This is a genomic window from Massilia phyllostachyos, from assembly GCF_021044825.1.
GTDB lineage: Bacteria > Pseudomonadota > Gammaproteobacteria > Burkholderiales > Burkholderiaceae_D > Telluria > Telluria phyllostachyos.
Genome location: NZ_JAJNOC010000013.1, coordinates 57,267 through 114,509, shown reverse-complemented (window position 1 = coordinate 114,509; position 57,243 = coordinate 57,267). Strand labels below are relative to the sequence as shown.

General features: G+C 66.7%; 47 protein-coding genes, 1 tRNA gene and 2 riboswitches (2 of these 50 running past the window's edge). Of the genes, 36 read left to right on the top strand and 12 right to left on the bottom strand.

Features of this window, described 5'->3' with window-relative positions; all coding sequences use genetic code 11:
- From LQ564_RS24710 to LQ564_RS24685, 6 genes are all read left to right on the top strand, one after another.
- Positions 1-835 carry the 3' portion of an alpha/beta fold hydrolase gene (locus LQ564_RS24710; protein ID WP_231060776.1) on the top strand. It extends 47 nt beyond the left edge of the window, so the window shows 835 of its 882 coding nt (coding positions 48-882); its start codon lies off the left edge, out of view; it ends in the stop codon at positions 833-835.
- A 34-nt stretch (positions 836-869) separates the two neighbouring features.
- Positions 870-1,220 (top strand): RidA family protein, encoded by a 351-nt coding sequence (locus tag LQ564_RS24705; RefSeq protein WP_231060775.1) that lies wholly within the window; start codon positions 870-872, stop codon positions 1,218-1,220.
- A 12-nt stretch (positions 1,221-1,232) separates the two neighbouring features.
- The gene (locus tag LQ564_RS24700; protein WP_231060774.1) at positions 1,233-3,473 is read left to right on the top strand and encodes a RelA/SpoT family protein; all 2,241 of its coding nucleotides are present in this window, start codon (positions 1,233-1,235) and stop codon (positions 3,471-3,473) included.
- A 232-nt stretch (positions 3,474-3,705) separates the two neighbouring features.
- Complete coding sequence (locus tag LQ564_RS24695) at positions 3,706-4,512, top strand: MlaE family ABC transporter permease (protein ID WP_231060773.1); 807 nt, start codon at positions 3,706-3,708, stop codon at positions 4,510-4,512.
- Between the two features lie 9 nt (positions 4,513-4,521).
- Positions 4,522-5,454, top strand: coding sequence for an MlaD family protein (locus LQ564_RS24690; protein WP_231060772.1), 933 nt, complete (start codon positions 4,522-4,524; stop codon positions 5,452-5,454).
- On the top strand, positions 5,451-6,083 hold the full coding sequence (locus LQ564_RS24685) for a hypothetical protein (RefSeq protein ID WP_231060771.1): 633 nt from the start codon (positions 5,451-5,453) through the stop codon (positions 6,081-6,083). The genes LQ564_RS24690 and LQ564_RS24685 overlap by 4 nt, the downstream gene beginning before the upstream one ends.
- 18 nt (positions 6,084-6,101) lie before the next feature.
- Here the strand turns inward: LQ564_RS24685 and LQ564_RS24680 are convergent, their stop codons facing one another.
- From LQ564_RS24680 to LQ564_RS24660, 5 genes are all read right to left on the bottom strand, one after another.
- The gene (locus LQ564_RS24680; protein ID WP_231060770.1) at positions 6,102-6,827 is read right to left on the bottom strand and encodes an SDR family NAD(P)-dependent oxidoreductase; all 726 of its coding nucleotides are present in this window, start codon (positions 6,825-6,827) and stop codon (positions 6,102-6,104) included.
- A gap of 6 nt (positions 6,828-6,833) precedes the next feature.
- Entirely contained in the window at positions 6,834-8,138 is a 1,305-nt protein-coding gene (locus LQ564_RS24675) for a family 1 glycosylhydrolase (protein WP_231060769.1), read from the bottom strand.
- Between the two features lie 42 nt (positions 8,139-8,180).
- Complete coding sequence (locus LQ564_RS24670; protein WP_231060768.1) at positions 8,181-8,645, bottom strand: DUF2127 domain-containing protein; 465 nt, start codon at positions 8,643-8,645, stop codon at positions 8,181-8,183.
- Between the two features lie 2 nt (positions 8,646-8,647).
- Positions 8,648-9,607 carry an NAD(P)/FAD-dependent oxidoreductase gene (locus LQ564_RS24665; protein ID WP_231060767.1) on the bottom strand — a complete coding sequence of 320 codons (960 nt, stop codon included), beginning with the start codon at positions 9,605-9,607 and terminating at the stop codon, positions 8,648-8,650.
- A gap of 70 nt (positions 9,608-9,677) precedes the next feature.
- Positions 9,678-10,598, bottom strand: coding sequence for a cation diffusion facilitator family transporter (locus LQ564_RS24660; RefSeq protein ID WP_231060766.1), 921 nt, complete (start codon positions 10,596-10,598; stop codon positions 9,678-9,680).
- A 110-nt stretch (positions 10,599-10,708) separates the two neighbouring features.
- Here LQ564_RS24660 and LQ564_RS24655 point away from each other — a divergent pair.
- From LQ564_RS24655 to LQ564_RS24605, 11 genes are all read left to right on the top strand, one after another.
- A tRNA-Val gene (locus tag LQ564_RS24655) sits at positions 10,709-10,785 on the top strand.
- Between the two features lie 220 nt (positions 10,786-11,005).
- Positions 11,006-12,916, top strand: coding sequence for a threonine--tRNA ligase (gene thrS, locus LQ564_RS24650; protein ID WP_231060765.1), 1,911 nt, complete (start codon positions 11,006-11,008; stop codon positions 12,914-12,916).
- A gap of 36 nt (positions 12,917-12,952) precedes the next feature.
- The gene (infC, locus tag LQ564_RS24645) at positions 12,953-13,474 is read left to right on the top strand and encodes a translation initiation factor IF-3 (protein WP_081897428.1); all 522 of its coding nucleotides are present in this window, start codon (positions 12,953-12,955) and stop codon (positions 13,472-13,474) included.
- A gap of 577 nt (positions 13,475-14,051) precedes the next feature.
- The gene (gene rpmI / locus LQ564_RS24640) at positions 14,052-14,249 is read left to right on the top strand and encodes a 50S ribosomal protein L35 (RefSeq protein ID WP_026354218.1); all 198 of its coding nucleotides are present in this window, start codon (positions 14,052-14,054) and stop codon (positions 14,247-14,249) included.
- Positions 14,250-14,279: 30 nt separating this feature from the next.
- Positions 14,280-14,639, top strand: a complete 360-nt coding sequence (gene rplT / locus LQ564_RS24635) for a 50S ribosomal protein L20 (protein ID WP_027865360.1) — start codon at positions 14,280-14,282, stop codon at positions 14,637-14,639.
- 128 nt (positions 14,640-14,767) lie between these two features.
- On the top strand, positions 14,768-15,784 hold the full coding sequence (gene pheS / locus LQ564_RS24630; protein WP_231060764.1) for a phenylalanine--tRNA ligase subunit alpha: 1,017 nt from the start codon (positions 14,768-14,770) through the stop codon (positions 15,782-15,784).
- Positions 15,785-15,814: 30 nt separating this feature from the next.
- A complete protein-coding gene (gene pheT / locus LQ564_RS24625; RefSeq protein WP_231060763.1) occupies positions 15,815-18,241 on the top strand; it encodes a phenylalanine--tRNA ligase subunit beta in 2,427 nt (808 codons plus the stop codon).
- A gap of 122 nt (positions 18,242-18,363) precedes the next feature.
- On the top strand, positions 18,364-18,723 hold the full coding sequence (locus LQ564_RS24620; protein ID WP_231060795.1) for an integration host factor subunit alpha: 360 nt from the start codon (positions 18,364-18,366) through the stop codon (positions 18,721-18,723).
- Positions 18,724-18,735: 12 nt separating this feature from the next.
- Entirely contained in the window at positions 18,736-19,155 is a 420-nt protein-coding gene (locus LQ564_RS24615; RefSeq protein WP_231060762.1) for a MerR family transcriptional regulator, read from the top strand.
- A 241-nt stretch (positions 19,156-19,396) separates the two neighbouring features.
- Positions 19,397-20,029, top strand: a complete 633-nt coding sequence (locus tag LQ564_RS24610) for a response regulator (protein ID WP_005667428.1) — start codon at positions 19,397-19,399, stop codon at positions 20,027-20,029.
- Between the two features lie 278 nt (positions 20,030-20,307).
- On the top strand, positions 20,308-21,831 hold the full coding sequence (locus LQ564_RS24605) for a sensor histidine kinase (RefSeq protein WP_231060761.1): 1,524 nt from the start codon (positions 20,308-20,310) through the stop codon (positions 21,829-21,831).
- Positions 21,832-21,841: 10 nt separating this feature from the next.
- Here LQ564_RS24605 and LQ564_RS24600 read toward each other — a convergent pair whose 3' ends face one another.
- Positions 21,842-22,642 (bottom strand): Crp/Fnr family transcriptional regulator, encoded by an 801-nt coding sequence (locus LQ564_RS24600; RefSeq protein WP_231060760.1) that lies wholly within the window; start codon positions 22,640-22,642, stop codon positions 21,842-21,844.
- A 257-nt stretch (positions 22,643-22,899) separates the two neighbouring features.
- On the opposite strand from LQ564_RS24600, the gene LQ564_RS24595 reads away from it, so the two are divergent.
- The 9 genes from LQ564_RS24595 to LQ564_RS24555 all read left to right on the top strand — a co-directional run bounded on the left by LQ564_RS24595 (position 22,900) and on the right by LQ564_RS24555 (position 34,751).
- On the top strand, positions 22,900-23,580 hold the full coding sequence (locus LQ564_RS24595) for a response regulator transcription factor (protein WP_231060759.1): 681 nt from the start codon (positions 22,900-22,902) through the stop codon (positions 23,578-23,580).
- Between the two features lie 10 nt (positions 23,581-23,590).
- Positions 23,591-24,934 (top strand): sensor histidine kinase, encoded by a 1,344-nt coding sequence (locus LQ564_RS24590; RefSeq protein ID WP_231060758.1) that lies wholly within the window; start codon positions 23,591-23,593, stop codon positions 24,932-24,934.
- Between the two features lie 98 nt (positions 24,935-25,032).
- Positions 25,033-25,464 (top strand): type IV pilin protein, encoded by a 432-nt coding sequence (locus LQ564_RS24585; RefSeq protein ID WP_231060757.1) that lies wholly within the window; start codon positions 25,033-25,035, stop codon positions 25,462-25,464.
- The gene (locus tag LQ564_RS24580) at positions 25,452-26,099 is read left to right on the top strand and encodes a pilus assembly FimT family protein (RefSeq protein WP_231060756.1); all 648 of its coding nucleotides are present in this window, start codon (positions 25,452-25,454) and stop codon (positions 26,097-26,099) included. Before LQ564_RS24585 ends, LQ564_RS24580 begins: the two co-directional genes overlap by 13 nt.
- Complete coding sequence (locus tag LQ564_RS24575) at positions 26,096-26,545, top strand: type IV pilus modification PilV family protein (RefSeq protein ID WP_231060755.1); 450 nt, start codon at positions 26,096-26,098, stop codon at positions 26,543-26,545. The genes LQ564_RS24580 and LQ564_RS24575 overlap by 4 nt, the downstream gene beginning before the upstream one ends.
- A complete protein-coding gene (locus LQ564_RS24570) occupies positions 26,542-27,723 on the top strand; it encodes a PilW family protein (protein WP_231060754.1) in 1,182 nt (393 codons plus the stop codon). Before LQ564_RS24575 ends, LQ564_RS24570 begins: the two co-directional genes overlap by 4 nt.
- Positions 27,720-28,319, top strand: coding sequence for a hypothetical protein (locus LQ564_RS24565; protein ID WP_231060753.1), 600 nt, complete (start codon positions 27,720-27,722; stop codon positions 28,317-28,319). Before LQ564_RS24570 ends, LQ564_RS24565 begins: the two co-directional genes overlap by 4 nt.
- 37 nt (positions 28,320-28,356) lie before the next feature.
- A complete protein-coding gene (locus LQ564_RS24560; protein WP_231060752.1) occupies positions 28,357-32,949 on the top strand; it encodes a pilus assembly protein in 4,593 nt (1,530 codons plus the stop codon).
- Between the two features lie 119 nt (positions 32,950-33,068).
- Entirely contained in the window at positions 33,069-34,751 is a 1,683-nt protein-coding gene (locus LQ564_RS24555) for a peptide chain release factor 3 (RefSeq protein ID WP_231060751.1), read from the top strand.
- A gap of 67 nt (positions 34,752-34,818) precedes the next feature.
- Here the strand turns inward: LQ564_RS24555 and LQ564_RS24550 are convergent, their stop codons facing one another.
- Complete coding sequence (locus LQ564_RS24550) at positions 34,819-35,799, bottom strand: DUF3108 domain-containing protein (protein WP_231060750.1); 981 nt, start codon at positions 35,797-35,799, stop codon at positions 34,819-34,821.
- Between the two features lie 192 nt (positions 35,800-35,991).
- On the opposite strand from LQ564_RS24550, the gene LQ564_RS24545 reads away from it, so the two are divergent.
- Positions 35,992-37,671, top strand: a complete 1,680-nt coding sequence (locus tag LQ564_RS24545) for a methyl-accepting chemotaxis protein (protein WP_231060749.1) — start codon at positions 35,992-35,994, stop codon at positions 37,669-37,671.
- A 9-nt stretch (positions 37,672-37,680) separates the two neighbouring features.
- Here LQ564_RS24545 and gcvP read toward each other — a convergent pair whose 3' ends face one another.
- From gcvP to gcvT, 3 genes are all read right to left on the bottom strand, one after another.
- Positions 37,681-40,560: an aminomethyl-transferring glycine dehydrogenase gene (gene gcvP, locus LQ564_RS24540; RefSeq protein WP_231060748.1), complete on the bottom strand. Its 2,880-nt coding sequence runs from the start codon at positions 40,558-40,560 to the stop codon at positions 37,681-37,683.
- Between the two features lie 96 nt (positions 40,561-40,656).
- Positions 40,657-41,037 (bottom strand): glycine cleavage system protein GcvH, encoded by a 381-nt coding sequence (gene gcvH, locus LQ564_RS24535; protein WP_231060747.1) that lies wholly within the window; start codon positions 41,035-41,037, stop codon positions 40,657-40,659.
- 58 nt (positions 41,038-41,095) lie between these two features.
- Positions 41,096-42,214 (bottom strand): glycine cleavage system aminomethyltransferase GcvT, encoded by a 1,119-nt coding sequence (gene gcvT, locus LQ564_RS24530; protein ID WP_231060746.1) that lies wholly within the window; start codon positions 42,212-42,214, stop codon positions 41,096-41,098.
- A gap of 47 nt (positions 42,215-42,261) precedes the next feature.
- Positions 42,262-42,360, bottom strand: a riboswitch (glycine riboswitch).
- Positions 42,361-42,379: 19 nt separating this feature from the next.
- Positions 42,380-42,466: riboswitch (glycine riboswitch) on the bottom strand.
- A gap of 177 nt (positions 42,467-42,643) precedes the next feature.
- Between gcvT and LQ564_RS24525 the strand changes: the two genes are divergently transcribed.
- Together LQ564_RS24525 and LQ564_RS24520 are read left to right on the top strand one after the other, a co-directional pair.
- Entirely contained in the window at positions 42,644-43,204 is a 561-nt protein-coding gene (locus LQ564_RS24525) for an ATP-dependent Clp protease proteolytic subunit (RefSeq protein WP_231060745.1), read from the top strand.
- Positions 43,205-43,299: 95 nt separating this feature from the next.
- Positions 43,300-44,256, top strand: coding sequence for an IS1595 family transposase (locus tag LQ564_RS24520; RefSeq protein WP_231060744.1), 957 nt, complete (start codon positions 43,300-43,302; stop codon positions 44,254-44,256).
- Between the two features lie 94 nt (positions 44,257-44,350).
- On the opposite strand, the gene LQ564_RS24515 is transcribed toward LQ564_RS24520, so the two are convergent.
- Positions 44,351-44,551 (bottom strand): hypothetical protein, encoded by a 201-nt coding sequence (locus LQ564_RS24515; protein ID WP_231060743.1) that lies wholly within the window; start codon positions 44,549-44,551, stop codon positions 44,351-44,353.
- Positions 44,552-44,824: 273 nt separating this feature from the next.
- Between LQ564_RS24515 and LQ564_RS24510 the strand changes: the two genes are divergently transcribed.
- From LQ564_RS24510 to LQ564_RS24480, 7 genes are all read left to right on the top strand, one after another.
- Positions 44,825-47,179, top strand: coding sequence for a DUF1631 family protein (locus LQ564_RS24510; protein WP_231060742.1), 2,355 nt, complete (start codon positions 44,825-44,827; stop codon positions 47,177-47,179).
- A gap of 91 nt (positions 47,180-47,270) precedes the next feature.
- Positions 47,271-50,795 (top strand): chromosome segregation protein SMC, encoded by a 3,525-nt coding sequence (smc, locus tag LQ564_RS24505; RefSeq protein ID WP_231060741.1) that lies wholly within the window; start codon positions 47,271-47,273, stop codon positions 50,793-50,795.
- Complete coding sequence (locus LQ564_RS24500) at positions 50,792-51,979, top strand: cell division protein ZipA C-terminal FtsZ-binding domain-containing protein (RefSeq protein WP_231060740.1); 1,188 nt, start codon at positions 50,792-50,794, stop codon at positions 51,977-51,979. Before smc ends, LQ564_RS24500 begins: the two co-directional genes overlap by 4 nt.
- Positions 51,980-51,988: 9 nt before the next feature.
- Positions 51,989-54,328 carry an NAD-dependent DNA ligase LigA gene (gene ligA, locus LQ564_RS24495; RefSeq protein ID WP_503827158.1) on the top strand — a complete coding sequence of 780 codons (2,340 nt, stop codon included), beginning with the start codon at positions 51,989-51,991 and terminating at the stop codon, positions 54,326-54,328.
- A gap of 17 nt (positions 54,329-54,345) precedes the next feature.
- Positions 54,346-55,239 carry a UTP--glucose-1-phosphate uridylyltransferase GalU gene (galU, locus tag LQ564_RS24490; RefSeq protein ID WP_231060739.1) on the top strand — a complete coding sequence of 298 codons (894 nt, stop codon included), beginning with the start codon at positions 54,346-54,348 and terminating at the stop codon, positions 55,237-55,239.
- Complete coding sequence (gene def / locus LQ564_RS24485) at positions 55,236-55,781, top strand: peptide deformylase (protein WP_231060738.1); 546 nt, start codon at positions 55,236-55,238, stop codon at positions 55,779-55,781. Before galU ends, def begins: the two co-directional genes overlap by 4 nt.
- On the top strand, positions 55,781-56,278 hold the full coding sequence (locus LQ564_RS24480) for a hypothetical protein (protein WP_231060737.1): 498 nt from the start codon (positions 55,781-55,783) through the stop codon (positions 56,276-56,278). Before def ends, LQ564_RS24480 begins: the two co-directional genes overlap by 1 nt.
- A 130-nt stretch (positions 56,279-56,408) precedes the next feature.
- On the opposite strand, the gene LQ564_RS24475 is transcribed toward LQ564_RS24480, so the two are convergent.
- Positions 56,409-57,243, bottom strand: the 3' portion of a protein-coding gene (locus LQ564_RS24475; RefSeq protein ID WP_231060736.1) for a DUF885 domain-containing protein. Its footprint extends 872 nt past the window's final position; only the last 835 of its 1,707 coding nucleotides appear in the window; its start codon lies off the right edge, out of view; the stop codon is at positions 56,409-56,411.

Here is a 57,243-nt window from a genome sequence, read left to right as displayed (position 1 = left end):
CCTGCACCGCATGGCCTACAAGGAGTGGGGCGATCCGGACAACCCGAAGGTGCTGGTGTGCGTGCACGGCGTGACCCGCGTGGCCGACGATTTCGACGCGCTGGCGCGCGACCTGAGCAGCGACTACCGGGTGGTGTGCCCGGACGTGGTCGGGCGCGGGCGCTCCGGCCGCCTGCGCGATCCGCAGTACTACACCGTGCCGCAGTACGTGGCCGACATGGTCACGCTGGTGGCACGAATCACGCGTGACGACAGCCGGGGCGTGCACTGGTTCGGCACCTCGATGGGCGGCCTGATCGGCATGATCCTGGCCTCGCTCGACGACACCCCGGTGCGCAAGCTGGTCCTGAACGACATCGGCCCGGTGCTCGACGGCGCGGCGATGGCGCGCATCGGCGAGTATATCGGCGAGGACCTGCGCTTCCCGGACTTCGACAGCGGCGCCGCCTACGTGAAGGCGGTGTCGCTCTCCTTCGGGCCGCACAGCGAGGAAGAATGGTTCAAGCTGGCCAGCGACGTGCTGCGCCAGGACGGCGACGGCCAGTGGGTGCGCCACTACGACCTCGGCCTGGCCCAGCCCTTCCAGGCGATCACGCCGGAACGCGCGGCCGGCGACCAGGCGGCGCTGTGGGCGGCGTGGGACGCGATCCGCTGCCCGACCCTGCTGGTGCGCGGCGAACTGTCCGACCTGCTGTCGCACGAGACCGCGCTGGCCATGTGCGCGCGCGGACCGAAGCCGCGCCTGGTCGAAATCCCCGGGGTCGGCCACGCGCCGACCTTCGTGCGGCCCGAGCAGATTGCGATCGCACGCGAATTTTTACTCGGCGCTGGTTGAAACCCGCGCCATGTTCATCTAGAAGAAAGCAGCTATGGAAATCAAACGACTCCACGTAGGCAAGCGCCTCTCCGAAACCGCCATCCACAACGGCACCGTCTACCTGGCCGGCCAGATCGCCGAAGACACGAGCGAAGGCATCGAGGGCCAGATGCGCGAAGTGCTGGGACACGTCGACCGCCTGCTGAACGAAGCCGGCAGCGACAAGTCCTGCATCCTGATGTGCCAGATCTTCATCGCCAGCATGGACGACTTCCCCGGCATGAACACGGTCTGGGACGAATGGGTTCCGCAGGGCCACACCCCGCCGCGCGCCACCGTCGAGGCCAAGCTGGCCAATCCCGCATGCCTGGTCGAGGTCTGCGTCACCGCCGCGCTGCGTTAAGAAACCGTATCAATGGTATCAACCGTTTTACTCGGCGACGCCAGCACCCAGTTGGTCCAGGGCCTGAGCGTGGAGGATTGCGCGCGGGTCCAGTCCGCGCTCGATTACGCCAACGCCGCCTATGGCGAGCGCAATGCCGGCACCGGCCAGAACGCCTTCGAGTTCTCGCTCGGCGTGGCCGGCACCTTGTCTTACCTGAGCACCGATGCCGAGACCCGCATCGCCGGGCTGCTGTTCGAGCTGGCGATGATGGACCCGGCGGTGGCGGGCGCCCTCGAGGAGCGCTTCGGCAAGGAGGTGTCGGATCTGGTGCAGGGCGTCTACCAGCTGATCAAGCTGCGCGACCTCACCGCCGGCAAGGAACAGATCGGGACCGGCAAGAACGCCGCCCAGCAGGCCGCGGCGCAAGTGGAAACCCTGCGCAAGATGCTGCTCGCGATGGCCTCGGACATGCGCGTCGTGCTGATGCGCCTGGCTTCCTGCGCCACCACCCTGCGCTTCTTCGCCGAGCAGAAGCGCTTCGACGACGTCACCCGCGCCTACGGCCGCGAGGTGCTCGACTTCTATGCGCCGCTGGCCAACCGGCTCGGGATCTGGCAGCTGAAGTGGGAGCTGGAAGACCTGTCGTTCCGCTTCATCGAGCCGGATACGTATAAGCGCATCGCCAAGATGCTGGAAGAGAAGCGCATGCAGCGCGAGGGCTTCGTCGAATCCTCGATCGCGCGCCTGCAGTCCGAGCTCCAGGAAGCAGGCATCAAGGCCGAGGTTTCGGGGCGGCCGAAGCACATCTACAGCATCTACAACAAGATGCGCGGCAAGGAGCTCGATTTCTCCGCGCTGTACGACGTGCGCGCCTTCCGCGTGATCGTGCCGGACGTGAAGACCTGCTACACGGTGCTCGGCATCGTGCACAACATCTGGACCCCGATCCCGAAGGAGTTCGACGACTACATCTCGCGCCCCAAGCCGAACGGCTACCAGTCGCTGCACACGGTCGTCACCGCCGAGGATGGGCGGCCACTGGAGGTGCAGATCCGCACCCAGGAGATGCACAACTTCGCCGAGTACGGCATCGCCGCCCACTGGCGCTACAAGGAGGAGGGCGGCTCGAACTTCAAGAGCCAGAAGTACGACGAGAAGATCGCCTGGCTGCGCCAGCTGCTGGCCTGGAAGAGCGACGTCGCCGACGTGGTGGCGGGGCAGGAAGACCTGCAGAAGGAATGGGTCGAGAAGCTCAAGGCCACCACCCTCGACGACCGCATCTTCGTGCTGACGCCGCAGGCGCGGGTGCTGGAACTGCCGCAGGGCGCGACGCCGATCGACTTCGCCTACCACCTGCACAGCGAGGTCGGCCATCGCTGCCGCGGCGCCAAGATCGACGGCGTGATGGTGCCCCTGAATACCCCGCTGAGGAACGGCCAGACCTGCGAGATCATTACCGCCAAGGGCCCGGCCGGCAGCGCGGGACCGTCGCGCGACTGGCTCAGCCCCGGCTACACGGTCAGCAGCCGCACCCGCTCCAAGATCCGCGCCTGGTTCCACGCGCTGGAACAGGAGGAGACCCTGGCGACGGGCCGCGCGCTGGTCGAGAAGTCGCTGCAGCGCGAGGGCAAGACCGCGGTCAACCTGGAAGCGCTGGCGCACAAGCTGGGTTTTGCGAAGGTCGACGAACTGTTCGTCCAGGTCGGCAAGGAGAAATTCAGCCTGCGCCACGTGGAAGCGGCGCTGCACGAGACGGTGGAGGCACCACCCCCGGTGGACGAGGCGGTGGTCAACAAGAGCCGCGCCTCGAGCGTGGAGCAGGGCGCCAAGTCGGGCGTGCTGGTGGTCGGCACCGAGGGCCTGATGACGATGCTGGCCAAGTGCTGCAAACCGGCCCCGCCCGACCCGATCTGCGGCTTCGTCACCCGCGGCAAGGGCGTCTCGATCCACCGCCTGAGCTGCAAGAACTTCGCCGAGATGCGCGCCAAGTCGCCCGAACGGGTGATCCAGACCGAGTGGGGGTCGGCGGGGCTGGAGACCGTGTATCCGGTCGACCTGTTCATCCTCGCGATGGACCGCCAGGGACTGCTGCGCGATATCTCGGACGTGTTCATGCGCGAGAAGATCAATGTGATCGGGGTGAACACCCAGAGCGCGAAGGGACAGGCGCGGATGGTGTTCACGGCGGAGATCGGATCGACGGCGCAGTTGAACAAGGCGTTGGGGGCGATTGGGGAGGTGAAGGGGGTGATGGAAGCGCGGCGGCAGTAATTGCGTTCCCGGCATGCGTGCAAACTTGGGTCCCGGCCTGCGCCGGGAGTCATGGGCGCCAGTGGCGCGCATGACGGTTTTTCGGCGAGTGGTACCAACGAAACCGCTAGCCCGCTCCCCCAGCATGTCGTTCCGGCGAAGGCCGGAACCCAAGTTCGTCGAACACCCACCAGCGCTACAACTCGATACAAACCCGCAACTTCCCCTCCAAACTTTGTATCATATTGACACCATGCCCCGCCCCCACCACCTCGTCACCCGCCCCAGTCTCTGGGGCCTCGCCTTCCTGCGCTACCTGCGCAGCTGGTGGTACATGGTCCACCTGGGCGCCGTGGCGATGGTGATGGCGCTCTCGCCCTCCACCTACAACCGCGAAAACCGCCTCTCCGCCGCGCGCTGCATCTACGCCAGCACCTGGCAGGTCCTGCCCTGGTTTGCACTGGCCTCGGCCCTGATCAGCCTCGTCATCATCCGCATCGTGCTGGTCACCGCCAAGAGCTACGGCCTGTCGCACTTCGCGCTGGAGATGGTGGTGCGGGTGCTGGTGCTGGAACTGATTCCCTTATCGGCCGCGATGTTCGTGGCCCTGCGCGCCAGCATGGCCTTCGACGCCTCGGCGCTGGGCCTGGCGCGCGCCGGCATGTCGCCGCAGGCGGCCAACGACGAGGCGCTGCGCCGGCTGCGGCGCGACATGGTGCCGCAGCTGCTGGCGAACTCCTTCGGCGTGCTCAGCATGGCGATGGTCAGCGCTACCCTTGTGCTGGTGCTGGCCTACGTGAACGTGTACGGCCTGCTGCCGTGGGGGATTGCCGACTACACCCGCACCGTCGGCCGCGTGTTCTCGCCGGCGGTGACGCTCGGCTTCGTGCTCAAGACCGTGTTCTTCGGCCTGGCCGTGGCCCTGATCCCGACCGCCGCCATCCTCGAGCTGCAGCGCTATCCGCGCCGCGTCCACGTCACCGTGCAGCCGGGCGCGCTGCGCCTGCTGTTCGTGCTGCTGGTGATCGAAGCGGCCTCGCTGGCACTCAAATACATTTAAAAGAGACCCATGACCGAACCCTTGCCGGACGAACCGAAGCACGTCGAACTCAAAGCCCTGATCCTCCTGGTGGCGATCGGCATCCTGGTCGCCGCCTTCATCGGCTACGTGATGCACGCGCGCGGCGTGTTCGAGCCGACCCAGCGCCTGGTGCTGGAGACCGACGATTCGTCTGGCGTCATCCCCGGCATGGACATGACCTTCGCCGGCTTCCCGATCGGCCGGGTCAACCAGGTCGAGCTGGCCGACGACGGCAAGGTGCGGATCCTGGTGGACGTCCAGAGCAAGGACGCGAAGTGGCTGCGCACCTCGAGCGTGTTTACGCTGGAGTCGAGCATCGTCGGCGAGACCCGGCTGCGCGCCTTCACCGGCCTCTTGAACGATCCGCCGCTGCCGGCCGGCGCGACCCGCTCGGTGCTGCGCGGCGACGCCACCGCCGAGATCCCGCGCATCGTCGCCACCGCGCGCGCGCTGCTGGAGAACCTGGAGACCATGACGGCCAACGACTCCGACATCAACGCCAGCCTCTCGAACATCAACACGCTCACCGGCCGCATGAACGGCCCGGGCGGGGTGCTGGGCGGCGTGATGGGCGGCGACGCCGAGGCGCGCAAACTGCGCGAAGCGCTGGACCGCATCAATTCGCTGCTCGACAAGACCGAGCGCCGGGTCTACGGCAAGGAGGGCGTGATGGACGACGCCCAGGCCGCGGTGCGCCAGCTGAACACGGTGCTGCAGGACGCCAGCAATACGCTCAAGAAGGTCGACGCGGTGCTGGTCGAAGCCCAGGCGGTGGGCGCCAATGCGCGCGTGGCCACGCAGGACCTGGGCGCCCTGCGCGGCGAGGTCGACGCCAGCCTGCGCAAGGTGAACCGCCTGGTCGACGAGATCAACCGCAAGTGGCCTTTCGCCCGCAGCAACCAGGAGATCAAGCTGCCATGAGAATCCCCGCCTTCCTCGCAGTTGTGCTCCTCGCCGCCTGCTCCAGCAAGCCGCTGCCGCCCGACTGGCAGGCGGACGCCAAGGGGGCGCTGGACGGGTCGGTCGACGATTACCTGAAGGGGCACACGGCCGCCGCCGACGCCGGATTTCGCAGCGCGCGGCTTGCGACCACGGCCACCGGCCGCGCCGACTACGTCGCGCAGGTGGAGCTGGTGCGCTGCGCGGCGCGCGTGGCCAGCCTCGACTTCGACGATTGCCCGGGCTATGCCGCGCTGGCGCAAGACGCCACGCCGGAACAGCGCGCCTATGCCGATTACCTGTACGGCCGCTGGCAGAATGTGAGCCCAGCCCAGCTGCCCGAACAGCATCGCCCCGTACTGGCGTCCGGTCAGGTTAGCGGCGTCGCCGATCCGCTGGCGCGCCTGGTCGCGGCCGGCGCCGCCTTGAAGGCGGGCCGCATCACGCCGGACAGCATCGACCAGGCCATCGACACGGCTTCGAACCAGGGATGGCGCCGTCCGCTGCTGGCCTGGCTGGGCGTGCAGGCCCAGCGCGCCGAGGCTGCCGGTGATGCCCAGGAAGCCCGACGTATCCGCAAGCGCATCGCGCTGGCGTCGGGGCAGGGCTGATATCTTCGTGAGCCGGCACTACAGCCGGCACAAGCGACCGCCGTCCACCAGCAGCGAGGCGCCCTGGATGAAGGTCGCATCGCCGGACGCAAGGAAGGCGACGGCAGCCGCCACGTCCCCGGCTTTCCCGACCTCGCCGCTGTCGAGGTGCTCGTCGCCGGACGCCACGTGCGGGTTGTTCCACAACATGGGCGTGTCGACCGCGCCGGGCACGACGGCGTTGACGCGGATGCCTTTCGGCGCGCCTTCCAGTGCCGCCGAGCGCGTCAGCGACAGCAGCGCCGCCTTGGCGGCCGCATACGGCGCGACGTTCACTTCGGTGGCGACGGCGTGGATGCTGGACAGGTTGACGATCGCGCCACCGTGCGCCATGTGCAAAAAGGCCTGCTTGATGAAGTAGAAGGCGCCGAGCAGGTCGACCTGCAGCACCTTCATCCAGTCCGCGCCGCTCAGGGCCTCGATCGGCTTGAAGACCATCAGCCCGGCATTGTTGACGACCACGTCGAGCCGGCCGAAGTGCGCCAGTAGCCGCCCGACGGCGCCGGCCACGTCCTCTTCCACCCCGACGTCGCACACCAGTTGCAGGGTATCGCCGCCCAGTTGCGCGGCGGCGGCGGGCAGGGCGCCGGCATCGCGATCGACCAGGGCCACGCGCGCGCCTTCGTTAAGGAAGCGGCGCGCGGTGGCGAGGCCGATGCCGCTGGCGGCGCCGGTGACGAGGACGACCTTGCCGGAGAAGCGCATGGCGATTTATTCCGTATTCATTGGAGCGCCGGTCACGTCGCACTCGACGCCCTGGCGCGGGAAGGGCGGCACGCAGTCCGGATAGTCGTGCTCCAGCGCCAGCGGGACCTGCAGGCACACGCTCTGGGTCGGCAGCACCTCGGTCCAGTCGCGGATCAGGTCGCGGTAGGCGTGGCCGACCGGGCGCATATTGCGGTCCAGGTCGACGAGGCCGAGCGCGTTGACGTTGCCGTTGTTCTCGCGCAGGGCCGTGTCCCAGTCCACCTGGTCGGTCAGCGAGTACCAGGTGAAGCCGACCAGGGGCACGCCGTTGTTCCGCACCCGCAACACGTTGGCCCATTCCTTGCGCAGCCATTTCACGGCCTCGTCGCCGTTCGGACCCTGGCACAGATTGGTCTCGGTGTGCATCACCGGCAGCCGGTATCGGTTGTAGTACTGGTGGGTGATGACCGCGTAGCCGAACACCTCGCCCGAGGCGCGCGTCAGGCCGGCGGCGTCGACCAGGTGCTCGTTGGTCTGGTAGTAGTCGTTCCCCATGATGCAGTGGTGCTTCAGGTTGTTGTTCAGGAAGTAGTGGTACTCCTCGCGCGTCATGCCGTTGTCCATCAGGTATTCGTACATGGTCGAGTCGACGCGGCGGCCGTAGTTCAGGTCGAGGGACAGGAAGCGGCGCGCGTTCATGGTCTCGGCCGGGCCGATCGCTTTCGGCGACATCGCGTGGAAGTACTCGGTCGACTCGCTCTGGATGAAGAGGGCGTCCGGCCGCACTTCCAGGATCGCGCGCATGGCGAGCAGGTTGGCCTTTGCCAGATGCTTGGTGGCCGTCACGAAAGCGCGGTCGCTGCGCTGCTGCTCGTTCCACCAGCCGTACAGGGCGGAGAATAGGGCGCAGATCGACATCTCGTTGACCGGGGTGTAGAGCTGGATCCAGGGATAGCGCTGGGCGAAGGCGCGCGCGTAGTCTGCGAAGATGGCGGGGAAGTCCGGGTTCTGGAAGTCGCCGAGGAAGTTCGGCAGGCCGAAGTGGCACAGGTCGACGATCGCGACCAGGCCGCGCCGGCGCAGGTCGAGGAAGGTCTCGTCGGCGAACGACCAGTCGTAGCGCCCGGGTCCCACCAGGGTGGTATGGAGCGGCGGTCCGTAGCGCAGGAAGCGGATGCCGATTTCCTGCACCAGGTCGAAGTCGCGGCGCCAGTGGCGGTAGTGGCCGCATTTGTCCATCTCGTCCATGCGCACCCGGCCGCCGTCGATGGTGGGAATGCTGTTTTCGATGCCGGTGGCGAAGATGAAACCGGGCTGGTTGGGAACCATGGGCGCTTCCTGGAATGGGGCCGTGTCGTCGATCATATACTTTCAGCGCGGCGGCGGCGCGGACCGGCGCCGGCGCAGGCTGTCGATCATGAACAGCACGATGGCCAGGTTGATAAGCAGCAGGCAGAAGGTGAGCAGGCCGGGTTTGATAAACAGTTCGCGCAGTTCGAACGGCAGGTAGATGGCGCCGCTGAAAGCCGCCACGCCCTCGCCCCAGGCGCGCTCGAACCACAGGCCGTAGGCCTCGACCAGGCGCACGCTTGAGTAGGCGATGGCGGCAAAGGCGAGCTGCATCAGGCCGGCGTCGTCCAGGTGGCCGGCGTAGTCGATGAAGACGCGCGGCATGTGCGCGGCCGGGTTGAGGTGGCTGTGCCGCACCAGCTCTTCGGCAAAGACCTGCACGTTCCGGTGCAGCAGCGCGAACAGGCCGAAGCCGGTCAGCAGAACCACCACGCCCTTCGCCGCCTCCAGCAGCGCGACCGTGCGGATGCCTTGCGCGCGCCGCATCCCTAGCTGGCCGCCGCCGCGTCCTTCGCGGTGCGCAGCGTCCAGGGCAGGGTGTTGTGGATGGTGGTGGCCGCCAGTGCGGCCTGGCCGGTGGCGACCGCGATCTGGTTCAGGCCGCGCGTGACGTCGCCGATCGCGAACAGGCCGGGCACCCCCGTTCGGCAATGGTCGTCCACCAGCAGCTTGCGGCATTCGACCGTTTCGGCCCCGAGCCCGCTGGCGAGCTCCGAGCGCGCGTTCTCGCCCAGCATCGGGTAGAACACGTCACAGTGGTAGTCCTCGCCATTCTTGGTGTGCAGGATCGGCTTCATGTCCTGGCTCATGGTGACGCCGACCAGGGGCGATTGCACCAGCGTCACCTGGGCGGCGGCCAGCTGCTGGCGTTCCTCGTCGTTGAGCGTCGAGACCGGCCCGCGCTCGAACAGCAGCACGTCGGCGCTGAAGGTGCGCATGAACAGGGCGTGCCCGACCGGGTTGATCTCGGAGGTGACGACGCCGATGCGCTGGTCGATCACGTCCCAGCCGTCGCAGACCGGGCACAGGCGCACGGCGCCGGCGTGCACCGCCTCGTCCCAGCGCTCGACCGGCATGCCCTTGTCGGCGACGCCGGTGGCCAGCAGCACGGTGTGGGCGCGGATCTGGCAGGGCTCGCCGCCGTCACCAGGTGCGTAGTCGCCCACGAACAGGCCGTCTTCCAGGCGCAGGTCGAGGATCTCGCCCGGCATCACGCTGCCGCCGTAGTTGGCGAGCTGGGCGCGCAGGTTTTCCAGCAGCTCCATGCCGTTCACCCCGTCGGGAAAGCCCGGATAGTTGTGCGAGACGGGGATCCAGGACAGGCGGCTGTTGCCCTTGTCGACCAGGGCGACGTGGCGGGTGAAGCGGCGCAGGTAGACCCCGGCGGTGAGGCCGGCCGGCCCGCCGCCGATGATGAGGGTGTCGAAGACAGTGCGTTCGCAATCCATGAGCGCATTATGCGCAGCGCGGCGGCAGGGTCGCTATCGGCGTGCGGGCACAGGGCGGGTAAGACGCCGCTTACAGCGACTTGCCGCCGGCGGCTTCCGGCTGCAGGGTCACGTGGTCGATCCCGTGCCGTTCGCGCAGCATGGCGCGCACGTCGGCCAGCACCGCCGGCCAGCGCTCCAGGCTGGCGATCTCGAGGTGGCCGATCAGGGCCGGGTGGCCGGGCGACATGTCCCAGACGTGGAGGTCGTGCACGTCGAGCACGCCGTCGACCGCCTTCAGGCTGGCCCCCACCTCCAGGTAGTCGATGTCGTGCGGGACGCCCTCCATCAGGAAATGGTAGGACTCGCGCAGGATGCCGCTGGTGGAGCGCAGGATCAGGAGGGCGACGAAGATCGACAGGATCGGGTCGACCCGCACCCAGCCGGTGAAATAGATGATGGCGCCCGAAGCGATCGCCGCCAGCGAGCCGAGCAGGTCGCCCATCACGTTCACCAGCGCCGCGCGGGTATTGATGCTGGCGTTGTCGCGCGACAGCACCCAGGCCACCAGCAGGTTGATGCAGGCGCCGGTCACGGCCACCACCAGCACCACGCCGCCCTGCACGTGTTCCGGATGCAGCAGGCGCTGCGCGGCTTCCCACATGATCCAGGCGACCAGGGCCAGCATGGCCAGGCTGTTGACGAAAGCGGCCAGCGCCTCCGCGCGCACGAAGCCGAAGGAGTGGCGGTGCGAGGGCGGGCGGCTGGCGATGGCCTGCGCCATCAGGGCCAGGCCGAGGGCGGCGGCATCGGTCACCATGTGGCCGGCGTCGGAAATCAGGGCCAGCGAATTCGAGATGAAGCCGGTGACGACCTCGATGACGGCGAACAGCAGGGTCATGCCGAGTGCGACGCCGAGCGCCATCTGGCTGCGGCCTTCGATGGTGTGGGCATGGCGCGCATCGCCGTCGAGATGGGCGTGCAGGTGTTCGGTGGAGGGTTGGGTTGACATCCCGATAGTGTAAATCAAGGATCGGCTACGTACCCTGGCAAGCTCGCCAGGAAACTTTTTCCAGGACAAGCCTTGCTTATGCAGCGTGCGCTCCTTATAATGCCTGCATCGGGCGGTTAGTTCAGCTGGTTAGAATACTTGGTCGACATCCAAGGGGTCGCAGATTCGAATTCTGCACCGCCCACCAGAATACACAGCAGTACACAGTAAGAGCGAGAAAGGCACCGACGGTTATGACACCGCGAACTACGACTAGGTTGTGGGGGAATCGCTAGACGCGGTATGGTGTTCTTTTGCTCGACACACTGAAATCAAACGCGCCTGGTGCGCGTTTTTTTTCGTCTCGAATTTTTCAGTTTCAAATTTATTAATTTTAGCGGGCGCCCTGGCGCCGAATGGAGATCAGCATGTTGAACGTACGACTTCCGGATGGCTCCAGCCGTCAATTCGAAGGACCGGTCACCGTCGCCCAGGTGGCCCAGAGCATCGCGCCGAGCCTGGCCAAGGCCGCGCTGGCCGGCAAGGTGGACGGCAAGGTGGTCGACACCTCCTTCCTGATCGAATCCGACGCCGACCTGGCGATCGTCACCGACCGCGATGCGGATGGCCTGGACGTGATCCGCCACTCGACCGCCCACTTGCTGGCGCACGCCGTCAAGGAACTGTTCCCGGAAGCCCAGGTCACCATCGGCCCGGTGATCGAGAACGGCTTCTACTATGACTTCTCGTACAAGCGTCCGTTCACCCCGGAAGACTTGACCGCGATCGAAAAGAAGATGGCCGAGCTGGCAAAGAAGGACGAAAAGGTCACCCGCAAGGTGCTGCCGCGCGACGAGGCGGTGGAATACTTCAAGTCGATCGGCGAAGCCTATAAAGCCGAGATCATCGCCTCGATCCCGGCGGGCGAGGACGTGTCGCTGTACGAGCAGGGCGGTTTCACCGACCTGTGCCGCGGTCCGCACGTGCCGTCGACCGGCAAGCTGAAGGTGTTCAAGCTGATGAAGCTGGCCGGCGCCTACTGGCGCGGCGACTCGAAGAACGAGATGCTGCAGCGCGTCTACGGCACCGCCTGGGCCAAGAAAGAGGACCAGGAGCAGTACCTGCACGTGCTGGAAGAGGCGGAAAAGCGCGACCACCGCAAGATCGGCAAGCAACTGGACCTGTTCCATTTCCAGGACGAAGCCCCTGGCCTGATCTTCTGGCACCCGAAGGGCTGGACCATCTGGCAGCAGGTCGAGCAATACATGCGCAAGAAGTACCAGGTGAACGGCTACGACGAAGTCAAGGCGCCGCAGATCCTGGACGTCACCCTGTGGCAGAAGACCGGTCACTGGGACAACTATCGTGAAAACATGTTCACGACCGATTCCGAGAATCGCTCGTACGCGCTCAAGCCGATGAACTGCCCGGGCCACGTGCAGATCTATAACTCGGGCATGAAGAGCTACCGCGACCTGCCGCTGCGCTACGGCGAGTTCGGCCAGTGCCACCGCAACGAATCCTCGGGCGCGCTGCACGGCATCATGCGCGTGCGCGGCTTTACCCAGGATGACGGCCACATCTTCTGCACCGAAGAGCAGATCGAAGCGGAAGTGACCGCCTTCCACGCCCAGGCGATGCAGGTGTACGACGATTTCGGCTTCAACAACATCGACGTCAAGCTGGCGCTGAGGCCAAGCAACCGCATCGGCACCGACGAGGTGTGGGACGAGGCCGAGGACGCGCTGCGTTCCGCCCTGCGCGCCTGCGGCGTGGAGTGGACCGAGCTGCCGGGCGAGGGCGCCTTCTACGGTCCCAAGATCGAGTACCACCTGAAGGATAGCCTGGGCCGTCCATGGCAGGTCGGCACCATGCAGGTCGACTTCTCGATGCCGGGCCGTCTCGGCGCGGAATATGTCGCGGAAGACAACACCCGCAAGGTGCCGGTGATGCTCCACCGTGCGATCGTCGGCTCGATGGAACGCTTCATCGGCATCCTGATCGAGAACTACGCCGGCGCGCTGCCGCTGTGGCTGGCGCCGGTGCAGGTCGCGGTCTTGAATATTTCGGATGCGCAAGCAGATTATGTGAAGCAGGTGGAGGCCAAGCTGCGCGCGGCCGGCCTGCGCGTTCACGCTGATTTGCGGAACGAGAAGATTACTTATAAAATTCGTGAACATTCCGTCCAAAAGCTGCCTTACATTCTCGTTGTTGGCGACAAGGAACGTGAAGCGAATACGGTGGCCGTGCGTGCCCGCGGCAATGTCGACCTCGGCGTGATGCCGGTCGACGCGCTGGTGGAGCGCCTGGTGAGCGAAGTCGCCGCCAAGGTAAAATGATCCACGGCCAAATTACATACTTTCAAAGGAAACAAAATAGCTACTGACAAACAGCATCGCATCAACGGCGAGATCACCTATCCCGAAATGCGCCTGAACGGTGTGGAAAACGAACCGCTGGGCATCGTGAGCCTGGCGGAGGCGTTCCGCCTGGCCGAGGAAAAGAACGTCGACCTGGTCGAGATCGCGCCGAACGCGAGCCCGCCGGTCTGCCGCCTGATGGACTACGGCAAGTTCAAGTACTCGGAGCAGAAGAAGGCGCACGAAGCCAAGCTGAAGCAGAAGATCATCCAGGTCAAGGAAGTCAAGTTCCGTCCGGGCACCGATGAAGGCGACTACAGCATCAAGCTGCGCAACCTCATCAAGTTCCTGGAAGACGGCGACAAGACCAAGATCACGCTGCGCTTCCGGGGCCGCGAAATGGCGCACCAGGACATCGGCATGCGCATGCTCGAACGCCTGCGCGGCGACCTGGAGGAATTCGGCCAGGTCGAGCAGTTCCCGAAGCTCGAGGGTCGCCAGATGATCATGGTGGTCGCGCCGAAGAAGAAGAAGTAATTTCTTCGCGCCGTCAGATGAATGGGCCGGGTCCGGCGCCAGCGCATGCTGGTTCCGGGCCCGGCCTGTGTTCGTTTGTGCGGCGGGTGTTGAGGTGTGCGTTGGATTTGCACGCTGAGTATCCACTCCCGTCGTTCCGGCGCAGGCCGGAACCCAAGTTTGCATGCAAATCGATACGCCGCGGTCGGCCCGCGACTTCCGCACGTCGTACGCGCCACTGGCGCCTACGGCTTCCCGCGCAGGCGGGAACCCGATTTTCCACGATCAGTGAGAACGCACGCATGAGCGGCGGGCGAGGGAAATTGGATCCCGGCCTTCGCCGGGATGACGTGCGGGCCCACGTAGTGAAAGGTGGCGTTGCGGGTTCTTGTCGCGCCAGGGCGAAAACCAAGGGCCTGCCCCAACATTTCCCACCAAACCTGTGCTATCATCTGCGGTTCCTGTTTTTAACGAGCAGGTTGTAGTCGGCAGGTAGTGACGTCGGCTGCAAGACAAGTGAAAGCAGGCATCCAAGAGCGGCGTTGCCGCCACCTGCAATCCTGTCGTATAGAGGCTGCCTGTAGAAGGGCAGAATACTATGCCAAAAATGAAAACCAAAAGCTCCGCGAAGAAGCGTTTTCGCGTGCGTCCGGGTGGTACCGTCAAGTCGGGTATGGCGTTCAAGCGTCACATCCTGACCAAGAAGACCACCAAAAACAAGCGTCAACTGCGCGGCACCCGTAACATCAATGCGTCGGACGTGACCAGCGTCTACCGCATGATGCCTTCCGCTTAATCTCACTAATCATCTACAAAGGGAGCTAATATGCCTCGAGTAAAACGTGGGGTTACTGCACGTGCCCGTCACAAGAAAGTCCTTGAACTTGCCAAAGGCTACCGCGGCCGTCGCAGCAAGGTATTCCGTATTGCCAAGCAAGCAGTCATGCGCGCTGGCCAGTACGCCTACCGCGACCGTCGTAACAAGAAGCGCGTCTTCCGCGCACTGTGGATCACCCGTATCAACGCGGCTTCGCGTTCGCACGGCATGACCTACAGCGCCTTCATGAACGGCCTGAAGAAGTCCGGAATTGAACTGGACCGTAAAGTCCTGGCCGACATGGCAGTGCACGACAAGCCGGCATTCGCCGCGATTGTCACCGCCGCCAAGGCCAAGCTGGCTGCCTAATGCAGTCAGTTAGCTAGCAAGACCAGCTTTCCCGGCAACGGGAAGGCGAAAAGAGCGGGGCACGGTTAATTACCTGTGCCCCGTTTTTGATTGTGGCTCCTGCCACCTACAAACAGGAAAAGAACAAGATGCAATCGCTGGAAGATCTCGTCACGTCAGCCCAGGCTGATTTCGCCGCCGCACCGGATGCGGCCGCGCTCGAAAACGCCAAAGCCAAATACCTGGGCAAGACCGGGCAAGTCACCGACCTGATGAAGGGCCTGGGCAAGCTCGACCCCGAACAGCGCAAGGCCCAGGGCGCCCTGATCAACGCCGCCAAAGAAAAAATCGAACAGGCCTTGACCGCCCGCCGCGACGCCCTTGCGAACGCCCAACTGGAAGCGCGCCTGAATGCCGAGTCGATCGACGTGACCCTGCCGGGCCGCGGCCGCGCCAAGGGCGGCATCCACCCGGTGATGCGCACCTGGGAGCGCGTGGAACAGATCTTCCGCTCGATCGGCTTCGACGTGGCCGACGGCCCCGAGATCGAAACCGACTGGACCAACTTCACCGCACTGAACAGCCCGGAAAACCACCCGGCCCGTTCGATGCAGGATACCTTCTATATCGAAGGCAATGACAGCCTAGGGAAGCCGCTGCTGCTGCGCACCCATACCAGCCCGATGCAGGTGCGCTACGCGCGCACCCACACGCCGCCGATCAAGGTGATCGCGCCCGGCCGCACCTACCGCGTCGACAGCGACGCCACCCACTCGCCGATGTTCCACCAGGTCGAAGGCCTGTGGATCGGCGAGGACATCAGCTTCGCCGACCTGAAGGGCGTCTACCTGAACTTCGTCAAGGCCTTCTTCGAGACCGACGACCTGCAAGTCAGGTTCCGGCCATCGTATTTCCCGTTCACCGAACCGTCGGCCGAGATCGACATCGCCTTCGGCTCGGGTCCGCTGAAGGGCCGCTGGCTGGAAGTGTCGGGCGCCGGCCAGGTGCACCCGACCGTCGTGCGCAACTTCGGCCTGGATCCGGAAAAGTTCATCGGTTTCGCGTTCGGCTCCGGCCTCGAGCGCCTGACCATGCTGCGTTACGGGATCAACGACCTGCGTCTCTTCTATGAAGGCGACCTGCGTTTCCTGAAGCAGTTCAACTAAACCTCGCGGCAAGAAGAAGGACAACAGAATATGCAATTCTCTGAAAACTGGCTCCGTTCCATGGTCGATCCGAAGATGACTTCGGATGAACTCTCGCACCTGCTCACCATGTCCGGCCTCGAAGTCGAGGAAGTCGAAGCCGTGGCGCCGCCGTTCTCGAACGTGGTCGTCGCCGAAGTCAAGGAAGTGGCCAAGCACCCGAACGCCGACCGCCTCAACGTCTGCCAGGTGGACGTGGGCACCGGCACCCTGCTGAACATCGTCTGCGGCGCGCCGAATGTGCGCGCCGGGATGAAGGCGATCTGCGCCCAGGCCGGCGCCGTGCTGCCCCCGGGCGCCGACGGCAAGCCCTTCGAGATCAAGGTCGGCAAGCTGCGCGGCGTCGAGTCGCAGGGCATGATGTGCTCGGCCAAGGAACTCAAGATCTCGGAAGAGAGCAGCGGCCTGATGGAGCTGCCGGCCGATGCGCCGGTCGGCACGAACATCCGCGACTACCTGGGCCTGAACGACCTGAAGTTCACCATCAAGCTGACCCCGAACAAGGCGGACTGCCTGTCGGTGCTGGGCGTCGCCCGCGAAGTGTCGGCCCTGACCGGCACCCCGCTGCACGTGCCGACCACGCGCCTGGTCCCGGTCACCACGGACGAAGTCCTGCCGGCGAAAATTTCGGCGCCGGACCTGTGCGGCCGTTTCTCGGGCCGCGTCATCCGCGGCCTGAACGCGCGCGCCGCGACCCCGGACTGGATGGTGCGCCGCCTCGAGCGCAGCGGCCAGCGCTCCGTGTCGGCCCTGGTCGACATCTCGAACTACGTGATGCTCGAAGTCGGCCGTCCTTCCCACGTCTTCGACCTGGCCAAGATCCACGGCGGCCTCGATATCCGCTGGGGCAAGAAGGGCGAGACCCTCAAGCTCCTGAACGGCAACACGATCGAGGTCGACGAGTGGGTCGGCGTGATCGCCGACGATAAAGAGATCGAATCGCTGGCCGGCATCATGGGCGGCGATTCCACCGCCGTCACGCTGGATACCACCGACATCTACCTGGAAGCCGCCTTCTGGTGGCCGAATGCGATCCAGGGCCGCGCACGCAAGTACAACTTCTCGACCGACGCGGCGCACCGCTTCGAGCGCGGCGTCGACTATGCGACCACGGTCGAGCACATCGAGCGTATCACCGCCTTGATCGTCGAGATCTGCGGTACGCCGGAGACCAAAGTCGGCCCGGTCGACGACCAGTCCGTCAACCTGCCGCAGCCGCAGCCGGTCGCCATGCGCACCGCGCGCGCCGCGAAGGTCATCGGCGTGCCGCTGACCGACGCCGTGGTGGCCGACATCTTCACGCGCCTGCAACTGCCGTTCACGCACCAGGATGGCGTGTTCCACGTGACCTCGCCGTCCTACCGCTTCGACATCGAGATCGAGGAAGACCTGATCGAGGAAGTCGCGCGCGTCTATGGCTTCGAGAACATTCCGGCGAACCCGCCGGTCGCCCCGAGCGCCATGCTGATCGAGCCGGAAAACACCCGCTCGCTGTTCGCGATCCGCCACCAGCTGGCCGACATCGGCTACCAGGAAGTGGTGAACATGAGCTTCGTGGAAGCCGTCTGGGAACAGGACTTCGCCGGCAACGACGCCCCGATCCGCCTGCAGAACCCGATCGCCAGCCAGCTCAGCGTGATGCGTTCGAACCTGGTCGGCAGCCTGCTCGCCAACGTGCGTTACAACGTCAACCGCAAGGCCGGCCGCGTGCGCGTGTTCGAGATCGGCGCCGTGTTCCACCGTAACCCGGACGCCCAGGACGGTCCGCTGGCCATCGCCGGCTTCGACCAGCCGAAGCGCGTCGCGGCGATCGCCTACGGCCCGGCCCTGGACGAGCAGTGGGGCGAGAAGACCCGCACCGTCGACTTCTTCGACGTCAAGGCCGACCTGGAAGCGCTGTTCGCTCCAGCGGCACTGCGCTTCGTGAAGGGCGAGCATCCGGCCCTGCACCCGGGCCGCAGCGCCTTCGTCGAGCTCGATGGCAAGCGCATCGGCTTCATCGGCGAACTGCACCCGCGCTGGCTGCAGAAGTACGACCTGCCGCAGGCGCCGGTACTGTTCGAAGTCGACGCCGAGGCCCTGCGCCTGCGCGCGGTGCCGAGCTATGCCGAGATCTCGAAGTTCCCGGGCGCCACGCGCGACCTGGCGCTGGTGGTGAAGCAGGGTGTCGCAGCACAAGATGTCCTGGACACCTTCCACGCTGAAATTGCCTCGAATCCTGCAGGAAAGATCGTGCAAGCCGTTGTTTTGTTTGATGAATATCGCGGCAAAGGGCTGGAGACGGATGAAAAAAGCCTTGCTTTCCGCTTTAGCTTGCAAGATACTCAATCGACGCTGCAGGACGAAGTGGTCGACGCCATCATGGCTGCGATCGCCACTGCCGCGGAACAAAAAGTCGGCGCCAAGCTGCGTGCATAGCGATACGAAAGTGTCGCGTTCCAAAACATCGTTTTACTTGAAGGTAGGGCTTCAAAATTAATAACAACGACGTTGACTCGGCCGTGTTCCAGGAAGCGCTGGCGGCCGATCTGCATCGCGCGATGCAAGTCGCGCGGGTGCGGAAGGAAGCAGAACAGGAACTGCCGACCCTGACCAAGGCCGAGCTGGCCGAGCTGCTGTTCGAGCAGGTCGGCCTGAACAAGCGCGAAGCCAAGGACATGGTCGAAACCTTCTTCGACGAGATCCGCAACGCGCTCGAACGTGGCGAAGCGGTCAAGCTGTCGGGCTTCGGCAACTTCCAGTTGCGCGACAAGCCGCAGCGGCCGGGTCGCAATCCGAAAACCGGGGAAGAAATCCCCATCACGGCGCGCCGCGTCGTGACTTTCCATGCCAGCCAGAAGCTCAAGGGAATGGTTGAGGAAACCAATCCACCTGGGAACTCGCTGGCACGGGCTGCGTGAATGCTAGCTTAAATGACTGAACGACCGAACAAAGCTGAGGCGGCCGTGCTGCCGCCGATCCCGGCCAAGCGCTACTTCACCATCGGCGAAGTGAGCGAGCTGTGCGGCGTGAAGCCGCACGTGCTGCGTTACTGGGAACAGGAGTTCACCCAGCTCAAGCCGGTCAAGCGCCGCGGCAACCGCCGCTATTACCAGCACCACGAAGTGCTGCTGGTGCGGCGCATCCGCGAACTCCTGTACGAGCAGGGCTTCACCATCAGCGGCGCGCGCAACCGCCTCGACGGCCGCGGCCACGAGATCGTGACGCCCGATGACATCGCACCGATCCTGGCGCGGCCCGAGCCGGCCGAGCCGCAGGTCGACGTCGCGCTGGTGCGGGCCGAGCTGCTCGACATCCTGGCGCTGCTGCGGCAGGGCGCGAGCGCGGCATAGCGGGAATTTCCGAAGCGCCTGCGCCTTCACGCCATCCGCCGTGCCGGTCCGTCATGCGCCGCCTTGTCCGCCGCCCGGCGCCCATACCGCCTGCCATGAAAACTCAGCAAGTGTGCGCCTTGATGCGCCGCGCCGTAGTGTTAGAATGTCACCTGCGGTTCATGCTGACATCAACGCATGCAAGCCGGGGCGTGTAGACGGACCTGGCACTTTCCTATCAGGGAAAATTTAAGGGAAGACAATGATACGCGTTGCCATTTGTGACGATCACCAAATAGTTCGAGCAGGGTTCAAGCAGATTTTCTCGTCGTCGGGCGATTTCGAAGTCGTCGCCGAAGGCGCCACCGGGCGTGAAGCCCTCGACATCGCACGCCGCGAGATCTGCGACGTGCTCCTGCTCGATATCGCGATGCCCGACCAGAGCGGCATCGACATCCTGCGCACCATCCGCCAGGGCCAGCCCAACCTGCCGGTGCTGATCCTGTCCGGCTATCCGGCGCAGCAATACGCGCTCAACCTGTTCAAGATGGGCGCCAACGGCTACCTGAACAAGGAATGCGAAGCCGACGAGCTGAAAACGGCGGTGCGCACCGTGTACCAGGGCCGCCGCTACGTGAGCTCGACCGTGGGTGAACTGCTGGCGCAGAGCTTCGACCGCGATCCGAACACCGCGCTGCACACCGAGCTGTCGGACCGCGAGTTCCAGGTCTTCCTGCGCCTGGCCAAGGGCGCGACCGTGTCCGACATCGGCAATGCGCTGTCGCTGTCGATCAAGACCGTGTCCACCTACCGTACCCGCATCATGGAAAAGATGGGCCTGCAGTCGAACAGCGACCTGACCTACTACGCCATGAAGAACAACCTGCTCGACTGAGCGGTTCCGCAAACGCCCGCGGCCCCGCGCCGCGGCGCATCCCGTGTCCTCTCCGCGTCCCTTCGATCGCCGCTTGTATTGACGTGGCGACAGGCGCATACTGCCCTCGATGCCTGTTGTGCGGGCGCTGCGCCGGCGCCATGTTGTTGCTTCTTTCCGGGCAAGCGATGTGACCAGCATGTAACCCAACCGTGACATTTTCCGTTCGCGGCGGTGCAACATTTCGCTAACGCGACTATAATCGCCCCGGACGGCATAAGTTGCGCGAAAGGAAGCCCATGTACTTTTCCACCGCCTTCGACGGCAAGCGGCTGCGCGGATTGCCGCTCTCCAAGACCTTGTTGTGCGTGGCGTGCGTGGTCATCCTCGTCATCAACGGCATCTTCCTGATCCGTAATCTCGACGACCTGCGCTCGGCCAACACCCTGCAGACGCAGACGGCGCGCGTCTCCGACGAACTCCAGTACTTGAACCTGCTCGTGACCGATGCCGAAAGCGGTCTGCGCGGCTATTTCCTGTCCGGTGCGGAAGTCAACCTGGGCGCCCTGCGTGAAGCGCCGCAGCAGATCGACAATCAATTGCGGGCGCTGGGCGTGCTGCTGGCCGACAGCCCCTCGCAAACGAAAAACCTGGCGCAGCTGCGTTCGCTCGTCCAAAAAAAGCTCGGGCTGATGCACCAGGCGCTCGAGGTCTACCGCCAGGGTGGCCTGGTCGACATCGTCGCGATCTCGGCGGCGGCCGATGCGCGCGGGGAGATGGACGAGATCCGCCTGCAGGTCGTGATCATGACGCGCGAGCAGAACGAATTGCTGGCCGCGCGCACGGCGGCGTTTTATGAACAGTCGCGCCGCACCGTGCTGTCCGGAGTCGGCATCAATGCCGCCGCCATCCTCGTCATCCTGCTGTTCTACAACCTGGTGCAGCGTAGCTTCGGCCTGCGCCTGGAAGCCGAGCGCGCGTTGCAGCTGACCAACGACAGCCTGGAAGCCATCGTTGCCGAACGCACCGAGCAGCTGTCGGTACTGTCGCGCCACCTGATCCGGGTCTCGGAAGAAGAAAAATCGCGCCTGGCGCGCGAACTGCACGACGAAATGGGGGCGAATCTCACCGCGATCGGCATGGACATGACCTCGGTCAGCGAACGCCTGAAGGGCAGCCACCCGGAACTGGTGGCAATGCTGGGACGCGCGCGCAAGACCCTGGTCGACACGGTCCAGCTGAAACGCCGCATCATCGAGAATTTGCGCCCGAGCCTGCTCGACAATATGGGCCTGTCGGCCGCCCTCCAGAGTTATTGCGCCGATTATGGGCGGGTCACGGCCCTCGATTGCGACGCCCTGATCGACCAGGAAGCCGACGCGGCCGGCCCGATGCAGGCGATCGCGCTGTTCCGCATCACCCAGGAAGCCCTGAACAATATCGCCAAGTACGCCAAGGCGCGCACGGTGATCGTCAACCTGACGCGCGAGCCGGACGGCTGGGAGCTGGAAATCACGGACGACGGCATCGGCATTCCGCTTGACGCCATGGCGAAGTCGAAATCGCACGGCCTGCTCGGCATGCGCGAACGCGCATTGCTGCTGGGCGGCACCCTGATGGTCGACCGCGGCGTGAACGGCGTGGGCACCTGCGTACGTGCCTGGCTGCCGCTGGCGGCGCCGGGCGGCGAGGGCGCCGAAGGACTATCACCGGCGCGCATCGGGCCAGGCCTGGAAACGGCAACGCCGCCACCGGGATTGCCGGGGACGGCGTCGCATGGTCTTGCGGGCAAGCCGGCCACCAGCCGGCTCCTTGCCGATTAACGACTGACGATTAACGCGCCACGTCCATCAGCAGGCGGTCGTATTCCGACTTGGCGACCTTGTAGCATTCGCCGGCGTACTCTTCCAGGCCTGCACGGTCGAGCACGGTGATATTGCCGCGGCGGTACTGGATCAGGCCTTCGTCCTGCAGCTTGCCGGCGGCGGCGGTGATGCTTTCGCGGCGCACGCCCAGCATGATCGAGATCAGTTCCTGGGTCACTTTCAGCTCATTGCTGGCCGAACGGTCCAGGCGGTCCAGCAGCCAGCGGCACAGTTTCTGTTCGATCGAGCTGTGGCGGCCGCCGACGGCGTTCTGGGCCATCTGGGCGAACAGGGCGTTGGTGTAGCGCATCAGCAGTTGCGGCAGGGCGCCGCCCTTGTTGAAGGCGTCACGCAGGAACTGGGTTTTCAGGCGGTAGCCGTAGCCGGCGCTCTGGACCACGGCGCTGCAGGTAGCGCGCTCACCCATGAACAGCGACACGCCGACCGCGCCTTCGTGGCCGACCACCGCGATCTCGGTGGTGGCGCCGTCTTCCATCACATACAGCAGCGACACGATTGCGGTCGTCGGGAAATACACGTGTTCCAATTTGCTGCCATACTCGAACAACTCCTTGCCGAAGGGCAGAGGAACCAGCTCCAGCTGCTCGAACAGGCTTTCCAGGTCCTGGCGGGGCAGGGCGGCCAGCAGTTCGTTCTGTTGGGTGCCGCTGTAGCTGACAACGGGGCGGGACGCGGATTTCACAGTCTCACTCGTGGCTGGGATCTTGTGTTGCACTTTCTGCGTACCACCAAGTTGAGTGTTGTTCATTTGTTGTCCTCTTTATCTCTAACGTGCATCGGGGGCGATCTCTGCGGCTTGTTTTTCTATGCCTCATCGCGATGTGTGTACATTAAAGCTATAGTACGTTGTCGAACATAAGACTTGGAGTTGCCCCTGTGTAGGCTTGTCCCATGGGGTTATGTCAGTCCAGTCCTACTGGAGAGATGACGTTCTGTTCATGCGTTTTCTTTGGATACGGCAACGAATTCGCGCATAATGGGTCTTTCGATTTTTACGATGCGCCCATGCCCCTCCCGCTCCTGCTGGTCGAAGACGATGCCGTGCTCGCCGACGGCCTGCTGCGCGCCCTGACGGCGCAGGACATGCAGGTCGAATTGCTGCAGGATGGCCTGGCCGCCGACACCCGCCTGCAGGGGGCCGCGCCAGGCGCGCCCGCCGTGCTGGTGCTCGATATCGGCCTGCCCGGCATCGACGGCTTCGAAGTGCTGCGCCGCCTGCGCGCCCGCGGCAGCCAGCTGCCGGTGCTGCTGCTTACCGCGCGCGACGCCATCGAGGACCGCGTACGCGGCCTGGAAGCCGGCGCCGACGACTACCTGGTCAAACCCTTCGCCACCGCCGAACTGGTGGCCCGCATCCGCGTGCTGGCGCGGCGCCATGCGACGCCGCCGAGCCAGTTCGGCCTGGGCCAGCTGCTGCTCGACAGCGCCACCCGCCGCGCCCGCGTGGGCGAGCGGGTGCTGGACCTGTCGGCGCGCGAATGGGCGGTGCTCGAATACCTGCTGCAGCAGGCCGGCCGGGTCGTCTCCAAGCAGCAGATCATCGACACCATCGCGCCCTGGGGCGAGGATCTGACCCTGAACGCGGTCGAGGTCTACGTCTCGCGCCTGCGCCTGAAGCTCGACGGCGCCGGGGTCGCGATCCGCACCATCCGCGGCTTCGGCTACCTGCTCGAAGCCGCCGGCTGAACCCACCGACATGACCAGCATCCGCCTGCGCCTGCTCAAGTGGCTGGTGCTGCCCATCCTGGTGTTCAACCTGCTCGCCGCCAGCCTGACCTACCTGCTGGCCTGGACGCCGGCCCAGCTGGCCTTCGACCAGGGCTTGCTGGACGCCGCCACCGGCCTCGCCACCCGCGTGCGCATCGGGGACGGCGCGGTCCGAGTCGAGGCCCCGGCCACGGCCGCGCGCCTGCTGGGCGCCGGCGCGCCGGACGCCAGCTGGTTCGTGGTGCGCCTGCGCGACGGCCGGGTGGTGGCGGGAGAACCGGCCTTTCCTCTACTTGCCGGCGGCGGGCCGGTGCGCGACGCCAGCATCCACGGCGAGCCGGTGCGCGCGGCGACCCTGTTGCTTCCCGGTCCGGACGGCCCGGTCGAGGTCGGCGTCGCGCGGACCCTGGTGCAGCGCCAGCAGGTGCGCGCGGCCATCCTGCGCGGCCTGGCGCTGCTCGGCGTGCTGTTCAGCCTGGCCCTGGTCGGCCTGGTCTGGTTCTCGGTCGGCAACGGCCTGGCGCCGCTGGCGCGCCTGCGCGCGCGCCTCGATGCGCGCGGCAGCGGCGACCTGGCCCCGCTCGACGACGCCGGCATGCCGCGCGAGCTGGCGCCGCTGGCCGGCGCCTTCAATGCCCTGCTGGAGCGGATCGCCGCCGGCAGCCGCGCCCAGGACGACTTCCGCGCCAACGTCGCGCACCAGCTGCGCACGCCGCTGGCGGGCCTGCGCCTGCAGCTCGAATGGATCGCCGCGCGCCACCGCGACGACCCGGAGACGGGCAAGGTGGTCGAGCTGCTGCTGCTCGCCAACGAACGCATGATCCGCCAGGCCAACCAGCTGCTCTCGCTCGAGCGCGCTGGGCCGGACCGCCTGGGACGCGCCAGCCTGGCGCGGCTCGACCTGGCGGCGCTGGTGGCCGGAGCCGTGCAGCCTTTCGTCGAGCAGGCGGCGCGCAAGGATATCGACCTCGGCTTCGAACTGGCCCCGAGCCCCCTTGCGGGGGACCGCGACATGCTGCGCGACCTGGTCGACAACCTGGTCGACAATGCGCTGCGCTATACGCCCGCGGGCGGCGCCGTCACCGTCCATTGCCGCACGGTGGAGGAGGGCGTGCTGTTCGCGGTCGAGGATTCGGGGCCCGGCATCGCGCCGGAAAAGCGGGCGCGAGTATTCCAGCGCTTCGTCCGCTTGGACCAGCACAGCAGCGGCAGCGGCCTGGGCCTGTCCATCGTGCGCGACATCGCCACCCTGCACGGCGCGACGGTCGCGCTGGATACCGGGCCGGACGGCCGAGGGGCGCGCTTCACGGTCAGGTTCCCGGCCACCACTTGAATCTGTGCGCTTGTCAGGAATCTGTCAGCTTTTCCTCAGGGAAATGCAAGCTTCATGCGGTAAGATGCCGCATGGAAACATTTCCCTGTGGAGATAAAATGAACAAGCGCCAGGCAGGTTTCACCCTCATCGAGATCATGATCGCGGTGGTCGTGATCGGTATCCTGACGGCGATCGCCCTGCCGTCCTACAACGGCTACATGATGCGCGCCCGCCTGTCGGAAGCCTTCACCGGCCTGGCCGCCGCCCAGCCGCGCCTGGAGCAGCACTGGTCGAACACCCGCAGCTACGCCGGCTTCGACGCGGCCAGCCTCCAGCTGATGCCGCAGGCCTCGGCGAACTTCACCTACGCCTTGACCACCGGCACCGCCAGCGCCTACACCTTGACCGCCACCGGCCGCGCCGGCGCCGCCAACTTCGTCTTCACCATCGACCAGAACGGCAACCGCGCCACGACAAGCGTGCCGAGCGGCTGGAACGCCAGCAACAACTGCTGGGTCGACCGCAAGGAAGGCACATGCGCCCAATGAGGCCGCGATTGAGGCCGCGGGCGGCCGGTTTCACCCTGCTGGAGGCGATGGTGGCGCTGGCCATCTTCGGCATCCTGCTGGCGGTCGGCATCCCGCGCATGAGCGACTGGCTGGCCGCCACCAAGGCCAACGCCGCCGCCGGCTTCTACGCCGAAGGGTTTACCCTCGCGCGTGCCCAGGCCCTGGCCAACAACAGCGCCAGCCGCCTGGTCCTGAGCCGCAACGACGTCAGCGGCCAGTACGACTGGCGGGTCGACCTGTGCTTCCCGAGCCAGGACACGCCATGCAGCGACGCCAGCGGCAGCTGGTCGGACGCGAACAGCGCGGTCAAGGCCCCGCTCGACACCGGCGCCGGCTTCAAGTCGGTGGTGCGCAGCGCCGATGCGCTGCCCGGCACCAACCGCCTGGCGGTCACCCCGGGCCCGGACGGCGACACCGCCGTCTATTTCACCCCGCTGGGCTGGGTCGACACCCGCGCCTCGACCCGCATGATGCGGATCGACCTGACCCCGGCCAGCAATGCCGGCAGCAGCAACGGCTTCCGCGCCACCAGCGTGGTGCTGACGCTGGCCGGTGTCGCCGCCCGCTGCGAACCGAACGCCGTCCCCAACGACTCGCGCAGGTGCCCCGAATGAAGACCCGCCGCTTCCTCGTATCTACCCGCATGAAGGCGCAGCAGGGCATCGCCTTGCTCGAAGCCCTGCTCGCCATCGTCATCCTCGCCATCGGCGTGATCGGCACCGTCGGCCTGCAGGCGCGCTCGGTCTCGGCGCTGGCCGACGCCGGCCAGCGCGTCGAGGCGGCGATCGCCGCCAACAAGCTGCTCGGCGTGATGAACACCGATTTCGCCAACCTGAACGGCTACACGGTCGCCGCCGGCGCGGCGCCGCCGGCGCGCCTGGCGGCCTGGCACGCCGAGACCGTGCGCCAGATTCCCGGCGCCTCGATCGCGGTCGCGGTCACGCCGGGCGCGGCCGCCGCGGCGCCGGCCACCGTCGACATCACGATCAGCTGGCGGCGCAAGGCCGACACGCCGACCAACAGCCACCGCATCGTGTCCTACCTGGCGGGGTCGCAATGAAGAACATGCAGCGCCAGGGCGGTTTCTCGCTGGTCGAGCTGATGGTCAGCATCGTGATCGGCCTGCTGGCCGTGATCTTCGCCACCCGTCTGATGACCGACGGCGAGAAGACCAAGGACGCCGCGCTGGGCGGCTCGGACTCGATGCAGAACGGGATGCTGGCGATGTTCCAAATCAGCGGCGACGCCGAGTACGCCGGTTTCGGCCTGAACGAACCGCTGATCGTCGGCTGCGACACCTACATGGAAGACAGCGAGGACTACCAGCTGGCGCCGGCCCAGCGCGGCGGCGTGGCGATCCGCCCGCTGGCCGCCGCCGTGATCGAGAATGGCGGCGCCGGGCCGGACCGCCTTAGCCTGTACGCCGGCACCTCGCCCACGGGCACCGGCATCGTCCGCCTGCAGCAGGACTATATCGGCGGCACCCAATTGACCATCGACCGCCGGCCCTACGGCTTCGCCAGGGGCGATGCGATCCTTGTGGCCCCGGAGAAGAAGGGCGGGCGCTGCTCGCTGGCCCAGGTCTCGAACGACCTCGACGCCCTGGCGCCGCCGCCCTCGTCTCAGTACCTGATGATCGGCGGCGCCGGCAACCGCTTCAACAGCGGCGCGCTGGCCGGCGCCTACAAGGGCGAGGCGACCCGCATCTTCAACCTGGGGCCGGCCGCCAGCCTGGCCCTGCGCACCTGGTCGATCGAGCGCGGCTACCTGCGCCTGCGCGCCACCGACCTGGCCGGCGCCAGCGAAGCCTCGCAGCCCGTAGCCGACAACATCGTCTCGCTCAAGGCCCAGTACGGGCTCGATACCCGCGCCGGCGCCGCCTTCACGCCGGAGCAGGGCCTGCGCGTGAGCGCCTGGTCGAGCACCATGCTGGACGCCGACAACAACGGCACCGCCGGCAGCGCCGGCGACTACCAGCGCATCGCCGCGCTGCGCATCGCCGTGGTGGCGCGCGCCAGGAATCCCGAACGCCCGAACCCGGCGACCGGCCAGTGCACCGCCACCACCGTGCGCCCGACCGTGTTCGCCACCCTGGGCGCCGACAACGGCAACACCGCGCCGGTGCAGGTCGACGTGGCCGTCACCGGCGACGCGGTCGACTGGCGCTGCTACCGCTACCGTGTGTTCGAAACCATCGTCCCGCTGCGCAATGCGGGCTGGAGGCCGACTTCGTCATGACGCCGTTTAAACCATCATTCGCGCGGCCCGCGCGCGGCATCGCGCTGCCGGTCATGCTGATCATGCTGCTGGTGCTGCTGGTCTCGAGCATCTACCTGCTCCGCTCCAGCAATTCGACCACGCTGACGGCAAGTAACCTGGCCTACGACGCCCAGCTCGCGCGCGCCTCCGACTTCGGCCTGCACACCGGCTTCCAGTGGCTGAGCCAGACCGCCGCCGCCAACAAGGCGCTGCTGAACGCCCACGTGACGGCGCAGGGCTACCGCGCCAACATGAACACCAAGGTCAACGTGCGCGCCAGCGAATTCTGGAACGGCTCGCGCGAGATCGACGACGGCAAGGGCAACCGCATCCGCTACGTGATCCACCGGATGTGCAGCATGGTGGCGCCCAACAACGCGCCGGGCCAGGCCTGCGTGCGCACCACCGCCAACACCGCGGAACTCGGCAACACGGTCCGGATCGGCGACAGCATGAAGACCGACACGGTGCTGTACAACGGCGTGCCGCAGATCCACTACGTGATCACGGCCCGCATCGACGGCCCGCGCGGCGGCAACGTGATCACCCAGATGGTGGTCCTGCTGGGCGCCTGAGGCGCCGGCATATTCAAGATTCAAGAACGGAGCGCGCATGAACCGTATTTTCTCCCGCATCCTGTCCGCGCTGGCGGTCTTCACCGCCCTCGGCGCCCTGCTGGCGCCGGCCTACGCCGGCCCGACCGAGATCGCCAACCTGCCGCTGCTGAACATGACCGGCAGCGGCACGGTGAAGCCGAACCTGATGCTCCTCTACGATAACTCGGGCTCGATGAGCAGCGCCTTCACGCCCGACTACGTCGACGACGGCACCAGCTGCCGCGCGCGCGAGACCATCGCGGCCGGGATCCGCGGCTGCCGCATCGGCGACCCACCCTTCGCCAGTCCGGACTTCAACAAGCAGTACTACGACCCGCGCGTGCGCTACCTGCCGCCGGTGCGCGCCGACGGCAGCAGTTTTACGAGCCAGACCCGCAGCGCCACCGGCGGCTGGACCTCGGTCACCACCGACGGCTTCAACGTCAACCGCACCGACCTGACCGGGGCGGGTGCCAATAACACCAACCTGGTGAGCGGCTTTCCCGACCTGCGCTGGTGCGACGGCAGCGGCAACTGCAGCGCCAATACCATCGGCTATGTGTTTCCCAACGAAGAGCGGTACACGGCGCAGAGCTTCACCGCCAACCCCTATTACTACCTGATCAACGTCGCCGAATACTGCAGCGACCAGGCGCTCACCAATTGCCGCGTGACCGCGGTCAACGCCACCGCACCCGCCGGCTATCCCTACCCTGCCCGGGTGCGCTGGTGCGACTCGCGCGCCCTGACCAACTGCCAGGCCAAGTACGTCGGCAATTTCAAGTACCCGCGCTATTCGGATCCCAATCGCCCGGCCGAGTGGTACGGCACCATCGCCATTGGCGCCTCCACCAGCACCAGCGCGATGACCCTGAGCAGCGTCACCGCGAGCGGCCCCGCCGGTTCGGTGGTCATTACCAACGTCGCCGTCACCGCCGCCAGCGGCACCAACACCGCCGCCAAGCAGCAGGCGGTGGCCAATGCCCTGGCAGCTTCGATCATTGCCAAGGCCGGCCTGGCCCAGCCCTACACCGCCTGTGTCAAGACGCCCACCGGCGGCGGGGTGCCGGCCTGCTCGACCTACGGCATCACCCTCGACGGCACGAATGTGGTGGCGGTGGTGCCGATCAGCTGCCCGAGCGGAACCAGCGGCAAGCCGGTGCCGACCTGTACGCTGCTCAAGGACGGCAGCCGTGCGGGCACCACCCTGTCCGTGTCGTCCGGCACCGCCTCGACGGCGCTGCTCTACGTCAGTGGCAGCACCAACCCCACCAAGAACCAGGTCCAGTCCCAGCTCAACTACGGCGGCGTCGCCATGTTCTCCAGCAGCCTGACCTTCAACCGCGGCATCAACGCGGCCGCAGTGGCTGCCGCGCTCCGCGACAAGATCGGCACCAAGGGCACGGTGCGGGCGTGGGTGGGCGGGACCAGCGGCAGCGGCGCGATCTGCCAGGCGGCGCCCAATACAGCGCTCTGCCTGGTCGATAGCGCGGCCGATGCCGAAGGCAAGAACATCACCGGCAACTTGCCGACCAACAACACCAGCGGCCGCACCACCTACCTCGGCTTCTCCGTCAGCGCCGCGGTCAGCGACGGCATCCCGACCTCGGTGACGGAATTGGGCGCCTCGGTCTTCGTGCGCACGGACATCGTCTCGAGCCGCAGCAGCTATCCGAAGAGCCTGGGCCGCAGCGACTGCGCTGCCGAGACCAGCTGCAGCTACGACGAGGAAATGACCAACTTCGCCAACTGGTACGCGTACTACAAGACGCGCAACCAGATGATGAAGACGACCGTCGGCCAGGCCTTCCAGCCGATCGGCGACAACTACAACGTCGGCCTGACTTCGCTCTCGAGCGCGGCCGCCGAAGGCAGCATGATGAAGCCGAACCGCTTCTCCGGCACCCACCGCTCCAACTGGTACGACACCTTGTACGCGATGAACGGCAGCCAGTCGACCCCCATCCGCCAGGCCCTGCACGCGATCGGCAAGCTCTACGCCAACCAGGCGCCCTATGAATACCAGGGCGACAACCAGGTGGTGAAATTCCCGTGCCAGCAGAACTTCACCATCGTCACCACCGACGGCTACTGGAACGGCAACGCCGCGGCCACGGTGGTCAGCAACGACGAGACGGAAAGCGCAAGCCGTTTCTGCCTGCGCTCCAAGGGGTGCGTGGACGCTACCTCCCAGACCGCCAACTCGCTGGCCGACGTCGCCCTGTACTGGTACAACGGCGGCTCCAACGACGACACGACTTCGCTGCGTCCGGCCATGGAAGACTGGACCAGGCCGGGCCTGGTGCCGGCCGCGCCGGGAGAGAACCAGCGGCTGCACATGAAGACCTATACCCTCGGCCTGGGCGTGGACGGCATCATGAACTACGAGCCGAACTACGATACCGCGGTGCGCGAGGGCGGTGACTTCTACAAGCTGATCACGGGCGTCACCAGCGGCTGTCCGTGGAACGGCGGCGGCGCATACGTGTGGCCTGACCCGAAGACCGGCGACAACGGCGGCTCGGCTGCCTACCAGTCGCGGGTGGACGACCTGTGGCACGCGGCCATCAACGGCCATGGCAAGTATTTCTCGGCGTCCGATCCGCTGCAGGTGGTCGAGGGCCTGCGTTCGGCGCTGTCGAACATTGAGGTCAAGTCGGGCGCCGCGGCGGCGTCCGCCACCTCGACCCCAAACGTGTCCCAGTACGACAACGACATCTACTCCGCCACCTTCACCACGGTGAAATGGTTCGGCCAGCTCACCAAGCGTGCGATCGATCCGGTCACCGGCGACGTTGGCGCGAACGACCTGTGGAATTCCTCGACCGTGGTCGGCCGCAAGGTGGAAGACAGCGCGGACTCGCGCCGGATCCTGATGCTGGACGTGGGCACCCGCGCGCTGAAGGACTTCGATTACGCGGAGATGTCGGCGGGCGAACGTGCCTGGTTCGACAACAAGTGCGGCGCGATGTCGCAGTGCGCCAACTTGTCGAGCACCAATCGCGCGATCGTCAATAGCGGCGCCAACGTCGTCAACTGGCTGCGCGGGCAGCAGCAGTACGCGGACGACACCGTGATGCGCGCCTACTCCCGCTCCGAGACCATCCCGCAGGGCATGAGCAGCACCGTGCCGCTGGTGCTGGGCGACATCGCATCGGCCAAGCCGGCCTTCGTGCGCGATCCGCGCAAGAAGTATCCGCGCGCCGGCTACGAGGACTTCGCAGTGGACAACGCCGACCGTCCCGGCACCGTCTACGCCGCGGCCAACGACGGCATGCTGCACGCCTTCGCATCCACCGATGGTGAGGAGCTGTGGGCTTACGTGCCGCGCATCACGATGAAGAAGCTGCACCTGCAGGCGAGCGTCAACTACGGCGTCAACCACCAGTACACCGTGGACGGTTCGCCGGAAACGGCCGACGTCCAGATCAACGGCGAATGGCGCACCGTGCTGGTCGGCGGCCTGAACGCCGGCGGACGCGGTTACTATGCGCTCGACGTCACCGATCCGGCCCAGCCGCGCGGGCTGTGGGAATTGTGCGCCGACGCCAGCGTCTGCAGTGGCATCAACTACGAGCCGGAGATCGGCCTGTCCTTCGGCAACGCGCAGTTCGGCACCTGGAAGAACGCCAGCGGCGCCGAGCGTTGGGTGGTGTTCCTGACTTCGGGCTACAACAATATCCCGGGAACCGACGGCGTGAATACCGGCAGCGGCAAGGGCTTCCTGTTCGTGGTGGACGTCGCGACCGGGCAGGTGCTGGACCGGATCAGCACCAATGCCGGCACCACCACCACGCCCTCGGGCTTCGCCAAGATCACCGCGATCACCGAGAACCCGACCATCGATCCTTTGGTCACCTATGTCTACGGGGGCGACAACCAGGGCCAGATGTGGCGCTTCGACTTCACCAGCCCCGGCACGGTGCGCACCATCAAGATGGGCGACGCCGGCGCCAACCAGCCGATCACCACCCGTCCGGACGTGGCCTTGTGCCAGGTCGAACGCACCAACACCGACGGCAGCAAGACGCTGGACGTACAGCGCGTCGTGGCCTTCGGCACCGGACGGTTGCTCGACATCGGCGACATCGGCAACACGGCGGTGCAATCGGCCTATGTGCTGGGCGACACCGGTGTGGCGGTGAGCGCGGCCCAGTGGCGGACAACGTCCAGCATGATCAAGATGACCCTGACCAAGACCACCACCGCGGCGGGCGACCTGTACGCCAGCGACGGCGCTGCGGTCGACCTGTCGAAGCACGCCGGCTGGTACGTCGACTTCGACCGCAACGCGGGCGAGCGCGTCAACCTCGACCCCAATATCGTGCTCGGCACGCTGCGGGTCGTGACCAACATCCCGAGTTCGTCCTCGTCCTGCTCGGTGGGCGGCACGTCCAACATCTACGGCTTCGACCTGTGCACCGGCAAGGGCAGCGGCCAGACACTATCGAACAATGCGGGCGTGGTGGGTTCGACCGACATCAGCCTGCCGGACGGCTCGACCTACACGCTGGCGACGCCGGCCACCGGCGGCATCATCAAGGTGCCGACCACCTCGGCGGTCAAGATCCCGACCCGCCGCTCGGGCGTGCGCCGGGTGCGCGAATGAGCGTGTGATGGTACTGCGCGCCCCGGCTGGCACGCCGGGGCGCGAATCTTCACACGGGGCGCGCCGGAATCGGTAAAATCGAGGGTTTTCTTACCTGGGCCGATTTGCAAGGCTCGACTATGGCCAACGACACCGATTTCACCGCCGACGACAGCGCTGCCAGCGCCGATGGCGCCAGCAGTACGAACACCAACAGCGACCGCCAGGCCGGCCAGATCGCGCGCGAAACCGCGCGCCGCCGCACCTTCGGCATCATTTCCCACCCCGACGCCGGTAAAACCACGCTGACCGAGAAGCTGCTGCTGTTCTCGGGCGCGATCCAGCTGGCCGGCACCGTCAAGGGCCGCAAGAGCGGCCGCCACGCGACCTCGGACTGGATGGACATCGAGAAGCAGCGCGGCATCTCGGTCGCCTCGTCCGTGATGCAGTTCGAGTTCCGCGAGCACGTGATCAACCTGCTCGACACCCCGGGCCACCAGGACTTCTCGGAAGACACCTACCGGGTCCTGACCGCGGTCGACTCGGCGCTGATGGTGATCGACGCGGCCAAGGGCGTGGAAGAGCAGACCATCAAGCTGCTCGACGTCTGCCGCATGCGCGACACCCCGATCGTCACCTTCATGAACAAGATGGACCGCGAGACCCGCGATCCGCTCGAGCTGCTCGACGAGGTCGAGTCGGTGCTGAAGATCGAGTGCGCGCCGGTGACCTGGCCGATCGGCATGGGCAAGAACTTCCGCGGGGTCTACCACCTGCTGAAGGACGAGATCATGCTGTTCAAGGCGGGCGAGGAAAAGGCCGACGGCGCCTTCGAGATCGTCAAGGGCATCGACAACCCGAAACTGGCCGAGATGTTCCCGCTCGAGATCGAGCAGCTCAAGATGGAAGTGGAACTGGTGCACGGCGCCTCCCACGTGTTCGACCTCGAGCGCTTCCTGTCGGGCGTGCAGACCCCGGTATTCTTCGGCTCCGCGATCAACAACTTCGGCGTGCGCGAGATCCTCTCGGCCCTGGTCGACTGGGCTCCGGCGCCGCGCGAACGCGACGCCACCGTGCGCGCGGTCGCGCCGGTCGAGCCGAAGTTCTCCGGCTTCGTGTTCAAGATCCAGGCCAATATGGACCCGGCCCACCGCGACCGCATCGCTTTTCTCCGCGTATGCTCGGGGCGCTTCGAGAAGGGCATGAAGGTCAAGCACCTGCGCCTCGGCCGCGAAGTCAAGCTCTCGTCGGTGGTGACCTTCATGGCGTCGAGCCGCGAACAGGTCGAGGAAGCCTACGCGGGCGACATCATCGGCCTGCCGAACCACGGCAATATGCAGATCGGCGACAGCTTCTCGGAAGGCGAGCTGCTGACCTTCACCGGCATCCCGTACTTCGCGCCGGAGCTGTTCCGCACGGTGCGCATCCGGAATCCGCTGAAGGTCAAGCAGCTGCACAAGGGCTTGCAGCAGCTGGGCGAAGAGGGCGCGGTGCAGGTGTTCAAGCCGGTGCTGGGTTCGGACCTGATCCTGGGCGCGGTCGGCGTGCTGCAGTTCGAGGTCGTGGCCAGCCGCCTGCTCAACGAATACGGCGTGGACGCCGTGTTCGAAAGCAGCAGCATCTCGAGCGCGCGCTGGGTGTCGAGCGAGGACAAGAAGTCGCTGTCGGACTTCGAGAACCAGCTGGGGCACCAGGTTGCCTACGATGCGGCGGGCAATATGGCCTTCCTGGCCACGTCCGGCGTCAACCTGCGCCTGACCCAGGAACGCTGGCCGAAGCTGACCTTCCACGCGACGCGCGAGCACGCGGCGAAGCTGGGTTGATTCGTTAGCCCTCGATCCGTCGCACCGGCGCAGGCCGGTGCGACGGTCTTTCGGCTAACGGAAGAAGTTACGGTGCGGGTTGCCGCACGATCTGCTTGATTACTTGCGTGCGCACGCTGCCATCCGGCGCCGTCGCCCGCAGCTGCACCGGCAGCCAGCCCTGTCCCGGCGCCAGCCAGACCTCGAGCGCCGCCTTGCCGGCCCGCGCCAAGTGCAGCGTCTCCATCGCCCCCAGCGGCGTGGTGATTCTCTCCCGCCCCAGCACCTGGAAGCGTTCCACCGCCGCCCCATCCGGCCGCCCCACGTAGAGATCGACCGTATCCTGCATCTGGTCCGGATCGGCCAGCCCGATGCCCACCAGTTGCATCAGCAGCGTGGCGCCGTCCTGGCTGCCCGTGGCGTCCTGCACGCTGCGTCCCAGGCTTTCCAGCACGATCGCGCCGCGCTCCCGGTCGAAGGCGATGCCGGCGCTGCCGGCGCCCTGGCGGTAGCGGGCCTGGCGCGGCGCAATGCCGGCGTCGTCGGTGGCGCCTTCGCTCTCGATGTCTCCCAGGATGCCGTCCACCGCCAGGCGGTAACCGACGCCGTCGGTTTCCCAGTTCAGGGTCGCTTCACCGGCGCTGCCTGCGCCGCCGCGCACCTCATAGCGCAAGGACGCGCTGGGGGGCACCGCGACCCGGTAGCGGCTCGGCATCTCGACCGCTGCGACGCCGCCGCCGGCCGGCGCCGGGGACGGCTGCGCAGCCGCGGCCTGCAAGGGGATGGCGGCGGGTGCATCGGCCTGCAGCGGCGCAGGGGCCGGCAAGTCCGGCGTGGCTGTCGCGGGGGCGGCCGCAGGCGTGGCGGGAGGGGCGGGTGCGGGAGGTGCTGCGGGTGCGACGCCGGCCAGCCGCACCGCCAGCGGCGCGTTGCCGATCAGGGGCAGCGGCGCCGACATCCGCGTATCGAGCCACGCGATGACGGCCGCGTGCAGCAGGACCGACAGCCCGCACACGGCGAGCAGGCGGCCGTGGCGGCGCAGGGGGGCTGCGATGTTCCCGAATCTCATGCCGACAGTGTAACCGGGCTGATGCCGTATTCGGAACTCCAGCGGGCATCGATGTTTCCTGGGACAGCTGTTTGCGCTTTGCCACGTCCGCCATAGCCGGTCTGCGCCAGCGCAAATCTTCCCGGGAATGAACCGCGTAGATTGGCTGAATGCGCTCAGGAAATAGGGCGCTGTCAACACCATGGAGGCATCATGCTGTCGCGCCTGAAGATCGGTCCCAAGCTGCTGCTCGCACCAGGCGTCGTCCTGCTGCTCCTGGTGCTGCTGTCGAGCGGCGCCTATTACGCGATGGTGCGCCAGCATGCCTCTCTGCAGGACATCGTCGGCCCGCGCGCGGTCCAGATGCGCAGCGCGGCCGGCCTGGCCGAACAGGCCCAGCGCGTGCATGCCGACACCTACAAGCTGCTCACCTGGCTCGGCAGCAGCTTTTCGCACAGCCGGATCGAGGGCCTGGCCGCCGGCGTCAAGCGCCAGCACGAGGCCATCGAACGTTCATTCGCCGCGCTGAGCCGCCTGACCCCGCCCGGGAGCCGCGAACGCCGCTACGTCGAACAGGCCGCCAGCGCCCACCTGGTCTATGTGAAGGCGGCGCGCGAAGTGGTCGAGCTGGCCGAGTCCGACGAGACCATCGGCGCCAACGCCATGATCAAGCCGGAAGCCGCCTTTGCCCTGATGGCCCAGCGCATGGCGATGCTGGCGGCGCTCGAACGCGAGCTGTCGGAGCAAGCCTCGGACAGCGCCGCCGCCGACTTCCGCCTCAGCGCCGCCCTGATGCCGGTGGTGGTGGTGCTGGCGGTCGGCGTGTCGCTGGCGATCACGATGGCGGTGCGGCGCGTGCTGCTGCGCGACATCCGGGCCATCGGGGCCGCCGCCCTCGGCCTGGCCAAGGGCGACCTCACCATCCGCGAACACGACTATGGGCGCGACGAGATCGGCGAGACTTCGCGCGCGCTGGACGCCGGCATCCGCAACCTGAGCGGCACCCTGCGTTCGGTGCTGGAATCGGCACGCACCATCGGCAGCGCCTCGCGCGACATCACCCTGGGCAGCCTGGGCATGCAGGGCCGCGCCGTGTACCGCCAGCGCGCGCTGCGCGAGACTGCGGCCTCGATCCAGTCGCTGCACGAAGCGGCGCGCGCCGGCCATGACGACGCCCTCAGCGCCGATGGCCTGGCGCGCAGCGCGGCCCACAGCGCGCAGTTCGGCAAGATCAATGTGGAATGCCTGGCCGCGACCATGGCGGCGGTGAAGGAAGATGCGCTGCGCGCGGCCGAGGTGGCGGGCGCCATCGACGCCATCGCCAGCGAAGCCGGCTCGCTGGCGCTGAACGCCGCGCTGGATGCGGCGCGCAGCGACGAGGCGGGACGCGCGTTTGCCGACGCCGCCGGCCAGGTGCGCCAGCTGGCCCAGCGCGCGGCCGGCGCGGCGCGCGAAGTGCGCGAACTGGCGGCGCGCTCCGTGCTCGAGATCGACCGCTGCGCCGGTTCGGCGCTCGCCGCCGGCAGCAGCCTGGCCCAGGTCTCCGGTTCGGTGCGCGCCGTCGAGGACATCGTCGGCCGGATCCAGACCGACAGCCTGGGGCAGGGCGCGCGCCTGCGCGAGGTCGACGCGGCGATCGTGCGCATGGACGAAGTCACCCAGCGCAACTGCGTGCTGGTGGAAGAAGCGGCGGCCGCGGCGCGCACCCTGCAGACCCACGCGCTGTCGCTGTCGCGCACGGTGGCCAGCTTCCGCCTGGACGACCCCGAGACCCCTGCTGCCGCGCCGATGAAACCGGCGCCACAAAAGGAAAGCGGCGTTTCCCGGGACTTGCCCAGGGAACGCCGCCGTCACGAACGCGCGCACTTGCGGCTCGCATCGAGCCGCAAGTAACCGTCCTACTTACTCATAGTCGCTGATCGGCGCGCAGCCGCAGAACAGGTTGCGGTCGCCGTACACGTTGTCCGCGCGGCCGACCGGCGGCCAGTACTTCTTCTTGCGCAGCGAGGCCACCGGGAAGGCCGCCACCTCGCGGGTGTAGGTGTGCTGCCAGTCGTCGGCGGTCACCACGTCCGCGGTGTGCGGGGCGCCCTTGAGCGGGTTGTCCATCTTGTCGTACTCGCCGCGCTCGACCTTCACGATCTCGGCGTGGATGGTGATCATCGCTTCGATGAAGCGGTCCAGCTCGGCCTTCGATTCCGACTCGGTCGGCTCGATCATGAGGGTGCCCGGCACCGGGAAGCTCATGGTCGGGGCGTGGAAGCCGAAGTCCATCAGGCGCTTGGCCACGTCCTCGTTCGAGATGCCGGTCTTGTCCTGCAGCGGGCGCAGGTCGATGATGCACTCGTGGGCGACCAGGCCGTCGTGGCCGGTGTACAGCACCGGGTAATGCGGGGCCAGGCGACGCGCGATGTAGTTGGCGTTCAGGATCGCCACTTCGGTCGCGGCGGTCAGGCCTGCGGCGCCCATCATCGCGATGTACATCCACGAGATCGGCAGGATCGACGCCGAGCCGTAGGCCGCGGCGCTGACCGCGCCGATGCCCTGTTCGTCACGGACGTAGCCGGTCGACAGCTGGTTCGGCAGGAACGGAGCCAGGTGGGCGCCCACGCCGATCGGGCCGACGCCGGGGCCGCCGCCGCCGTGCGGGATGCAGAAGGTCTTGTGCAAGTTCAGGTGGCTGACGTCGCCCCCAAAAGCGCCAGGCGCCGCCACGCCGACCATCGCGTTCATGTTGGCGCCGTCGACATAGACCTGGCCGCCGTGCTGGTGCACGATCTCGCACAGTTCCTTGATGCCCTCTTCGAACACGCCGTGGGTCGACGGGTAGGTGACCATGACGCAGGCCAGGTCCTTGCTGTACTGCTCGGCCTTGGCCTTCAGGTCGGCCAGGTCCACGTTGCCGTTGTCGTCGCAGGCGGTGACCACGACCTTCATGCCGACCATGCTGGCCGACGCCGGGTTGGTGCCGTGGGCCGAGGACGGGATCAGGCAGATGTTGCGGTGGCCTTCGCCACGCGACTCGTGGTATTTCTGGATGACGAGCAGGCCGGCGTACTCGCCCTGCGAGCCGGCGTTCGGCTGCAGAGAAATCGCGGCGTAGCCGGTGGCGGCGCACAGCATGGCTTCCAGCTGGTCAATCATCTCGCGGTAGCCGACGGTCTGGTCGTTCGGCGCGAACGGGTGGACGTTCGAGAACTCGGGCCAGGTGACCGGGATCATCTCCGAGGTCGCGTTCAGCTTCATGGTGCACGAGCCGAGCGGGATCATGGTGCGGTCGAGCGCCAGGTCCTTGTCGGCCAGGCCGCGCAGGTAGCGCAGCATCTCGTGCTCGGCGTGGTAGCGGTTGAAGGTCGGGTGGGTCAGGTAGGCGGTGGTGCGGGCCAGGGCGGCCGGGAAGGCGTCCGAGACGTCCTCGTCCAGGGCGTCGATATCGACCGATTGGCCATTGCCGAAGATGGCGAACAGCTTGGCCAGGTCGTCGCGGGTGGTGGTTTCGTCGAGCGACACGCCGACGTGCTGGTCGTCGATGCGGCGCAGGTTGATGCCGGCGGCTTCGGCTGCGGCGTGCAGCGCGCTTGCATCGCCCTTGATGGTCAGGGTGTCGAACCAGGTGGTGTTGACGACTTCGGCGCCGACCTGCTGCAGGCCGCGCGCCAGGATCGCGGTCTGGCGGTGCACGCGACCGGCGATCTGCTTCAGGCCTTGCGGGCCGTGGTAGACCGCGTACATGCCGGCCATCACGGCCAGCAGCACCTGGGCGGTGCAGATGTTCGAGGTCGCTTTCTCGCGGCGGATGTGCTGCTCGCGGGTCTGCAGGGCCAGGCGGTAGGCCTGGTTGCCTTGCGCATCGACCGTCACGCCGACCAGGCGGCCGGCCATGCTGCGCTTGTATTCGTCGCGGGTGGCCAGGTAGCCGGCGTGCGGGCCGCCGAAACCGAGCGGCACGCCGAAGCGCTGGCTGTTACCGACGACCACGTCGGCGCCCCAGGCGCCCGGTGCTTCGAGGACGGTCAGGGCCAGCAGGTCGGCGGCCACCACCACCATCGCGCCGGCGGCGTGCAGGTGTTCCACGGCGGCGCGGTAGTCGCGCACTTCGCCGTTCACGCCCGGGTATTGCAGCAGCACGCCGAAGCAGCTCTCTTCCAGTTTCTCGATCTCGGCGGCGGCGATCACGCGCACCTCGACGCCGATCGGCTTGGCGCGGGTCTGCACCACTTCCAGGGTCTGCGGCAGCACGTCGTCGGCCACGTAGAACACCTTCGAAGCCGACTTGCCGACGCGCTGCAGCAGGGTCATGGCTTCGGCGGCGGCGGTGCCTTCGTCCAGCATCGACGAGTTGGCGATGCCCATGCCGGTCAGGTCGGTGATCATCTGCTGGAAGTTCAGGATCGCTTCCAGGCGGCCCTGCGAGATCTCCGGCTGGTACGGGGTGTAGGCGGTGTACCAGGCCGGGTTCTCGAAGATGTTGCGCAGGATGACCTTCGGCGTGTGGGTGCCGTAGTAGCCCTGGCCGATCATCGACTTCATGACCTTGTTCTTCGACGCCAACGCCTTCAACGTCGCCAGCGCGTCTTCCTCGCTGCGCGGTTCGACGAAGGGGCCGAGGTCCATCGTGTCCCTGCGGCGGATGTTCGCGGGCACGACCGCGTCGATCAGGGCGGCGCGCGAGGCGTAGCCGAGGGTCGACAGCATGGCTGCCTGTTCGGATTCGGACGGGCCGATATGGCGCGGGATGAAGGAGTCGCGCGCTTCGAGTTGGGTAAGGCTGGAGCGGGTCATGGTCAATTCAGGAGAGCAGGGGAGATTCGGAGGAGATCGGGGCGGGGCCGCAAAACAAAAGGTGCGCCCGCAGGCGCACCGTCATTCAATACCGGGTCAGTTGCCGGTGGTCTTGCCGTAGGCGTCGGCGTCCAGCAGCTTGTCGTACGCGCCGGCGTCGCTCGGCTGCAGCTTGAACAGCCAGGCGCCGAAGGCGTCGCTGTTGATCGAATCCGGCGCATCGGCGACCGGCTGGTTGACGGCGGTGACGGTGCCCGAGACCGGCGCGTAAATGTCGCTGGCGGCCTTGACCGACTCGACCACGGCGGCGTCGTCGCCGGCCGTGAATGCCTTGCCGACCTGCGGCAGTTCGACGAACACGATGTCGCCGAGCGCGTCCTGCGCGTACTCGGTGATGCCGACGGTCAGGGTGCCGTCAGCCTCGCGGCGGACCCATTCGTGGGACTCGGTGTATTTCAGGTCGGTTGGGATGTTCATTGTCAGGCTCCGGGTTGGGTGAGGCGGGTAGTATAACGGTTTGTTCTGTTTATTCTGTTCAGGCGGCGAGCACTTTGCCGTTGCGCACGAACGGCAGCTTGACCACCGACGCGGCCAGCTTCTTGTCGCGGATTTCCACGTGCACGGTGTCGCCGATCGCCACGTCCAGCGGCACGCGCGCCAGGGCGATCGCCTGCTGCATGCTCGGGCTGAAGGTGCCGCTGGTGATCTCGCCGACGTTGCCGGAAGCCGCGATCACTTTCTGGTGGGCGCGCAGGATGCCGCCTTTTTCGCGCAGGATCAGGCCGACGAAGTTCGCCTGCTGGCCCTTGGCCTGCAGCGCCGCCTTGCCGATGAAGTCGCGCTCCGACACCATGTCGACTGTCCAGGCCAGGCCGGCGTCGAGCGGGTTCACATTGTCGTCCATGTCCTGGCCGTACAGGTTCATGCCGGCTTCCAGGCGCAGGGTGTCGCGCGCGCCCAGGCCGGCCGGCTTGATGCCGGCGGCCGCGAAGCCGTTCCACAGCGCCTCGACCTGGGAAGCCGAGACGCCGACTTCGAAGCCGTCCTCGCCGGTGTAGCCGGTGCGCGCGACCATGACTTCGCCGAACTGGGTGTCCGGGACGATCACGACGTTGAACGGTTTCAGCGGTTCCGACGCCGCCTGCGTAGTCGGCAGCACCTGCCACACCTTGGCGCGGGCGTTCGGGCCCTGCACGGCGATCAGGGCGATCGGATCATTGCCGTCACGGCGCTGGGTGATGGTGATGCCGGAACCGGTGGCGTCGTTCTGCTGGTTCATCCACGCCACGTCCTTCTCGGCGGTGCCGGCGTTGACCACCAGGCGGAACCAGTCTTCGCTGAAGTAATAGACGATCAGGTCGTCGATCACGCCGCCCTCGGGGTTCAGCATGGCCGAGTACAGGGCCTTGCCCGGCACCTGCAGCTTGTCGACGTTGTTGGCCAGCAGGCCGCGCAGGAATGGACGCACGTTGGCGCCCTTGAGGTCCACCACGCACATGTGCGAGACGTCGAACATGCCCGCGTCGGTACGGACCGCGTTGTGTTCCTCGATCTGGGAACCGTAGTTGACCGGCATGTCCCAGCCGCCGAAGTCGACCATCTTGGCTCCGAGGGAGCGGTGTGCGGAATTGAGCGGGGTCGCTTTGAGCGTCATGGAATCCTCGGGCAGTGAATAGGGTTGCGTGCACCGTCGCCGGCGCCTGTATCCCCTCTGTCCTTGGTACCTGAGAGATAGCGGCATCGCCGCCTGCCCCTTCGGTGGGCGCCGTGTCTGCGGCGCCGCTCTCCAGAGTGTGAGCCGGCCGCGCCTTGCGCTGCCGCTCCCTGACCAGTCCTTTGTGCCTGAGAGTTTGTGGGTAGTGCCCCTTCGGCGGCAGGTGTTCCTGCGCTCTCCCGGTCAAGACTGCGGAGCATATGCCACCCTCCGTTCGGTGTCAACCGGAGGGGTGGGTCGCCATAGGGGAGAGACGGTCCTGAAATGATTGCTGCAAAGCATTGCCGCACACTATTGGGGCAGGGGCAAAGTGATGTTTCGACGTGTTTTGCTACACTTATCGCACACACTTTGCAGTGGGACATGACAATGAGCGAAGACAAAGCGCAAGGAGTAAAGGAAGCCTGGTTCACCCTGTCTGGCGACGTCAACAGTGACATGGTGCACCGCGTGTTCGAGGCGGTGTCGATGATGACCGAAGACGGCATCGAGACCGCCCATATCATGGTGCAGTCGAACGGCGGCTACGTCAGCGACGGCCTGTGCCTGTATAACTTCCTGGCGAACTCGCCGATCAAGTTCGTGATGTACAACGGCGGGGCGGTGGCGTCGATCGCCGTGATCCTCTACCTGTCCGGCAGCGAGCGCTATTGCAGCGAGACCGCGCGCTTCATGGTGCACAAGTCGCACGCGACGGCCTCGCCCGGCTCGCGTCCCGACGCCCTGAACATCATCGTCGAAGGCCTGCGCGCCGACGACGCCCGCACCGAATCGATCCTGCGCAAATGCGTCGAACTCACGCCCGAGCAGTGGGCGATCCACCAGTATTCGGACCTGCACCTGAATTCGCGCGACGCCAAGGCCGCCGGCCTGGTCAACGACGTGCGCGACTTCCGTCCGCCCAAGGGGGGCATGCTGCGCAATATCTGACCGGGAAATGAAAGGCTGTGTTCGCGATAGGTAGGTGAACCAAATCGCGTTGTCGGAGTCCTACGCATCGTCGAGTTAACTCATCTGGAGTGACGATGCAAGGCCCGCGCTTCGACGAATTGTTTGCTTTTCTGACCGCCGCGCCATTGTCCAGCACCGATCTGGCCCGGCTGCGCGACTGGCTCGACAGCATCCGCGACCCGGCCGATTGCCTGGCGCTCATTGAAGCGGCCGCGGCAGGCCGGCCCTGTCCACATTGTGCTTGCGCGCGTTTGCACCGCTCCGGCTTCGCCAGCGGCCTGCAGCGTTATCGCTGCCTGGGTTGTCGCCGCTCCTTCAATGCGCTGACCGGCACGCCGCTGGCCCGGCTGCGCAAGCGCGAGTGCTGGCTGCCTTATATCAAGTGTTTGCTGGAATCGCGCACCGTGCGCGACGCGGCGCTCGCGACCGGCGTGCATCGCACGACGAGTTTTCGCTGGCGCCACCGATTCGCGCCGGGCGCCGCCCGGCACCGGCCCGCAGCATTGACGGGAATCGTGGAGGCCGACGAAACCTACCGCCTCGAATCGCAGAAGGGTTCGCGCACCTTGTCGCGCCCGCCGCGCAAGCGTGGTGGCGCGGCCCGGCGGCGCGGCATCAACCGCGAGCATGATTGCCTGCTGGTGGCGCGTGACCGCATCGGCACGACGCTGGACTTTCATACCGGACGTGGTCCCGTGACCGCTGCGCAATTACATACCTGCCTGCAGCCGGTGCTGCCGGGCGACGGGCTGCTCATCAGCGATGGCGCAGCGGCCTATGTCCGGTTTGCCCTCGACGCCGGAATCATGCACGAATCCATCAACGTGCGGGCGGGCCGGCGCGCACGCGGCGCGATCCACATCCAGAACGTGAACGGCTGGCACAGCCGCTTCAAGAACTGGCTGGTGCGCTTCAAGGGCGTGGCCAGCCGCTACCTGGCGAATTATTCGGGGTGGCAGCGATTACTGGATGCGCACGCGTTGCGTACACCAGCGCAGTGGCTAGGTGCTGCGGTACGACAAATCCAGTGAAAGTGGCTGTGAATGCATAGTTAACGCGAACACAGCCAAATGAACAGGCCCACCGCCTTGCGACGGTGGGCCAACGGGACCATTGATCGAGCGTTCAGCGGTTCTTGTCGTTCTTGTGGCTCTGGCGGCCAGCCTCGGCGTGCTGTTCCGGCGTGCCGCCCTGGACGCCGCCGCTGCCACCGCCCGAACGCGAACCCGAGCCGGAGCCCGACTGCTTGCTGCCGCCCTGGCGACCGGCTTCCGACTGTTGTTTGGCGTTGCCGCCCTGCTTGGATTTACCTTGATTCGAGACCATGTGCTATTCCTTTCAATGTGAGGGAAAGACCCTGACTTGCCGTGCCACCGACGGGGCGCCGTGGCGTGTCCGGTGACTCATCATGCTTGCCGTAATGATGAACCGCCATCGGACCTTGGCGTGATCCAGTGTAGGACGCTTGAGGACAAACTCAAGGAAAGAAATCTGACCCGGCACTGCCCCGCACTTGCAAAACTGCGACGATTTGCACGATTCCTATTGCCATGTGGAAATTATGTGGCACAATGACAGAAACCCCCTTCGGTCACGCCCATGGACAGCTCCACCGCCCAGACACCCGCAGTCCGCAAGGCCGCCGCTGCGCAGCAGGCAGCGCTGGACGAGCTTGTCGCCGTGGCCGCCACCCACGCCACCGAGGCGCTGCCCGACGTGGTGCAGCGCATGTCGGCGCTGCTGCTCGACATGACCGCCGCCGGCACCGACACCGGGCTCGCCGTACGGCGCATCCGTTCCGGCAATCTCCTCAAGGACAATTCCTACGCTTACGTGCACCTGGCCTCGACCGGCATCGAGCTGGCCCTGCGCAAGGAAGCCGCGCTGCTCCTGCCCGCCAATAACAAGCAGGTCAAACAAGCGCCCCTGACCCTGAGCCTGGTGCCGATGGAAGAGATGGACGACCAGGTCGCTTTCTCCGGCATCAGCCGTCCCTTCGACATCGCCTGTTCCGAACCCCTCGCCGGCCTGGGCGTGCGCCTCGGCCTGCTGCTGGGGCGCGACCTGGTGCGCGCCTCGCACAATCCTTTCCGCCCCGAGGTCTTCCTGCGCGCCCTGCAGGACGCCTGGCGCGAGTTCGAGCCCGATACCGGTTCGCACGAACTGATCCTGCCGCTGCTGCGCCAGGGTGTGGTGTTCGAGTTCGGTCCCCTGCTCGAGCTGCTGGCCGACAAGCTCAAACCCGCGCGCGGCGCCGAGCGCTTCGCCAAGACCGACGACAGCGCCGCCGCCAGGGCCGCCCGCGCGCGCCGCGACGCGGCCGTCAGCGAAGGCCTGCGCCAGCTGTTCGGCGGCGCCGATGCGGCCCCGGGCGCCGACCTCGATATTCCGCTGATCGCCAACCTGCCGCAGGGCAGCGGCGGCTGGCGGCCGAGCGGGGCGGCCGGTTTCGCGGTCGCCGCGCCGGCGCCGACGATGGCGCCGAATCCGGCGCCGCAAGCCGGCCCGCAGACCGCAGCGCAGGGCGCGCCAGGCCAGGCGGCCGGCCAGCACGTGGCCACGCAGTTCGTCCCGGCGGGCGTGGCCGCCCCGGCCGGCGTCCCCATGGCCGCCATCCCCGCGCCGCTGATCGAGGTGCTGGAAAAACTCGCGGCCGGCGGCTTCGCCACCGTGCCCGCCGCGCAGGCCGCCGCACAGGCTTCCACCCCAGCCCAGGACGTCTTCTACCTGCCGCGCCTGAAACAAAGCCTGCCCCAGGGCAGCCTGTCGCGCGGCGACGAGACCACGCTCGACCTGCTGTCGCGGATCTTCGAGACCGTGCTGCTGGACGAATCGATCCCCCAGGAGACGCGCGAGCTGATCGCCTTCCTGCAGGTGCCGGTGCTGAAGGCGGCCCTGAAGGACCGCAGCTTCTTCTTCGAGGAGCAGCACCCGGCGCGGCGCATGCTCGACCTGCTGTCGAACGTCGGCTGGGAGCAGCAGGGCGGCGAGGACGATCCGGTCTACCGCGCGATGCGCCGCGGCGTCGAGAAGGTGCGCCAGCAAGCGCAGCCGGAAGCGTTCGCCGCCGCGGTGGCCGAACTCGAGGCCGGCATCGCCGAGCGTGAGCGCATCGAGGAGCGCGCGATTGCCGGCCCGATCGCCCAGGCCACGCGCCAGGAGAAGCAGGCCGCCGCGACCCGTTCGGCAAAGAAGGCGGTGGCGACGCGCCTGGCCGGCGAGCAGGTGGTGGCCCTGGTCGGCGCCTTCCTGGAACAGCGCTGGACCCCGGTGCTCACCCTGGCCTACACCATCGAGGATAGCAAGCCCGGCGCCATCGACAACGCCACCCGCGCCATGGATGAGCTGATCTGGAGCGTCAAGCCCAAGGCCACCAACGAAGAGCGCAAGGCGCTCATCAGCCGCCTGCCGGGGCTGCTCACCACCCTCAACAAATGGCTCGACGCCACCAGGTGGCAGGACGCCGAGCGCCTGCAGTTCTTCGCCGAACTGGCCGAGTGCCACGCCAGCATCGTGCGCGCGCCGATCGAAGTGTCGCCCGAGCGCCAGCTGGAGCTCGCCGTGGAAGCGGCCCAGCAGGACGCCATGCGCCGCATCGCCCAGGAGCAGGCCGCCGCACAGGAAGAGGCGGTGCAGGAAGAGCGCCAGAAAGACCCGGCGGCCGCCTCGCTGGCCGCGCTGGTGCGCGGCATGCGGGTCGAGTTCAACGGCAAGGAAGGCATCCGCAAGCTCAAGCTGGCCTGGGTCAGCCCCTTGCGCACCCTGTTCATCTTCTCCGGCGCCGGCAAGAAGGAGGCGTTTTCGCTGCCGGCCGAGCGCCTGCTCGACGGCTTCCGCGCCGGCAGCATCCGGGTGCTGGCGCCCGAGGGCGTGGTCGGCCGCGTGCTGACCCAGGCGGCGGGGGAGGCGGCCATGAACGACGCCAGCCACGGCCCCATGCAAGCCGCATCCTGAATTGTCGGGTTCGCAAGGCCAATATTGGCTGAAAGCTACGCAACAGATGGTATGATGGGGCCTTTGACGACTCCATCGCTTTCTCCAGCACGTGCGCCTCTCCTCCATCAAATTGTCGGGATTTAAGTCTTTCGTCGATCCCACCAATTTCCAGGTGCCCGGCCAGCTCGTGGGCGTGGTCGGCCCGAACGGTTGCGGCAAGTCGAACATCATCGACGCCGTGCGCTGGGTGCTGGGCGAATCCAAGGCGTCGGAGCTGCGCGGCGAGTCGATGCAGGACGTCATCTTCAACGGCTCCACCCACCGCAAGCCCTCGGGCCGCGCCTCGGTCGAACTGGTGTTCGACAACAGCGACGGCAAGGCGTCCGGCCAGTGGGGCCAGTATGCCGAGATCGCGGTCAAGCGTACGCTGACGCGCGACGGCACCTCGACCTACTACATCAACGGCCAGCCGGTGCGCCGGCGCGACATCCAGGACATCTTCCTCGGCACGGGCCTGGGCCCGCGCGCCTACGCGATCATCGGCCAGGGCATGATCGCGCGCATCATCGAATCGCGTCCCGAAGAGCTGCGCGTGTTCCTGGAAGAGGCGGCCGGCGTCTCCAAGTACAAGGAACGCCGCCGCGAGACCGAGAACCGGCTGTCCGACACGCGCGAGAACCTGCTGCGGGTCGAGGACATCCTGCGCGAACTGAACGCCAACCTGGAAAAGCTCGAAGCCCAGGCGGCGGTGGCGAACCGCTTCCACCAGTTGCAGGCCGACCAGGAAGAAAAACAGAAGCTCCTCTGGCTGCTGCGCAAGAACGAAGCCAAGGCGGAGCAACTGAAGTTCTTCCGCGAAGTCGAGGTAGCGCAGACAGCGCTCGAGGCGCAGACGGCCAAGCTGCGCAATGTCGAAGTCGAACTCGAACACATGCGCCAGTCGCACTTCGCGATCGGCGACCGCCTGCACACCGCGCAAGGCGCCCTGTACCAGACCAATTCCGAGATCGGCAGCCTGGAAGCGCAGATCAAGTTCGTGGTCGAGTCGCGCACGCGGCTGCAGAACCAGCTCGGCACCCTGACGGCCCAGCGCGACCAGTGGCTGAACCAGCGCCAGGAACTCGAAGAGCAGCTCGACGAAGCCGGGATGACGCTGGAAGAGCTGGGCGCGAAGGCCGAAGGCGCGCAGATCGCGGTGGAAGCGGCCGGCGAACGGGTGCCGGAGCTGGAAGCCGTGTGGCGCCAGTCGCAGGAACGCTCCAACGAATCGCGCGCGCGCATCATGGCCGTCCAGCAGCGCATCGAACTGGCCAGCGCCCACCAGCGCAACGCCGCCGGCATCCTGACGAACCTGGCGAGCCGGCGCGAGCGCCTGCAGCAAGAGAGGAATGGCCTGAACCTGCCGGACAGCGCCACGCTCGACAACCTGCGCATGCAGCTCGAAGAACAGCAGATGGCGCTGGAAGAGCAGACGATGCTGCTGGACGATGCGACCTCACGCCAGGATGCGGTCGAGCAGGAGCGCAAGGACGCGCACGCCCTGGTGGCGCAGGAAAGCGCGGCCAGCGCCCAGCTCGAAGCGAGATTGAGCGCGCTGCGCCAGATGCAGGACCGGGTCCAGACCCAGGGCAAGGTCCAGCCCTGGCTCGAGAAGCACGAGCTGGGCGGCCTGCCGCGCCTGTGGCAGAAGCTCGACGTCGAAGAAGGCTGGGAGACCGCGCTGGAAGCCGTGCTGCGCGAGCGCTCGGCCGCGCTGGAACTGTCGAACCTGGACTGGGCCAAGGCCTTCTTCAACGACGCGCCGCCCGCGCGCCTGGCGCTGTATTCGCCAACGCCGGCCGCTCCTGCGATTGTTGCCGTCACCGGGCTAAAACCCTTTGCCAGCCTGCTGCGCCTGAACGACCCGGGCCTGCGCGGGGTGCTGAACGACTGGCTGCACCACGTCTACGTGGCGCAAGATGCCGCCGAGGCCTTCGCCAGCCGCGGCCAGTTGCCGCCGGGCGGCGCCTTCGTCACGCGCCAGGGCCACCTGGTGACCGCATCGAGCGTGCGCTTCCACGCGCCGGATGCGGAGCAGGACGGCATGCTGGCGCGCCAGCACGAGATCGACAACATCGGCAAACAGCTGCGGGCACAGGCGCTCCTGGCCGACGAAGCGCGCAGCCGCGCGACCCGCGCCGATGCGGCGGTGAGCGACCTGACGCGCCGTTTGCAGGATGCGCGCCAGCGCGTCGCGTCGCTCACGCGCGAGGTGCACGCGCTGCAGATCGAGGTGCTCAAGCAAAGCGAGATCGAGGCGCGCTTCAACCAGAGGAGCGGCCAGATCGCGGCCGACCTGTCGGAGATCGCCGCCCAGGAAGCCGAGCAGCGCCAGCTGTCGGCGGAAGCCGAGCAGGAATTCGAACAGCTCGACATGGAACTGGCCGAGCTGCAGGGCGCCCACGAAGATGGCCAGACCGCCTTCATGGAAAAAGAGCAGGCCCTGAACGACGCGCGCCAGAAGCTGCGCGACCTCGAGCGCGCCGCCCAGGAAGCGCAGTTCGCCGAACGCGCCCAGCGCGCCCGCATCGAGGAACTGCGGCGCACCATCGCCACCGCCAGCCAGCAGGCCGAGCAGGTCGGCGCCAGCCTCGGCGCGGGCAGGCTCGAACTCGAAGCGCTGGAATCCGGCACCGCCCACGAAGGCTTGCAGGAACTGCTGGACTGCCGTTCCACCCAGGAGCGCGCCCTGGCCGATGCGCGCCACGAACTGGACCAGATCACCCAGCAGCTGCGCGGGCTCGAGGAAGCGCGCATGGGCAACGAGCGCAGCCTGCAACCGCAGCGCGACCGCATCACCGAGATGCAGCTGAAGGAACAGGCCGCGCGCCTGAACCAGGAACAGTTCGCCGAAGCGCTGGCCACCACCGGCGCGGTCGAATCCGAGCTGGCGGACAAGCTTACGCCGGACATGAAGCCGCAATACCTGCAGGGCGAGGTGACGCGCCTGACCAACGCCATCACGGCGCTGGGCGCGGTGAACCTGGCGGCGGTGGAAGAGCTGGCCACGGCCACCGAGCGCAAGCGCTACCTCGATTCGCAGAACAACGACCTGCAGGAGGCGATCGCCACCTTGGAAGACGCGATCCACCGCATCGACCGCGAGACGCGCGACCTGCTGCAGGACACCTTCGACAAGGTCAACACCCATTTCTCGGAACTGTTCCCGATCCTGTTCGGCGGCGGCCAGGCGAAACTCGTCATGACCGGCGACGAGATCCTGGACGCCGGCGTGCAGGTGATGGCCCAGCCGCCGGGCAAGAAGAACGCGACCATCCACCTGCTGTCCGGCGGCGAGAAAGCGCTCACCGCGACGGCCTTGGTGTTCTCGATGTTCCGCCTGAACCCGGCGCCGTTCTGCCTGCTGGACGAGGTGGACGCGCCGCTCGACGACGCCAATACCGAGCGCTTCTGCCGCATGGTCAAGCGCATGTCGGACCATACCCAATTCCTCTTCATCTCGCACAACAAGATCGCGATGGAGATGGCCAACCAACTGATCGGTGTGACGATGCAGGAGCAGGGCGTATCGCGCATCGTGGCGGTGGACATGGAGTCCGCCGCTCACTTCGCAACTGAGGCACAAGCAGCATGACAGATCTCCAAATGAGCATGATCGCGGCGGGCGGCGTATTCGTCGTCGGCGTCGTCGTATACAACAAGTGGCAGGAGCACCGCGCCAGGAAAAGCGTGGAGCGCGCCTTCGCATCGGAGCACGACGACGTCCTGATGCGCAGTAGCGAATCGCCGGTCGAGCAGGCCGCCGTCGAGCGCCAGGAACCGGTGCTCGACCTCGGCGCCGAAACCCCGCTGGCGCCGCTCGACGTCGAGCCGGGCCTGGCCAGGGATCCGCTGGCGCCAATCGACGCGCCGGCCGCCGGCCCGGCAGCGCCGGCGGCGCCGCGCGCGCCGACCACGGTCGCTTCGCTGACTCCCGCCGCGCCGCTGCCCGGCACCACCCCGGAGACGCCGCCGTCGGAACTGGCCGAAAGCCTGGTCGACCCGCTGATCGACTGCATCATCCCGCTGAATATCGAAGGTGCGGTGCGCGGCGACAAGCTGCTGCCCGCGCTGCAGAAGCTGCGCCGCGTCGGCAACAAGCCGATCCACTACATCGGCTTCGCCGTCAGCGGCGACTGGGAGCCGATCGTGCACGGGGGCGTCTACACCAAGCTGCAGGCCGGCGTCCAGATGGCCACCCGCACCACGGCCCTGAACGAAATCGAATACTCGGAACTGGTCACGCGCCTGCACGCGGTCGCCGACGAGATCGGCGCGGTGCCGGAAGTGCCGGACATGATCGAGGTGATGAGCGAGGCGCGCACCCTGCACCGTTTCGTGGCCGGCCACGACGCCCAGCTGGGCGTGAACCTGGCGGCGAATGGCGCGCCGTGGGCGATCTCGACCCTGATCGGGGCGCTGGAAAACCAGGGCTTCGACGTGCGTCCTGACGGCCGCTTCTCGATGCCGGACGGCGAGGGCGGCGTGCTGTTCACCCTGTCCACCAACGTGACCCTGGGCGCCGATACCACCAGCCGCCTGACCCTGCTGCTCGACGTGCCCTGCGTGGCCCCGAGCCGCGACGGCTTCGGCGCCATGGTGAGGTGCGCCAAGGAGCTGACCATGCGCCTGGACGGGACCATCGTCGACGACTTCGAGCAGCCGCTGTCGGACGCGGCCCTGGAAGAGATCAAGGGCCAGGTCAGCGAGTTCTACGAGGAGATGGACGGCTCGGACATCCCCGCGGGTTCCACGCGCGCGCTGCGCCTGTTCGTGTAAGGAGCCGTCGTGTCGGTGCCGAAGGAAGTGCAGGAGCGCATGGCGTGGCTGGTCGAGGAACTGAACCGCCACATCTACAACTACCACGTGCTCGACGCGCCGACCATCCCGGACGCCGAGTACGACCGCCTGTTCAAGGAGCTGCAGGACCTGGAATCCGCGCACCCGCAGGCGGTCAAGAACGACTCGCCGACTTCGCGCGTCGGGGCGGCGCCGATCCCCGAGTTCAAGCAGGTCACGCACTCGGTGCCGATGCTGTCGCTGAACAACGGCTTTCTGGACGAAGATGTCGACAACTTCGACCGCCGCGTGCGCGACGGCCTGGACGTGCACAGCGTCGACTACTCGGCCGAACTGAAATTCGACGGCCTCGCCATCACCCTGCGCTACGAGAACGGTATCTTCGTGCAGGCCGCCACGCGCGGCGACGGCTACACCGGCGAGGACGTCACCGCCAATATCCGCACCGTGCGCGTGATCCCGCTGCGCCTGCATGGCGACGCGGTGCCGGCGGTGCTGGAAGTGCGCGGCGAAGTGCTGATGTTCAAGGAAGACTTCGCGCGCCTGAACCAGCGCCAGCGCGACGCGGGGCAGAAGGAATTCGCGAACCCGCGCAATGCGGCCGCGGGCAGCCTGCGCCAGCTCGACGCGCGCATCACCGCGCAAAGGAAGCTGCGCTTCTTCGCTTATGGGATTGGCCTGCTCGAGGGCGCGGACCTGCCGGACACCCATTCCGGTGTGCTGGCGTGGTTTGACCGTCTCGGCTTGCCGGTCTCGAAAGAGCGCGCTGTCGTGAACGGCGCCGCGGGCCTGCTCGGCTACTACCGCAATATCGGAGAACGCCGCGCCGGCCTGCCGTACGAGATCGACGGCGTGGTCTATAAAGTCGACCGCGTGGCCGACCAGGCGGCGCTCGGCTTCGTGTCGCGCGCGCCGCGTTTCGCGCTGGCCCATAAATTCCCGGCCGAGGAAGCGCTGACGGTGGTGTCGGCCATCGACGTGCAGGTTGGCCGCACCGGCGCGATCACGCCGGTGGCGCGTTTGGTACCCGTGTCGGTCGGCGGCGTGACCGTCACGAATGCGACGCTGCACAACGAAGACGAAGTGCTGCGCAAGGACGTGCGCGTGGGCGACACCGTGATCGTGCGCCGTGCCGGCGACGTCATCCCCGAGGTGCTGGCGGTGGTGCTCGAGCGCCGTCCCGAACCCGCGCCGATGCGCTACGAGCTGCCGAAGACCTGCCCGGTGTGCGGCTCGCACGTGGTGCGTGAAGAGGGCGAGGCGGTGGCGCGCTGCTCCGGCGGCCTCAGTTGCGCGGCCCAGCGCAAGGAAGCGATCCGCCACTTCGCCGGCCGCCGCATGATGGACATCGAGGGCCTGGGCGACCGCTACATCGACAGCCTGGTCGAGTGCAATCTGATCGAGCGCGTGGCCGACCTCTACACCTTGAAGCTCGACGATCTGCTGACCATGAAGCGCATGGCCGACGAGCGCGAAGGGACGACGCCGGAGACCGTCAAGCAGGGCAAGGTGGCCACCAAGTGGGCCGACAATTTGCTCGAAGCCATCGCGGCCAGCAAGAATCCGCCATTGGAACGCCTGCTGTTCGCGCTCGGCATCCGCCACGTGGGCGAGTCGACCGCCAAGACCCTGGCCGACTGGCTCGGACGCTTCGAATTGATCCGCCAGGCGCCGGAAGCGCTGCTGCGCGTGCTGCCCGACATCGGCGGCACGGTGGCCGAGGCGATCGCTGAATTCTTCGCGGAAGAGAAGAACCAGCAGGCGATCAATGCGCTGCTCGCCGCCGGCGTGGCGCCGCAGGGCGAGCACGCCCCGAAGGCGCAGCTGCGCGAGAAGCTGGACGAAGTGAACCTGCTGGCGGCGCTCGGCATCCCGAAACTGACCGAGCCGCGCGCGCGCCAGCTGATCGCGGCTGGCCAGTCGCTGGAGTCGCTCGCTCACCTGAACGTGTTCGGCGTGTTCGGCCTGCCTGCAACCGTCTCCGGCGCGCTGGAGGAGTGGATGGCGGTCCCGAGCAACCGCGAGAAGATCGCGGCCTTGGCCAAGCTGCGCGCCGAGCTGCTGGCCCAGCTGCCGGAAGCGGCGGCCACCCCCGAGGGCCATTTGAGTGGCAAGACTTTCGTCCTCACCGGTACACTGCCGACCATGAGCCGCGACGCCGCGGGCGCCCTGATCGAGGCCGCCGGCGGACGGGTAGCCGGTTCGGTGTCGAAGAAGACCTCCTACGTGGTCGCCGGCCTTGATGCGGGCAGCAAGCTCGCGAAAGCCGAAGAACTCGGCGTCACCATCCTCGACGAAGCAGGTTTGATGGCGCTGCTGGGACAATAAAAGTAAATGGAGTCCGCATGACCCTGATCCGCAAAGCCGTATTCCCCGTGGCCGGCCTCGGCAGCCGCTTCCTGCCCGCCACCAAGGCGCAGCCGAAGGAGATGCTGCCGATCGTCGACAAGCCGCTGATCCAGTACGCGGTCGAGGAGGCGGTTGCCGCCGGCATCACGGAAATGGTCTTCATCACCGGCCGCAACAAGCGCGCCATCGAGGACCATTTCGACAAGGCCTACGAGCTCGAGGCCGAACTCGAAGCGCACGGCAAGCAGGCCCTGCTCGACGTGGTGCGCGGCGTGATTCCGAAGCACGTCAACTGCATCTACATCCGCCAGTCGGCGCCGCTGGGCCTGGGTCATGCGGTGCTGTGCGCGCGTCCCGTGATCGGCGACGAGCCCTTCGCCGTGCTGCTGGCGGACGACTTCATGGACACGCCGAGCGGCACCAAGCCGGTGCTGGCCCAGATGACCGACATGTACGCCTACGAGCGCTCCAGCATCCTGGCGGTGCAGGACGTCCCGCGCGAGAACACGCGCCAGTACGGCATCGTCAGCGCCTCGTCCTACCGTCCCGGGCTGGAGCTGGTGTCCGGCATCGTCGAGAAACCGGCGCCGCAGGATGCGCCCTCGACCCTGGCGGTGGTGGGGCGCTACGTGCTGACCGGCTCGATCTTCGGCTACCTGGAACACCTCGGCACTGGCGCCGGGGGCGAGATCCAGCTCACCGACGGCATCGCCGCCCTGATGCAGCACGAGCGCGTGCTGGCCTACCGCTACGCCGGCCAGCGCTACGACTGCGGCTCCAAGCTCGGCTACCTGAAGGCCACCGCCGCCATCGGCCTGAAGCACCCGGAAACGGCCGAAGGCTTCCGCGCCTGCCTGGCCGGGCTGCTGGAAGAGGGCAAGGCGCCATGACCGTGCGCGAGATCCTGCGCATGGGCGACCCACGCCTGCTGCGCGAGGCGGAACCCGTGCGCGAATTCGACACGCCCGCGCTGCACGCGCTGATTGCCGACATGTTCGACACCATGCACGCCGCGAACGGCGCGGGACTGGCGGCGCCGCAGATCGGCGTCAACCTGCAGCTGGTGATCTACGGCTTCTCGAAGAACGAGCGCTATCCGGATGCGCCGCCGGTGCCGGAAACGGTCTTGATCAATCCGGTGCTCACGCCGTTATCGGAAGAGATGGAAGAGGGCTTCGAGGGCTGCCTGTCGGTGCCCGGCCTGCGCGGCAATGTGCCCCGGTATGCGAAATTGCATTACGAGGGTGTCGATCAATACGGAAATGTAATACGCCGTGATGCCGAGGGTTTCCATGCGCGCGTGGTGCAGCACGAGGTCGACCACCTGCACGGCATCCTGTACCCGATGCGTATCCGCGACTTTTCCCGCTTCGGTTTCACCGAAGTGATGTTCCCGAATATTCACCAACGCGATCCGAAGGCCGACGACTGATGCGTGTTCTTTTCCTTGCAGCGGCGCTGCTGCTTCCGACTGCCGCCATGGCGCAGGACGGCGGCTGGTTCAACAAGATCGCATCCGACCCGAAAAGCGAATTCTGGCTCGACTCCGGCTTCGCCACGTACCACTTCGACAGCGACAAGGACCTGAACGGCGCCAACAAGGGGCTGGGGGCGGAGTACCGCTTCAACGGGACCACGTCGGCGACCATCGGGCGCTTCTATAACAGCGACCGGCAGTGGTCGAACTATGCGGGGGTGATCTGGCAGCCGTATGCGATTGGGCAGGTGCGCGTCGGGCTCGCGCTGGCGGCCTTCGATGGGTATCCGAAGATGCGTGATGGCGGGTGGTTTCCGGCGGCGATTCCGACGTTGACGTATGAGTACAAGCGTGTGGGCGTCAACGTCGGGATCATTCCGTCGTATAAGGATCGGCTGTATGGTGGTATCTCGCTGCAGCTCAAGTTCAAGCTGTTCGACGGAGCGAAGTAAACGTGGGTTCCGGCCTACGCCGGAACGACGTGCTTGCGCGAACAGTTAACCGTGAGACCGTCATACGCGCCACTGGCGCCCATGACTCCCGGCGCAGGCCGGGATCCAAGTTTGCCAGGGCAGCGTTAGCTCACAACTCCTTCGGATACGGCGACTTCCCACCCTCCGCAATAAACTGATCAATCCTCTGCTCCAGCACCGGCAACGGCACCGACCCCAGCTGCAGCACCGTATCATGGAAGTTCCGGATATCGAACTTCGACCCCAGCGCCTTCTCCGCCTTGGCCCGCGCCGCCTGGATCGTCATCTGCCCCAGGTAATACGACAGCGCCTGCCCCGGCCACGAGATGTAGCGGTCGACTTCGGTCTCCACCTCGTGTCGCGCCAGCGCCGTATTCTCCATCAAATACGCCTGCGCCTGCTCGCGCGTCCACCCCTTGGCGTGGATGCCGGTATCGACCACCAGGCGTGACGCCCGCCATGCCTGGTAACTGAGCATGCCGAAATGCTCGTACGGCGTCTCGTAGATCCCCATCTCGGCCCCCAGCCGCTCCGCATACAGCGCCCAGCCTTCGCCGAAGGCCGAGATGTAGGCGCGCCGGAAGTTCGGCACGCCTTTCTGCTCCTGCGCCACCGGCATCTGGAAGGCGTGGCCCGGCGCCGATTCGTGCAGGGTCAAAGCCGGCAGGCTGTAGAGCGCGCGCGCCGGCAGGTTGTAGGTATTGACCCAGTAGGCCCCCGGCCCGCCGCGTCCCGCCGTGTAGAACGGTGCCTGGTCGTCGGGCACCGGCAGGATGGCGAAGCGGCGCCGCGGCAGGTAGCCGAAGTACTGGTCGGCCTTGGCGTCGAACTTCTTGGCGGTCCAGGCCGCGCGCATCAGCAGTTCCTGCGGGGTCCTGGCATAGAACTGCGGGTCGGTGCGCAGGAACTGCAGGAAGGCCGGCAGCTCGCCCGCGAAGCCGGCC

What these genes read in the sequence shown, in the direction of transcription:
- LQ564_RS24705 (WP_231060775.1), top strand. Translation starts at nt 870, where the DNA reads ATGGAAATCAAACGACTCCACGTAGGCAAGCGCCTCTCCGAAACCGCC.
- LQ564_RS24700 (WP_231060774.1), top strand. Translation starts at nt 1,233, where the DNA reads ATGGTATCAACCGTTTTACTCGGCGACGCCAGCACCCAGTTGGTCCAG.
- LQ564_RS24695 (WP_231060773.1), top strand. Translation starts at nt 3,706, where the DNA reads ATGCCCCGCCCCCACCACCTCGTCACCCGCCCCAGTCTCTGGGGCCTC.
- LQ564_RS24690 (WP_231060772.1), top strand. Translation starts at nt 4,522, where the DNA reads ATGACCGAACCCTTGCCGGACGAACCGAAGCACGTCGAACTCAAAGCC.
- LQ564_RS24685 (WP_231060771.1), top strand. Translation starts at nt 5,451, where the DNA reads ATGAGAATCCCCGCCTTCCTCGCAGTTGTGCTCCTCGCCGCCTGCTCC.
- LQ564_RS24680 (WP_231060770.1), bottom strand. Translation starts at nt 6,827, where the DNA reads ATGCGCTTCTCCGGCAAGGTCGTCCTCGTCACCGGCGCCGCCAGCGGC.
- LQ564_RS24675 (WP_231060769.1), bottom strand. Translation starts at nt 8,138, where the DNA reads ATGGTTCCCAACCAGCCCGGTTTCATCTTCGCCACCGGCATCGAAAAC.
- LQ564_RS24670 (WP_231060768.1), bottom strand. Translation starts at nt 8,645, where the DNA reads ATGCGGCGCGCGCAAGGCATCCGCACGGTCGCGCTGCTGGAGGCGGCG.
- LQ564_RS24665 (WP_231060767.1), bottom strand. Translation starts at nt 9,607, where the DNA reads ATGGATTGCGAACGCACTGTCTTCGACACCCTCATCATCGGCGGCGGG.
- LQ564_RS24660 (WP_231060766.1), bottom strand. Translation starts at nt 10,598, where the DNA reads ATGTCAACCCAACCCTCCACCGAACACCTGCACGCCCATCTCGACGGC.
- thrS (WP_231060765.1), top strand. Translation starts at nt 11,006, where the DNA reads ATGTTGAACGTACGACTTCCGGATGGCTCCAGCCGTCAATTCGAAGGA.
- rpmI (WP_026354218.1), top strand. Translation starts at nt 14,052, where the DNA reads ATGCCAAAAATGAAAACCAAAAGCTCCGCGAAGAAGCGTTTTCGCGTG.
- rplT (WP_027865360.1), top strand. Translation starts at nt 14,280, where the DNA reads ATGCCTCGAGTAAAACGTGGGGTTACTGCACGTGCCCGTCACAAGAAA.
- pheS (WP_231060764.1), top strand. Translation starts at nt 14,768, where the DNA reads ATGCAATCGCTGGAAGATCTCGTCACGTCAGCCCAGGCTGATTTCGCC.
- pheT (WP_231060763.1), top strand. Translation starts at nt 15,815, where the DNA reads ATGCAATTCTCTGAAAACTGGCTCCGTTCCATGGTCGATCCGAAGATG.
- LQ564_RS24620 (WP_231060795.1), top strand. Translation starts at nt 18,364, where the DNA reads ATGCAAGTCGCGCGGGTGCGGAAGGAAGCAGAACAGGAACTGCCGACC.
- LQ564_RS24615 (WP_231060762.1), top strand. Translation starts at nt 18,736, where the DNA reads ATGACTGAACGACCGAACAAAGCTGAGGCGGCCGTGCTGCCGCCGATC.
- LQ564_RS24610 (WP_005667428.1), top strand. Translation starts at nt 19,397, where the DNA reads ATGATACGCGTTGCCATTTGTGACGATCACCAAATAGTTCGAGCAGGG.
- LQ564_RS24605 (WP_231060761.1), top strand. Translation starts at nt 20,308, where the DNA reads ATGTACTTTTCCACCGCCTTCGACGGCAAGCGGCTGCGCGGATTGCCG.
- LQ564_RS24600 (WP_231060760.1), bottom strand. Translation starts at nt 22,642, where the DNA reads ATGAACAACACTCAACTTGGTGGTACGCAGAAAGTGCAACACAAGATC.
- LQ564_RS24595 (WP_231060759.1), top strand. Translation starts at nt 22,900, where the DNA reads ATGCCCCTCCCGCTCCTGCTGGTCGAAGACGATGCCGTGCTCGCCGAC.
- LQ564_RS24590 (WP_231060758.1), top strand. Translation starts at nt 23,591, where the DNA reads ATGACCAGCATCCGCCTGCGCCTGCTCAAGTGGCTGGTGCTGCCCATC.
- LQ564_RS24585 (WP_231060757.1), top strand. Translation starts at nt 25,033, where the DNA reads ATGAACAAGCGCCAGGCAGGTTTCACCCTCATCGAGATCATGATCGCG.
- LQ564_RS24580 (WP_231060756.1), top strand. Translation starts at nt 25,452, where the DNA reads ATGCGCCCAATGAGGCCGCGATTGAGGCCGCGGGCGGCCGGTTTCACC.
- LQ564_RS24575 (WP_231060755.1), top strand. Translation starts at nt 26,096, where the DNA reads ATGAAGACCCGCCGCTTCCTCGTATCTACCCGCATGAAGGCGCAGCAG.
- LQ564_RS24570 (WP_231060754.1), top strand. Translation starts at nt 26,542, where the DNA reads ATGAAGAACATGCAGCGCCAGGGCGGTTTCTCGCTGGTCGAGCTGATG.
- LQ564_RS24565 (WP_231060753.1), top strand. Translation starts at nt 27,720, where the DNA reads ATGACGCCGTTTAAACCATCATTCGCGCGGCCCGCGCGCGGCATCGCG.
- LQ564_RS24560 (WP_231060752.1), top strand. Translation starts at nt 28,357, where the DNA reads ATGAACCGTATTTTCTCCCGCATCCTGTCCGCGCTGGCGGTCTTCACC.
- LQ564_RS24555 (WP_231060751.1), top strand. Translation starts at nt 33,069, where the DNA reads ATGGCCAACGACACCGATTTCACCGCCGACGACAGCGCTGCCAGCGCC.
- LQ564_RS24550 (WP_231060750.1), bottom strand. Translation starts at nt 35,799, where the DNA reads ATGAGATTCGGGAACATCGCAGCCCCCCTGCGCCGCCACGGCCGCCTG.
- LQ564_RS24545 (WP_231060749.1), top strand. Translation starts at nt 35,992, where the DNA reads ATGCTGTCGCGCCTGAAGATCGGTCCCAAGCTGCTGCTCGCACCAGGC.
- gcvP (WP_231060748.1), bottom strand. Translation starts at nt 40,560, where the DNA reads ATGACCCGCTCCAGCCTTACCCAACTCGAAGCGCGCGACTCCTTCATC.
- gcvH (WP_231060747.1), bottom strand. Translation starts at nt 41,037, where the DNA reads ATGAACATCCCAACCGACCTGAAATACACCGAGTCCCACGAATGGGTC.
- gcvT (WP_231060746.1), bottom strand. Translation starts at nt 42,214, where the DNA reads ATGACGCTCAAAGCGACCCCGCTCAATTCCGCACACCGCTCCCTCGGA.
- LQ564_RS24525 (WP_231060745.1), top strand. Translation starts at nt 42,644, where the DNA reads ATGAGCGAAGACAAAGCGCAAGGAGTAAAGGAAGCCTGGTTCACCCTG.
- LQ564_RS24520 (WP_231060744.1), top strand. Translation starts at nt 43,300, where the DNA reads ATGCAAGGCCCGCGCTTCGACGAATTGTTTGCTTTTCTGACCGCCGCG.
- LQ564_RS24515 (WP_231060743.1), bottom strand. Translation starts at nt 44,551, where the DNA reads ATGGTCTCGAATCAAGGTAAATCCAAGCAGGGCGGCAACGCCAAACAA.
- LQ564_RS24510 (WP_231060742.1), top strand. Translation starts at nt 44,825, where the DNA reads ATGGACAGCTCCACCGCCCAGACACCCGCAGTCCGCAAGGCCGCCGCT.
- LQ564_RS24500 (WP_231060740.1), top strand. Translation starts at nt 50,792, where the DNA reads ATGACAGATCTCCAAATGAGCATGATCGCGGCGGGCGGCGTATTCGTC.
- galU (WP_231060739.1), top strand. Translation starts at nt 54,346, where the DNA reads ATGACCCTGATCCGCAAAGCCGTATTCCCCGTGGCCGGCCTCGGCAGC.
- def (WP_231060738.1), top strand. Translation starts at nt 55,236, where the DNA reads ATGACCGTGCGCGAGATCCTGCGCATGGGCGACCCACGCCTGCTGCGC.
- LQ564_RS24480 (WP_231060737.1), top strand. Translation starts at nt 55,781, where the DNA reads ATGCGTGTTCTTTTCCTTGCAGCGGCGCTGCTGCTTCCGACTGCCGCC.